The sequence below is a fragment of the Vibrio sp. Vb0937 genome, from assembly GCF_033338855.1.
Map to the genome: position 1 here is coordinate 288,357 of NZ_JAWOTK010000003.1, position 40,675 is coordinate 329,031.

34 protein-coding genes (1 of these 34 running past the window's edge) are annotated in these 40,675 nt (G+C 44.1%); 11 read left to right on the top strand and 23 right to left on the bottom strand.

Features of this window, described 5'->3' with window-relative positions:
• Both R7P67_RS08170 and R7P67_RS08175 read right to left on the bottom strand, forming a co-directional pair.
• Positions 1-48, bottom strand: the beginning of a protein-coding gene (locus tag R7P67_RS08170) for an aspartate:alanine antiporter (protein ID WP_005378028.1). 1,635 nt of this gene lie to the left of the window's left edge; the window shows 48 of its 1,683 coding nt (coding positions 1-48); it begins with the start codon at positions 46-48; its stop codon lies off the left edge, out of view.
• A 175-nt stretch (positions 49-223) separates the two neighbouring features.
• Complete coding sequence (locus tag R7P67_RS08175; protein WP_005378026.1) at positions 224-490, bottom strand: GrxA family glutaredoxin; 267 nt, start codon at positions 488-490, stop codon at positions 224-226.
• 377 nt (positions 491-867) lie between these two features.
• Between R7P67_RS08175 and R7P67_RS08180 the strand changes: the two genes are divergently transcribed.
• Complete coding sequence (locus tag R7P67_RS08180; RefSeq protein ID WP_054576427.1) at positions 868-2,112, top strand: iron-containing alcohol dehydrogenase; 1,245 nt, start codon at positions 868-870, stop codon at positions 2,110-2,112.
• A 76-nt stretch (positions 2,113-2,188) separates the two neighbouring features.
• Here the strand turns inward: R7P67_RS08180 and R7P67_RS08185 are convergent, their stop codons facing one another.
• The 5 genes from R7P67_RS08185 to R7P67_RS08205 form a co-directional block, all read right to left on the bottom strand.
• Positions 2,189-3,043 (bottom strand): MurR/RpiR family transcriptional regulator, encoded by an 855-nt coding sequence (locus R7P67_RS08185; protein WP_005378021.1) that lies wholly within the window; start codon positions 3,041-3,043, stop codon positions 2,189-2,191.
• A 311-nt stretch (positions 3,044-3,354) separates the two neighbouring features.
• Positions 3,355-5,001 carry a pyridoxal-dependent aspartate 1-decarboxylase PanP gene (panP, locus tag R7P67_RS08190; RefSeq protein WP_167415143.1) on the bottom strand — a complete coding sequence of 549 codons (1,647 nt, stop codon included), beginning with the start codon at positions 4,999-5,001 and terminating at the stop codon, positions 3,355-3,357.
• Positions 5,002-5,212: 211 nt separating this feature from the next.
• Positions 5,213-5,725 (bottom strand): hypothetical protein, encoded by a 513-nt coding sequence (locus R7P67_RS08195; protein WP_017634875.1) that lies wholly within the window; start codon positions 5,723-5,725, stop codon positions 5,213-5,215.
• A 208-nt stretch (positions 5,726-5,933) separates the two neighbouring features.
• The gene (locus tag R7P67_RS08200; protein ID WP_005378011.1) at positions 5,934-6,839 is read right to left on the bottom strand and encodes a lysine exporter LysO family protein; all 906 of its coding nucleotides are present in this window, start codon (positions 6,837-6,839) and stop codon (positions 5,934-5,936) included.
• Positions 6,840-6,985: 146 nt separating this feature from the next.
• A complete protein-coding gene (locus R7P67_RS08205; RefSeq protein WP_213966543.1) occupies positions 6,986-7,906 on the bottom strand; it encodes an HDOD domain-containing protein in 921 nt (306 codons plus the stop codon).
• Between the two features lie 369 nt (positions 7,907-8,275).
• Here R7P67_RS08205 and R7P67_RS08210 point away from each other — a divergent pair, with 369 nt between their 5' ends.
• A complete protein-coding gene (locus R7P67_RS08210) occupies positions 8,276-8,863 on the top strand; it encodes a TfoX/Sxy family DNA transformation protein (protein ID WP_005378007.1) in 588 nt (195 codons plus the stop codon).
• Between the two features lie 192 nt (positions 8,864-9,055).
• Here R7P67_RS08210 and R7P67_RS08215 read toward each other — a convergent pair whose 3' ends face one another.
• The 3 genes from R7P67_RS08215 to R7P67_RS08225 all read right to left on the bottom strand — a co-directional run bounded on the left by R7P67_RS08215 (position 9,056) and on the right by R7P67_RS08225 (position 12,330).
• Entirely contained in the window at positions 9,056-9,604 is a 549-nt protein-coding gene (locus R7P67_RS08215; protein WP_005378006.1) for a hypothetical protein, read from the bottom strand.
• Positions 9,605-9,895: 291 nt separating this feature from the next.
• On the bottom strand, positions 9,896-10,393 hold the full coding sequence (locus R7P67_RS08220; protein WP_005378005.1) for a response regulator: 498 nt from the start codon (positions 10,391-10,393) through the stop codon (positions 9,896-9,898).
• Entirely contained in the window at positions 10,390-12,330 is a 1,941-nt protein-coding gene (locus R7P67_RS08225; protein WP_104975248.1) for an ATP-binding protein, read from the bottom strand. Before R7P67_RS08225 ends, R7P67_RS08220 begins: the two co-directional genes overlap by 4 nt.
• Before the next feature lie 186 nt (positions 12,331-12,516).
• Between R7P67_RS08225 and R7P67_RS08230 the strand changes: the two genes are divergently transcribed.
• The 3 genes from R7P67_RS08230 (at position 12,517) to R7P67_RS08240 (ending at position 16,432) form a co-directional block, all read left to right on the top strand.
• Positions 12,517-13,785, top strand: coding sequence for a DUF945 family protein (locus R7P67_RS08230; protein WP_017820837.1), 1,269 nt, complete (start codon positions 12,517-12,519; stop codon positions 13,783-13,785).
• Between the two features lie 137 nt (positions 13,786-13,922).
• A complete protein-coding gene (gene serC / locus R7P67_RS08235) occupies positions 13,923-15,017 on the top strand; it encodes a 3-phosphoserine/phosphohydroxythreonine transaminase (protein ID WP_005378000.1) in 1,095 nt (364 codons plus the stop codon).
• 83 nt (positions 15,018-15,100) lie between these two features.
• The gene (locus R7P67_RS08240; protein ID WP_262652495.1) at positions 15,101-16,432 is read left to right on the top strand and encodes a D-serine ammonia-lyase; all 1,332 of its coding nucleotides are present in this window, start codon (positions 15,101-15,103) and stop codon (positions 16,430-16,432) included.
• 97 nt (positions 16,433-16,529) lie between these two features.
• Here R7P67_RS08240 and cydC read toward each other — a convergent pair whose 3' ends face one another.
• From cydC to trxB, 3 genes are all read right to left on the bottom strand, one after another.
• Complete coding sequence (cydC, locus tag R7P67_RS08245) at positions 16,530-18,251, bottom strand: heme ABC transporter ATP-binding protein/permease CydC (RefSeq protein WP_085569571.1); 1,722 nt, start codon at positions 18,249-18,251, stop codon at positions 16,530-16,532.
• Positions 18,244-20,031, bottom strand: a complete 1,788-nt coding sequence (cydD, locus tag R7P67_RS08250; protein WP_104979019.1) for a heme ABC transporter permease/ATP-binding protein CydD — start codon at positions 20,029-20,031, stop codon at positions 18,244-18,246. The genes cydC and cydD overlap by 8 nt, the downstream gene beginning before the upstream one ends.
• A gap of 103 nt (positions 20,032-20,134) precedes the next feature.
• The gene (gene trxB, locus R7P67_RS08255) at positions 20,135-21,094 is read right to left on the bottom strand and encodes a thioredoxin-disulfide reductase (protein ID WP_005377991.1); all 960 of its coding nucleotides are present in this window, start codon (positions 21,092-21,094) and stop codon (positions 20,135-20,137) included.
• A gap of 359 nt (positions 21,095-21,453) precedes the next feature.
• Here trxB and R7P67_RS08260 point away from each other — a divergent pair, with 359 nt between their 5' ends.
• On the top strand, positions 21,454-22,110 hold the full coding sequence (locus R7P67_RS08260) for a 2OG-Fe dioxygenase family protein (protein WP_005377989.1): 657 nt from the start codon (positions 21,454-21,456) through the stop codon (positions 22,108-22,110).
• Entirely contained in the window at positions 22,094-23,329 is a 1,236-nt protein-coding gene (locus tag R7P67_RS08265) for a cysteine desulfurase-like protein (protein ID WP_258515146.1), read from the top strand. Before R7P67_RS08260 ends, R7P67_RS08265 begins: the two co-directional genes overlap by 17 nt.
• A 90-nt stretch (positions 23,330-23,419) precedes the next feature.
• Here R7P67_RS08265 and R7P67_RS08270 read toward each other — a convergent pair whose 3' ends face one another.
• Positions 23,420-24,244: a DUF2797 domain-containing protein gene (locus R7P67_RS08270; RefSeq protein ID WP_005377984.1), complete on the bottom strand. Its 825-nt coding sequence runs from the start codon at positions 24,242-24,244 to the stop codon at positions 23,420-23,422.
• Positions 24,245-24,577: 333 nt separating this feature from the next.
• Here R7P67_RS08270 and R7P67_RS08275 point away from each other — a divergent pair, with 333 nt between their 5' ends.
• On the top strand, positions 24,578-25,915 hold the full coding sequence (locus tag R7P67_RS08275; RefSeq protein WP_031781257.1) for a GGDEF domain-containing protein: 1,338 nt from the start codon (positions 24,578-24,580) through the stop codon (positions 25,913-25,915).
• A gap of 142 nt (positions 25,916-26,057) precedes the next feature.
• Here the strand turns inward: R7P67_RS08275 and R7P67_RS08280 are convergent, their stop codons facing one another.
• The 3 genes from R7P67_RS08280 to R7P67_RS08290 form a co-directional block, all read right to left on the bottom strand.
• Positions 26,058-27,428 (bottom strand): SLC13 family permease, encoded by a 1,371-nt coding sequence (locus tag R7P67_RS08280; protein WP_017634863.1) that lies wholly within the window; start codon positions 27,426-27,428, stop codon positions 26,058-26,060.
• A 219-nt stretch (positions 27,429-27,647) separates the two neighbouring features.
• Entirely contained in the window at positions 27,648-28,382 is a 735-nt protein-coding gene (locus tag R7P67_RS08285; RefSeq protein WP_005388862.1) for a vancomycin high temperature exclusion protein, read from the bottom strand.
• Between the two features lie 153 nt (positions 28,383-28,535).
• Positions 28,536-30,224: an NAD-dependent malic enzyme gene (locus R7P67_RS08290; protein ID WP_005377977.1), complete on the bottom strand. Its 1,689-nt coding sequence runs from the start codon at positions 30,222-30,224 to the stop codon at positions 28,536-28,538.
• 214 nt (positions 30,225-30,438) lie between these two features.
• Between R7P67_RS08290 and R7P67_RS08295 the strand changes: the two genes are divergently transcribed.
• The 3 genes from R7P67_RS08295 to R7P67_RS08305 all read left to right on the top strand — a co-directional run bounded on the left by R7P67_RS08295 (position 30,439) and on the right by R7P67_RS08305 (position 35,462).
• Positions 30,439-32,793, top strand: a complete 2,355-nt coding sequence (locus R7P67_RS08295) for a helicase-related protein (protein WP_318085934.1) — start codon at positions 30,439-30,441, stop codon at positions 32,791-32,793.
• A 288-nt stretch (positions 32,794-33,081) separates the two neighbouring features.
• A complete protein-coding gene (locus R7P67_RS08300) occupies positions 33,082-33,459 on the top strand; it encodes a hypothetical protein (protein WP_005377965.1) in 378 nt (125 codons plus the stop codon).
• A gap of 329 nt (positions 33,460-33,788) precedes the next feature.
• Positions 33,789-35,462: an alkaline phosphatase D family protein gene (locus R7P67_RS08305; RefSeq protein WP_025766835.1), complete on the top strand. Its 1,674-nt coding sequence runs from the start codon at positions 33,789-33,791 to the stop codon at positions 35,460-35,462.
• A gap of 78 nt (positions 35,463-35,540) precedes the next feature.
• Here the strand turns inward: R7P67_RS08305 and R7P67_RS08310 are convergent, their stop codons facing one another.
• The 6 genes from R7P67_RS08310 to R7P67_RS08335 form a co-directional block, all read right to left on the bottom strand.
• Positions 35,541-36,644 (bottom strand): phosphoribosylaminoimidazolesuccinocarboxamide synthase, encoded by a 1,104-nt coding sequence (locus R7P67_RS08310; protein WP_237305962.1) that lies wholly within the window; start codon positions 36,642-36,644, stop codon positions 35,541-35,543.
• A 204-nt stretch (positions 36,645-36,848) separates the two neighbouring features.
• Positions 36,849-37,241, bottom strand: coding sequence for a SulA-like leucine-rich domain-containing protein (locus R7P67_RS08315; RefSeq protein ID WP_130546007.1), 393 nt, complete (start codon positions 37,239-37,241; stop codon positions 36,849-36,851).
• Positions 37,242-37,652: 411 nt separating this feature from the next.
• The gene (locus R7P67_RS08320) at positions 37,653-37,835 is read right to left on the bottom strand and encodes a hypothetical protein (RefSeq protein ID WP_005377960.1); all 183 of its coding nucleotides are present in this window, start codon (positions 37,833-37,835) and stop codon (positions 37,653-37,655) included.
• Positions 37,836-38,012: 177 nt separating this feature from the next.
• Positions 38,013-38,987, bottom strand: a complete 975-nt coding sequence (locus R7P67_RS08325) for a J domain-containing protein (RefSeq protein WP_262652494.1) — start codon at positions 38,985-38,987, stop codon at positions 38,013-38,015.
• A gap of 76 nt (positions 38,988-39,063) precedes the next feature.
• Complete coding sequence (locus tag R7P67_RS08330; RefSeq protein WP_005377956.1) at positions 39,064-39,723, bottom strand: OmpA family protein; 660 nt, start codon at positions 39,721-39,723, stop codon at positions 39,064-39,066.
• A 217-nt stretch (positions 39,724-39,940) separates the two neighbouring features.
• The gene (locus R7P67_RS08335; RefSeq protein WP_005377954.1) at positions 39,941-40,636 is read right to left on the bottom strand and encodes a DUF2786 domain-containing protein; all 696 of its coding nucleotides are present in this window, start codon (positions 40,634-40,636) and stop codon (positions 39,941-39,943) included.
• Positions 40,637-40,675 lie beyond the last annotated feature (39 nt).

Below are 40,675 nucleotides of genomic sequence, written 5' to 3' on the forward strand. Positions count from 1 at the left end.
TAGAAGGATAGGGTTTTGCTCGAGAAGGTATACGACGTCTATGTTCACTGTGTGGCTCGGTAGAGTGTGTGCCAAAAAAGATTAAGAACTGTGAATTGTAACTAAATATAGCAAAAAGATAAGTGAATTTTTTTAGGTTTTACCATTAGTTGACTTAACGTAATAACCAGCTGAAAAATAATAAAAAAGCCGCATGAAGCGGCTTTTTTGAAAACAGTCTTTATTACTCGTCAAATAGACCTAGGTGCTCTTTCGCGTATGCTTCGAACTCGTCGCAGCCACCGATGTGCTCTTGGTCGATAAAGATCTGAGGAACGGTTTCAACTGGTTTACCAACTGTTTTCTCAAGATCTGCTTTAGAAATACCTTCAGCGTGAATATCAACGTAACGGTAGTTGAAGTCATCACGTTTTGCTTTTAGCGTTTCTGCGTGCTCTTTTGCACGAACACAGAAAGGACATGCAGGGCGACCAAAGATAACAACGAACATAATCTTATTTCTCCTAAATCTATTCTTTTTTGAAAGCGTACAAAACATAGCGGCTGAGTGCGCTTTCTTTTGTTGGAGTAACTATGCCCGATCCAGATACGGAAATAAAGCGGCAATTACCTCTTGGTTCTATAGGTGAAATCTATCGAATAAAAACTAAACGCACGTGCTTATTTTACGACTCTGAAGTATGTGAAGTGACGCATAAAAAACATACATTCTAAAGGGTTAATGATGGCAAGGTGGAATTGGTCAATTTTTTTTGTTTAAAAAAATAGCAATCTATTTTGGCTATACGCAAATAACTTCAACTCTTACATAAGTGTTAAATCAGAGGGCGAGAGGTTATTTGGGTATATTCTTTTGGGAGGGTGTGTATGTTTCAGTTTATGACTGCAACAAGGATTATATTTGGTGAAGGTGCACTTCAATCTTCATTATCCGTTATTAACCAATTTGGCTACAGTGTTTTGCTGGTTACTGGGCAGGATACCCAACGAGCCGCCCCCATTATCCAATATCTTAAAGCTCAAAATATGCGTTACCAGCACGTAGCTATCGTTGGTGAACCATACATCACGATGGTAGAAGAGACCGCAGTGCTCGGTAGAAAATTCCAACCTGATATGGTAGTTGCGATAGGTGGTGGCAGCGTCATCGATATGGGCAAAGCCTTAGCTGCCATTATTCCCAATCAAGGCAATGTTTACGATTACGTAGAAGTGGTAGGAAGAAGCGTCCCTTTAAAAGCAAAGCCTCTTCATTTTATTGCAATTCCTACGACAGCAAGCACCGGTTCAGAAGTGACCAGAAATGCTGTGCTGAAATCTGGACAAGATAAAGTGAAAGTGAGTCTTCGAAGCCCTGATATGCTCGCAGACGTTGCCATTGTAGACCCGACACTTACTTACGGGACCGACCAATACACATCTGGACGTGGCGCAATGGATGCGTTCACTCATTTAATGGAAGCGTATGTGTGTGGTGAGCCAAACCCTCTTACTGATATGGTCTGCGAAGAGGGGCTACGCCGTTTAAGCCGTTCAGTGATTGCCGCTTGTAAGCAAGATAATCATAAGGCGCGCTCTGATTTATCGTTCGCTGCATTGCTTGGTGGTATGGCGATTACTAATGCCAAATTAGGTGCCGCTCATGGGTTAGCATCGGCGTTAGGAGGCAAGTTAGACGCCCCCCATAGCGTTATTACGGCTCGCCTAGCTCCGCACGTGATGCAGGAGAACATTAACGCCGCTAAACTCGCGGGTAGGAATGATGTGATAAGTCGTTATCGCAAGCTGGCCCAATTAGTCACTGAGCGAGTAAATGCTAACGAACACGATGGAATTCTTTGGGTAAATATGGTGCTAGATAAGTTAGCGTTACCGCTACTGGCTCAATTTGGAGTATGCCAAACCTCTTTTGAGCAAGTGGCGAATGATGCGCTTAAATCAATGGCAATCAAAGGGAATCCTTTACCTCTTAATCAGGAACGTTTGATACACATATTGCAGCAAGTCTGTGATTGTAGCGGAGAGTGTGTAGCAGAGAGTGCACAACATGTCAGTTCTGTTGAAGTACTGGAATCAAGAACGGACTTATCGAGTGTCAACGACTTAGGGTGATTGCTCCCTTAGCAGCATTAAAACAAAAGGGGAGCCTTGAGCTCCCCTAGATAAAGTATTGACTAAGCTTTAGTGCTTAGTACTGGCTTAATTTGTCATAGCGACTGTCTTTCAACGCATCTTTTACGCGTTTTAGGTTCTCACGGAAACCTGTACCACGGCGAAGAGTGAAGCCAGTTGCTAGCACATCAATCACTGTCATTTGTACAACTCGGCTTGCCATTGGCATGTAAACGTCGGTATCTTCTGGAATATCGAGCGTAATGGCCAGCGAGCTTGCCTTTTCTAGAGGAGAATCCTTCGCTGTAATCGCAATAACCGTTGCGCCATTTTCACGAGCAAGGTTCGCTATTTCTACCTGACTCTTTGTTCGACCGGTATGAGAAATAAGAACCACAACATCATTATCACTGCAGTTGATACAACTCATGCGCTGCATAACAATATCTTCAAAACAAGTAATTGGAATATTAAAGCGAATAAACTTGTTTTGTGCGTCTCGGGCAACAGAAGATGATGCACCAAGGCCAAAGAATGAAATGCGCTTCGCTTGCGTTAGCAAATCGACCGCACGGTTCACTTGCATTGGATCTAGGCTATTTTTCGCGACATCTAAACACGCCATCGTCGATTCGAAAATCTTATGGGTGTACGCGTCTGGGCCATCGTCTTCTTCCACATTACGGTTAACGTAAGGGGTGCCGTTGGCTAGGCTCTGTGCCAAGTGAAGCTTAAAATCTGGAAAGCCCTTGGTGTCCAGACGACGACAGAAGCGGTTTACAGTGGGCTCACTAACGTCGGCCATTTTAGCCAGCGTTGCAATGCTTGAATGAATTGCAGTTTGTGGAGACGCCATAATTACTTCCGCAACTTTGCGCTCTGACTTACTGAAATTCTCCAGGTTTTTTTGAATTTTTTCTAATGTATTCATAGTGTTCACGAGGGTATAGAGAACAACTCGCTGGCTCTGCTAACGAAAGGAAACACGAAGATTCCGGAGTAGAGTGGGGCGTTAACGAAAACAACCAGCGCCATAGAATCAGTATAAACCTGATCTTCAATCAGTCTAAACCAATAACGGGTACTATTTAGTGAGAATTTGACAGGCCTCAAACAAAATGTTGTAAAAACTACAGAATTGGATGTGTAAACGAAGTTTTGTTGCGCTAGTCGCACGATAATGATGTTTGAGTTACATCAAAACGAAAAAAAATTTCAAATTGATGTAACTCGATCTGGCTGTTAAGACGATTGAATATCGACAACCAGCTGTTGAATTCTTTTCATCAAATTTGGTGCTTGCTTGGCGATTTCGCGTTGTTCATCAAGCACTGAGCTCAAAATTTCTTTTGTGGTCAGTGGATTTGCCAAAACCACTCTAAACACTATCGTATTCATGCGTTGCCATTGGTCTGGGTTCAGTCTTGTACGTGAAACGAACGATTTGCCCGTTTCGCGCTGACGCTTTTGAATAAACTGTGTTAACTCATTGATCAGCTCATTCAGTTGTTCTTTTTGTGAGCCTTCTGCTTGTGCTAATGCTTCACGGATGAATGGCGGCAAATAACGGTATGTGAGCAGACAAAGCTCTGGTTCAGAAACTAACTCGAAATCATCTTGCTGTTTGATTAAATCCGCAAAGTATCGAGCTTTTTCAATGCTTTGGTCAATCAGAAGCTCGTAACCTGGGCGACTTATGATGTGCATTGCGGCGTAGACCAACATCGCCATACCCGAACGTGAACCTTCTAATGTATGGCTGCCTAGGTCTTTTGAACCTTTGCGCAATATATATTGAGCGTGATGCTCTATGGATTTCATTGCGTCAGGGTCTTTGAACAGAACCATACCAGCGCCCATCGGGATGTAGAGCTGCTTATGCGCATCAATAGTTACTGAGTCTGCCATTTCCACACCTTTGAGAAGGTGACGGTGATGGTTAGACATAAGTGTTGCGCCACCCCATGCGGCATCCACATGGAAGTGACAGCCGTGAGCTTGGCAGACTTCAGCGATTTCAGGCAATGGATCAACATTACCTGTCTCTGTTGTGCCAGCCACACCAATAACAGCAATAGGCTTGATATTTTGTTTTTCGAGCTCAACAATTTTCGCTTTAAGGTCGTCGACAATAATACGGTTGTTGGCATCGGTTTTAACCGCAACCAAGCCCTCTTGGCCTAGCCCTAATACATCGGCTGCTTTCTTAAGGGAGTAGTGACCACGCTCAGACACTAGCACCGCTAAGCCATCATAGCCATAGTGCTTCATGGCTTTAAAAAGGCCTTCCTTTTCCACGCCTTTAAATGAGCCATTGGCTCTTAACGCTTTGTTACGTGCTACCCAAAGCGCAGTGATATTGGCAACGGTGCCGCCGGAACAAAATGCGCCTAATGAGTGGTTTGCACTGTGCATCCACTGATTGTAAAACGTATCATTCTGACCATATATCAAGCGATGCAGCATACCCAAAACTTGACGCTCAAGTGGCGTAAAGGCTTTGGAAGTCTCTATTTTTACCAGGTTTTGGTTTAAGGCGATCATGATCTTTGAAAGTGGCATCAAGAAATAAGGCAGTGCCGATGTCATATGACCAATGAAGCTTGGTGAAGATGTGTGAACTGAGTGCGACACCAAAGTGTCGAGTAAGTGCTCTGTATGATCTGACACGAACTCTGGCTGCTCAGGAATCTGAGCAGAAGAAAAGTCTTTTTCGATTTCGCGTAAAGGCTTTTCTTCTGCCACGATGTGTTCACGAAGAAATTGATTTAGATTTCGCGAGAGGCTCTCGTCAATTTTAGTTAACGTTGAGTCCGGACCTTCTGGGACAGTGAAGATCTTTAGCAAGCTCTCAAAGCTAACATCAGCGGTTTTTTGTTCCTTAACCATAGCAAAGAATCTTTGTAGTTATTTTGGTAATGCGAGCGGCACAATCTAAACTAAAACGGGCGCAAAGTCCCGTTTTAATTGTTGAAACCCAAGTTGTAGAAATGAAAATTTTAGGTGAAGGTTACGATATTCACATTAAAAAATTCTAGATTGAGTACGTTAAAACACTCTGATGTTATCGAATGCTAATCAACGACTAATGCGAGCAATCTTAGTCACATTTCTGCTTTTCAATCTTTTCTATTGACTGATTGTACTTATTAAGTGCGGTATCAATTTGTTGGGGATGACTAAGCAGATCAGCGAATGCTGAACGAAGCTCGTAGTTTTTTGGGTGGTTAGTTGATTGACGGTCGCTAAATGTCTGTTTTGCAACTTCACCTAACTTATCGCTTCGGGTCGCTAACTGCTTAACGTCATGTTGCTCTAGTTTTAACCATGCTTCGATTGGCTGTTCCGTCGCAACGCGGCTAGGGTCGTTCTCTAGAAAGTAGTGAACCGCTTCGCGGTTTAATTCAAAGTGATGTTTACGTCCATCCAAGAACCATTGACTAACTTCTTTCAGATCTGGATATTGGGTAACCGTCAAGTCAACAAGATCTTGATACCACTGTAGTGAGGCATCGACGTAGCCATCGTATTTGCTAGCAAGACATTGTTGATCTGCGGCAAGCGTAAAAGTTGAGCTTGTAGCGAGGAGCGCTGCAACGACAAAGCGTTTCATTCTTCTTCCTTCTGGTTGTTATCCCTTTATTAACGCAATGCACATCAGTTGATGTTTCTCCCTTCTTTCTATTTGGTCGTGACAAATCGTTGGGCTGAATGACGAAAAGAAAGAGGGGTCTTGCCAAAAAATATTGACCACTTTGACGTTAACTGGGTATTTAAATTTTTGCCGTATTGTAATGGATGTTAAAGCGAAAACCTGAGATCTAGCTAGCAAGTGATACAAAGAAAAGCATCATAACTGGTACCAATAAACTCAAAATAAAGCCGCTAACGATAGCAACAGGAACACAACGCACACCACCGGTGGTTTGAATAACGGGTAGGGTGAAGTCCATTGCTGTTGCACCGGCGTAACCAATTGCGGTGCACGGATAGCTACGAATAAAGAGAGGAATGGCAACCAGTGCGACTAGCTCTCTCATCAATTCAATCAAGAACGACGCGCCACCAAATACCGGACCAAAAGCGTCACCCATTAAAATACCTGCGAGTGAATACCAGCCAAAACCTGAAGCCATTGCGAGTGCTTGATAAAGAGGAAGATCCAAAAGCACCGCTGCAAGAACGCCACCAAGCATACACGTTGCGATGACCACGGCTGCAATGGCCATTCCTTGTTTATTTAATAGGATTTGACGCAGAGTAAGTCCACTATTGCGCAGCTGAATACCAATAAAAAATAGAAGTAGAAAGAGTATCCATTCGCTTGCTGTATCTACCCAACTCAAATCAATGGGTAACAGCAGGCCAACCACTAACCCGCCGCCAACGACCACGATAAGCTTAACAGACTCTAAAGCCATCGAAGATAACGGTAGCTTCTTTTGATTTTGATTGGTCTGGAGTGGGATAATTTTATCAATAATAGGCAGAGCCAACAGGTTGCAGGCACTTAGACACAAAAAAAACGTACTCGCATAGAGGAGAATACTTTGTAAGTTGCTGCTTAAATTATCGAGCGCCGCTAAGCTAAGACCCATCAACGACAAAATGACGTAAATAAGGTAGGACGTTGACTGATTGATCTTCTCCAATAACGAAGATCGAGATATAGGAATTAGATACCCCACCACAAGCGGAGCGAAAATAAATAGCATCCCTGAAAACATAAAGCTCAATGATTCCTTTTTGAGATAACATCAACACGCATAAATCAAATTATCTATCGGTTGAAATTAAAGACATTTCACCACACACAGCTCAGCCTTGAGCGAATCGTTTTATCACGGATAAGGTATTATCAGAAAGCGATAAATTACAAACCGCTAGCATTGAGTACAGCACGGATTTGATCATTGAAGTCAGTATCACTCATGTTACTAAGTTCATACAAGACTTCTGCACCAGTTACGTTGAATTCAACTTCATGTTCGTCAATGCGTTCATCGTGATTGCGGAACATCAATAAATGATGCGCAATTCTAGCGATGTCGAGATAACTCACTTCTGGTCGCGTTAACTCGTATTTTTCATTTGAGGATACTTCTCTGAAGTCGTTGTCAAACCCCCAACGCTCAAGTACCAGTTTACTTGTGGCAGAACAACGTGTTTGGAAGATCTGCAATGCAATATCTGGGTCTAAGTAATTGCCCCTATCTAAGTACAAGTGGTACTCATTAATTAGGCAAAATAACCCTATATCGGCTAATAGACCGACCAATAACGCCTTTTCTTGCTCTAGATGACCATAAGTGCCTGGCTCGTGGCTACGAAACGATTGAACCAACATCACCATGACGGCACCGAGCTCACGAGATATCGCTGCACTCTTCACCAAGATGGCATTGCATTCTTTAGTGAGATTAACTGAGTGTTTAAGTTGCTCGATCGCTTGTGCGGTAACAATATCACGTACACGAAGTATTCCGAGACGAGATACCGCTGTAGTTAAGTCGTTGCAGGTGATATTTCTGCGATTGAAAATCACAGAGTTAGCGACTCGTAAAACGACCGCTGCTAATCCGGGATCTTCCAATAAACAGGTAGCAACATCGGCAATCGTGGTGTGTTCTTCGACACATAACTGCTGAATTTTAAGCACGACATCAGGAATAGGAGGTAACGAAATCTTACCCGTGGCGATGGACTGTTCTACCAGCTGAGCAAACTCGGATTCCAGTGCGTTTATAAGCTTATCTTTATTATTTGGCAGCCAAAAAAATGATAAATGTTCCATTGTGACGCTGTACTTGAGATCTTTCGTACAGTGTACCCTTACAGCGTATTCTTTATCAATTAAATGCGTATTATGTGCCCGTAATTGCCAGCGAGATCATAATGATGGCGCGTTTTAGGCATGCTATGCGTCAAAAAAATATCACCACACGAACAATAAATGTGAAACTAATCACGTATGCAGAATTTATACTTTTTTATATGTGACCTATGTCCTAACTTATTTTTCAACGTTAAGTATGATTAAGCAAGTTGGTGAGCACAACTCACAAAAATATCGCCAACAAATCGACATTTATAATTCGCTATAAGCTGCTGTTTATCTGGTGACATCGCTAATCGGGGTAATTTATTCAGATTAAAGAGGTCAATGGACATGACAGACCAAGCTTTTTTTAAATATGTACGCACCTTCAGTGAGTACCAAAAACGTTCTATGTTCGGTGGTATTGGTTTATTCACCGATGATGCTATGTTTGCGCTTGTCAGCAATGATTGCTGCTACTTACGTGGTGGTAATGGGCTAGATGAAGTGTTTACTCAACTGAGCTGTGAGAAGTATAAGCACGTCAAAAAACAGACGACGGCAACCGTAAATTATTATGATGTAACCGATTTATTCGAATCCGGATATGTAGGGCTTGATGAACTGGTACAGAAATCAATTGAATACTCAATTAAGGAACGGAAATATCAAAAGTCCTCTGCCAGTAGACGCTTAAGAGACTTACCCAACATGCAACTAACCCTTGAACGTATGGTCAAGAAAGCCGGTGTTGATGACGTAGAAACCTTTTTAGAACTTGGACCTGTAAAAGTCTTCAACAAAGTTAAAACGGCTTACGGTAATGATGTTGATGTAAAGCTACTGTGGAAATTTGCTGGTGCAACTGATGGCGTACATTGGAAACTGATCCAAGAGCCGCGTAAAAAACAGTTATTGGCACTGTGTGACTAAGCGAAGCTGATCGCACAATGATTGACTCGTTTCGATGGAGTTAGCGGGTCGTAAAGGCAAGTGTGAAAAGCGGAAAAAGGACGTTGAAGTTTTTTACCACTTCATTGAGTTAGTCATTAAATTAGACAAAAAACCGAGGCAGAGACCTCGGTTTTTGTTTTTTTAATTTGCTCTTTTCTTACAGCACAAATCTTAAAACTTAAAACGCGTAGTAAACATTACCTGATCACCGTAAAAATCGTTGATACGTGCTTCAGCACCCAAAGAGAAAAGCTCTGTTGAGTGGAATCGAGCGTAGGCAGAGCCAGTCCAATCGTCATCGTTATCGATAGAAACGTAGCCGACTTTGCCGCCTACTTCTAATTGAGGGCCCAACCATTGGCGAACACCTAAGTTCAGCTCCATACCAACATCTGTGCTGCTCTCGTTCGAAGGTTGCACAACGCGCATTAGCATTTCACCAGTAAGATCTGCCCAGTTGTTTAGCGGAGAATGGAAGCCAAAGCCTGCAGCTGAGTCAAAATCACTTTCAAACTCAGAGTCAATACGAGCAATAACATGCGCGTTCGGGTGAATTGATTTGCTGAATCCAGCACCAAATGTCACAGGACTTGCGCCAATACGTGCTTCGAAATAGTCGTAGCTAAAGTTGCTCATAGTTGCTGGCGCATTGCGATCGTTTGCAGCTAGGGCATGGCTTGATGCCACTAGTAAGGCAGCGGCTAATAGTGTTTTACGCATAACTAACGATAAACCTTGTTCATTATTTCCATGGATTCAAGCAACCACTTGAACCGTAATCTGATTTGTCCGACATCATAATAAAAAGGAAGGTCGACGACCAACAAAAATGTGTCGATGTTTTGTCAATTAACTTAATAGTTCCTTGGTTTAAGCAAAAACTACGCCATATACGTAGTGTCCGAGAATTTCACTCGGACAAGTAACGATGTTTTTCTAACCTCATTCGACTATGCGAGGTTAGGTGGTGCAATGAGCATCGTTGAGTTCAAGTTAGAACCAAACACTTTATTACTCGCCAAAGCTTGCTCTTCTTTCTGCCATGGCGTTGAGGATTGCCTCAGAATCAAGGATTTGAGTCCAGGATAGCAGGTTATCATCATTCTCAATCACAAACGCGGTAAGCTGAGACACGATTGCTTTTCTCAATGCTTCGCCTTTCCAAGGTTTGGCAATGTAATAATCGAGACTCGCGTTATTTACGGCTTCTACGGTGTCTTCCAAACCAGCTTGTCCTGTGAGTAAAACTTTGCGCGCTGCTTTTGTGTCACCATTTTGACTGAGTTCGATTAAGAAGCTGATCCCAGTTTGTTCCGGCATAATGTGGTCACATAAAATGAGCGCAAGCTGAACTTCTTCTTCCGCCATCTCCTCAATCACCTGCCGAGCTTCAGTCACCGATTCCGCTCCTTCGACGACAAAGTTCTCCTCGAAGGGAGCAAGATCTTGGAGCACGCTATCCAAGACTTCTCGTTCGTCATCGACACATAAAATTAGATACTTGGTCATGTTTCATCTCCTTTTTCGATGACTGGTAACCAGACGGTCATTCGTGTGAACTGGCCGATCTCTGATTCGACGTCAATCCACCCTCTGTGTGCGGTTACGATTTGCTGGCAGATGGACAGCCCGATGCCTAAGCCAAAGTTACCTTCTTTTTTTGTGGTGAAGTTCAGCTCGAAAATGGCGTCTCTTTGCGACTCAGGAATGCCACATCCATTATCTTCAAATGAGATAACGGCATAATGTGTATGCTCTTTTTCTACAAGGCGTGTTTGTATGTTTAACACACCTTTCTCAGGAAATGCGTCAATGGCGTTAGAGACCAAGTTCGTCCACACCTGTTGGAGTGCGATCGGTTGACAAAGGATGGAAGGCAAGTTTGCATAGTCGGTTGAAACTTGGTGCATTTTTAATTTGTTCTCGAAAATCACCAAGGTGTCTTCAATACCTTCATGAATATCAGCATAGTGCAGGGTTTCATCATCTGACCGAGCATATCCTTTCAGGCTTTTTACCATATCAGCAATTCGTGCTGCACAGACATTAATTGAGCGAAGTGTAGAACCTGCTTTGTGGTATTGCTCAAGTGTATTGAGGGCATGATAAGACGCTTGCTGCTTTCTCGTTAGTTGGGTAAGTAGCTCTTGATCGGACTCTAATCCAAGGCTCACCACTTTTTTTGCCAATGCTCGGTCTGGAAGAGTATGGCTAAGCGCTTTTACGCGTGATCTGAGCTCAGCGGTTGAAGCGGGTTTTGAGGTTTGCGCTTTGCTCAGTAATTCAATGCCTTTGCTTTGTATATCGGAACTGGGCGCATCGTTAAGTAATCGTTCTAGCGTATGCGTTAAATTCTCTACGCCCCTTAATATCGCGGCTACTGGATTGTTTAGTTCGTGTGCCACTCCCGCAACCAATTGGCCAAGCATCGCCATTTTTTCTCTTTCAATGAGCTGCTGGTGGGCTGATTCTAAAGATTCGAGCGTTTTTTGAAGTTGCAGTTTGGTGTTGATGCTTCTTTGCAATCGGCGGTTGAAGTGGCGTAAGAGCAAGTTTGTAAAAAGAGGCAGTAAGTTTGAGTCGCTTTGCATCACTTTATTGAATACGTTGCGATCGAGTTTGATAACTTCTGTTTTGGTTAGTGTCAGAGCTGTCGAGAAAGAACATTCCCCAGTAACAAACGACATGCCTCCGACAATATTCCCTTTGTTATGGCGTACAACCTCTCGCTGCATGCCTTGCTCATCGCGCTTGTACAGAGCCACTTCACCTTCGGTGATAAACCACAAAAAGCTATTTGGCTCGCCTTCCACGGTTAACAAGTGTTCAGGTGAGTATGTACGGCACGCTCTTGTTTCGTCATTATCTTTGAAAAATTGTTGGAGAGCGGAGATCACTTGCTCGGCTAACTCGGCATCAGACATCGAGTGGTAGTCGTGTAAGAATCCGGCTTGATAATGGCTCATCTGGTTATTGATGTGCGCTCGCAACAAGCTGTGATGATCCAATATCTGACTGTAACTTAGCAGGTCTTCTTTGCCATTTCGCAAGATAAATTGGGTCAGCTCTTTTTGCACTGTGTTAAATAAGACGTGATCTGGCAAAGGTTTAGTGAGGCAGTGGTCGAGCCTGCCCTCATTAACGGCAGTGAGAATTGCCTCTATATCAGACGAGCAGCTAATAAGAATTTTTCTTGCTTGCTCGGTATGTGGCATCCGGTCTAAACCAATAAGAAAATCCACGCCGTTAAAATGAGCGTGATGGCTCGCTATAACTAAAGCAACAGTCTGTTCTCTTTCTTCTAGATACTCTAAAGCGCTTTGAGCCTCTTCTATCGATTCGACAGAAAAAATATCAAACTTACTTGAGAAGGCAGACAGCTCCAATCGAAACTGTTCAGCACTGATTGGGTTGTTGTCGAGACACAACACAGCATAACGATTCACAGATGTTTTAGCTCCGGTTAAAACTTCGCCACGCAAACTTTAACAATAAAAGGACATGATGAGTGGGAGCCAAGTATGATTCCTGATTAATGGACTAGAATAAGCATCAATAGTCTGATTTGTCTCAATGTTTTCTCCGCAGGTGGTTTGGGGTAGACTGACCGAAAATATCTAATAAGTGACGTTATGCAAAATCTTAAAAAAATCGGCGCCATTGGTGGTGCTATCTCATTAGCACTGTGTTGGCCATTGGCTGTCGGACAAATTGGTCAGTCCATCATTGAAGATGGTATTACCAATATGAATGATGAAATGATTAAAGGCGAAGTGGTCGAGTATCAGCGTGGCTATTTGTCTTCAGTCGTGCTGACTCGTTATTCAGTTGTTGATCCTGAGCTTAAAACGCAGCTAGAGCGTGATGGTATGCCAACGACGTTTGACGTAACCAGTGATGTTAGCCACGGTCTAACAAGCCTAACAGCTGATTCAAAATTGGTGGACAATGACTTTTTGCCTCTCACGATGCATAGCCAAACTCAACTAAATGGCAATACAGCATTTATCCTCGACCTAGACAGTTGGCATTATCGTAACGAAGCGCAAGGTGTTTCTGTTTCTACAAGCCCTGCAAAAGTAACAGGTGATGTGACGGTATTGGGTGATCTCAATTACCAAGTTTCCGTTCCTTCTGTTCAAGTGGATTTTGAAAACGGTGAAGAGCTTCATCTGAATGCATTGACAGGGCAAGGTAAAGGAAAGCAAGCAAAAGGCTACTGGTTAGGCGAGCAATCTTTCTCTCTAGAGAAGCTAGATGTGGTTGATGCGAACTTAACGCCTGTCTTTTTGATTGAAAATGCGAGCTACCGTGGTAACACTACGATGAGTGAGTCTGGTGATAAGCTGAACAGTCAATTAAACCTAGATGCTAAGAAACTACGTTTAACTGATGGGACGGATGTCGATAACTTTAAGTTGGATTTCTCAATTGCAGATGTGGATAGCCAGTCTTTTGATCAAATTATGTCTATCTATCAAAGCTCTCCTATGATAGATGAGCAGGAAATTGCGAATTTATTGCCGCATGTCGATACGCTGTTTAGCAAAGGTTTTGATTTATCCGTGAACGAGCTTTCACTCGCGTTCGGTGACGGCAAGTTCCACAATGAGTGGCAACTATCCATCCCTGAAGGTACTGAGCATATTACTCAAGATCCAATGAAGTTGGTGACGGCCACTACTGGTGAACTTAGCACTTACTTCTCCGATGAATTAGTAACGCATTACCCATTTATTCAAGAAGGGATTGATGAGCTCCTTATTATGGAGTTGATCGAAAAAGTAGAGGGCGGTTATCAATTAAAAGCAGAAATTGGTGAAGGCAAATTGAAGTTCGAAAATGGGCATGAGTTCCCATTGGTGGCTCTACTTATGCCTGCTTTGATGCAACAACAGTAATTCGTGTTGTTGCGAATTTGTTCCAATTCAACGCTTAGTCTTTAAAAAGAGGTCGTAAGACCTCTTTTCTTGTTTTTATCACTGCGAAAACGTGATATTAATTTCGTAATATTTACATAGCAGGAGCAATGAGCATCATGGAACAAAATACGGACAACGTATTTAACTTCAGTGCAGGGCCAGCAGGTCTGCCTAAAGCAGTTATGCAGCAAGCACAACAGGAACTAATCGATTGGCAAGGCCTTGGTACTTCGGTCATGGAAATCAGCCACCGAAGCAAAGAGTTCATCAAAGTTGCAGAAGAAGCCGAGCAGGATTTACGTGATCTTCTGAATATTCCGGACAACTATAAAGTGCTGTTCTGCCAAGGTGGTGCTCGTGCTCAGTTTGCTGCTGTTCCTCTAAACTTACTTGGTGATGCCGATACGGCAACTTACATCGATGGTGGTTATTGGGCTGAAAGCGCGGTAGCTGAAGCGAAAAAATACTGCGAACCAGACGTGTTTGATGCAAAAACAGAAATCAACGGGAAAGTCGCGGTTCTACCTGCAAGTGAATGGAAAATTGCTCCAGAAGCGGCTTACGTTCACTTCTGTCCAAATGAGACCATTGATGGTATTGAGATTAACGATCTTCCTATCACCGACAAACCGATTGTTGCTGACATGTCTTCGACAATTCTTTCTCGTGAAATTGATGTGTCGAAATACGGTGTGATTTACGCGGGCGCTCAGAAAAATATTGGTCCTTCCGGCATTGCTATTGCTATCGTGCGCGATGATTTATTAGGTATGGCGAAGCAGGTACTACCAAGTATTTTGGATTACACTGTTTTGGCAGAAAAAGAATCAATGTTCAACACGCCACCAACCTTTGCATGGTACCTGTCTGGTCTTGTTTTCAAATGGCTGAAGGCACAGGGCGGAGTAAAAGCGATTGAGCAAGTGAACCGCGCTAAAGCCGCGCTACTGTATGATTACATCGATCAGTCTGATTTCTACCGTAATGGCGTGCACTCAGCGAACCGTTCTTTGATGAACGTTCCATTTCAACTTGCTAAGCCTGAACTGGATGCAACCTTCCTTGAGTTAGCAGACTCTAAAGGGCTGAAAGCGCTAAAAGGTCACCGAGCAGTTGGTGGTATGCGAGCATCCATTTATAACGCAATGCCGCTAGAAGGTGTTCAAGCGTTAGTAGACTTCATGCAAGAGTTTGAGAAAAACTACGCGTAAGCTCAAACTGATAGTTGTTCTCCAAAGCGTCGCTATTGCGGCGCTTTTGTTTATTTCAACTCACATCATTCCAGAAAGGTAAAATGACCAAGGCAAATATTGAAGTGCTGACTAAGCAGTTCCCACTCTTGGCTGCACTTATTGATCTTGAAGAGGTTTGTTGGTTCAACCCCCATATCACTTCCTTGGAGGAAGGTTTACCTCATGTCGGGTTAGATGAAAAAGATATTCAAGCGGCGAGTGAACGGCTAGCACGATTTGCGCCTTATTTGATGAAAGCGTTTCCCGAAACGGAAACGTCGCGTGGCATTATTGAGTCCCCAGTGGTGGATATTCCCAATATGAAAGTGCGTTTGGAGCAGCAATACGACACGCCAATATTGGGCCGTTTAATGCTCAAAAAAGACAGTCATTTGCCAATTTCTGGTTCGATCAAAGCGAGAGGTGGTATTTATGAAGTGCTCACTCATGCAGAAAAGTTGGCGTTTGAAGCCGGCTTGCTCTATGAACGCGATGATTACAGCAAATTGTTCAGCAATGAGTTTCGGCAGTTTTTTAAGCCGTACAGTATTGCGGTTGGCTCAACCGGCAATCTTGGTATGTCCATCGGCATCATGAGTGCGAAGCTGGGTTTTTCAGTTTCAGTCCACATGTCTGCGGATGCGCGGGAATGGAAGAAAAATAAGCTCCGGTCACATGGTGTTAATGTCGTAGAGCACCAGGAAGATTATGGTATTGCTGTCGCGCAAGGTCGTAAAGAGGCAGAAAAAGATCCCAGCTGTTTCTTTATCGATGATGAAAACTCACGGACGCTGTTTCTAGGTTACTCTGTTGCGGGTGAGCGTCTTAAGCAGCAATTTGATGACTTGGGAATCGTGGTTGATGAGCATCATCCATTGTTTGTTTATCTTCCTTGTGGTGTTGGCGGTGGACCTGGTGGGGTGGCATTTGGCTTGAAGGTAGCATTTGGCGAGCATGTTCACTGTATTTTCGCAGAGCCAACGCACTCACCGTGCATGCTGTTGGGCGTGCATACAGGCTTGCATGACGATATTTCGGTGCAAGATTTGGGTATCGATAACATTACCGCCGCTGATGGTTTGGCAGTAGGTCGTGCCTCGGGATTTGTCGGAAGAGCGATGGAAAGGCTACTTGATGGTTTTTACACCATTGATGACGCTCGTATGTATCACCACTTGGGTGAGTTAAGTGAACTGGAAGGTATTAATCTAGAGCCTTCTGCATTAGCCGGTATGATTGGGGCAGTGCACGTCTCGAATAACCATGCTTATCAGTCTCGAATGAAATTTGACGAAGAAAAACTCAAAAACGCAACACATCTTGTTTGGGCAACAGGTGGGGGCATGGTTCCGGAAGATGAAATGGCGGCTTATCTCAAAAAATCTGGTCGGTAAATCAGCACTGTATACGTGCTTAATTAGGTAACTAATAATACAGGAATAACAAAAGGGCTCATCGTTTGATGAGCCCTTCTCGTCACTGAAAATCGAATTATAGAGATTGTAATAGCTGGTAGTAACGACCTTTTTGAGCGAGTAGCGTTGGATGGTCGCCTTGTTCGATGATCTCACCTTGTTCCATCAAACAGATGCTATCCATACTTTCTAGCTCTATCAGTCGGTGTGTAATGAATACTACTGTCTTATTAGCAAAGTGTTCATTGAAAAGCGCCATCACTTTTTGTTCCGTACGCTTATCGAGGCCTTCAGTCGGTTCATCTAAGAGTAGGATTGGGGCATCACGTAGCAATGCTCGAGCAATACCGATTCGACGTTTCTCACCACCAGATAACTGACGACCGCCGTCGCCTAACCAAGCGTCTAACCCCGGCTCTTCAAGAAGTCCGCCAAGTTCGACTTTTTGTAAAATAGTAGACAGTTGCTCATCACTTGCATCCGGAGCGGCCATGAGTAAGTTGTCACGTAGTGTCCCGTTTAGTACATCTACGCGTTGACTGACCACAGTCATTGCTGCTCGCAGGTCCGACTCGCTCCAATCTTGCAGTTTTGTACCACCGATTCGAACTTCACCTTGGTTAACATCCCAGTAGCGGCAAAGAAGCTGAATCAGTGTTGATTTACCTGAACCTGTTTGACCTACAATTGCAGTTTTAGTGCCCAACGGTAGTGAGAGTGACAAGTCTTTCAGCACCTTTTGCTGACCGTCAGGGTAAGTAAAATCTATGTTGTCGAATTCAATGTCTAACGTTGTGTCTTTATGTTTCGACTGCTCAGGGAAGACAACGTCAGGTTCAGCCAAAATTACTTCATTTAAACGACGAGCAGAAGTCAACGTTTGACCGAGATACTGGAATGCGCCCGCGATAGGCATCAGAATCTCAAAGCTCGCCATGGTTGCAAACGCAAACAGCGCAATCCAAGGATCAGGAGCACGACCACCTACGCCGTCTGCAGCAAACCAAAGCATCACAACCAGTGTAATGCCGTTCACCAGCATAAGCAGGCCTGAAGCCATGCCCGTTAAATTCGCGTTCACAAACTGGTTAGACAGCAACTGCTTCTGCTTCTCTAGAATGAGATTACGATAACGTTCTTCTGCTCCAAAGATACTCAGTTCGCTGTAGCCTTGAAGCCAGTCCAGTGTCGCCACTCGCAATTGCGCTTTATGATGAGTGAGATTCTCGCCATTGTTTTTACCCAGTTTATAGAACAGCACCGGCCATACAAACAACATGACGGTAAGAATCGAACCAAGCAGTAAGGCGAGATGCCAATCAAAGAACGCCAGGACAGCCGTTAAACTCAATATGCCAAAAATACCAATCACGACAGGGCTGATAAGTCGAAGGTAAACGTGATCCATCGCATCTACGTCCGCTACTAGGCGGTTGAGCAGATCGGCATCACGCATCGTAGAAACACGACCCGGAATCAGTGGTGCAAGTTTCTTAAAGAAGAAGATACGTAGATCGGTAAGCAGCTTGAACGTTGCATTGTGGCTAACGACACGTTCTCCCCATCGACCTGCGGTTCGAGCCATTGCAGCGCCGCGTACCCCGGCACCTGGTAACATGTAGTTGAAGGTCTCACGAGCAACCGTCAAGCCTGCCACCGCTGCGGCTGAAATAAACCAACCTGATAGCGTTAATAAGCCAATAGATGCCGCTAAGGTCAGAAATGCCAGTAGCATACCTAGCGAAAGACCAAACCAGTGTTTCTTATAGAGTTTTAGATAAGGGAGTAAATCACGCATCTAAGTTCCCCTTGTCTGTTTCACGTTGTGCGAGGTTCGCTTCCAACATGTCTTTAAATAAGCCATCTTCTGTCGACAGTGTGGCGTAATCACCACGTTGAACAATCTGGCCGTCCTGCATAACAAGAATTTGCGATACGTTTTGTAAAGGCGCAAGTTGGTGAGTAATCATCAAATTTGTTGTGGCATGCGCATACTTGTTAATGCCTTCCATCACGAGTTTTTCACTGCGAGCATCTAAGCTTGCGGTTGGTTCATCTAATAACCAAAAACGACCATTTTGTAGCATGGCGCGAGCCAGTGCTAAACGCTGCGCTTGGCCGACAGATAAACCACCAGAACGATCAGATATCGGATAATCCAACCCATGCATTTCAACAAATTCAGCAGCGTGAGAGTCATTCAACACAGAATGTACGTCTGCATCCTGAATATTGTGCTTACCTAGTGTGATGTTATCTCGAATGCTACCGTGTAATAGCATCGGGTTTTGACCAATCCAGCTTACTGCCTCTCGCCATGTGGCTAGATCCAGTTGCGACAATTCACAACCATTAATCTTCAAGCTACCTTGATAAGGCATGAAACCGAGGATGGTGTTTACCAAGCTTGTTTTACCTGCGCCACTTGGTCCAACTAAAGCCGTACTTTTGTTGGCTTCAAGAGAGAAGGATAGGGGACCTGCGAGCTGCTTACCTTCCGGACTAAAAATGGTTAACTGGTTCGCTTCAATATGGATAGGGCTGTTTTTATCTAACGCTTGGGTACCATCTTTGATTTGATCGACTTCCAAATCCAGAAACTCGACAATGCTTTCTGCTGCGCCAACCGCTTGCTGTTTCGCATGATAGAACGTGCCCAAATCACGTAATGGCTGATAAAACTCTGGCGCAAGAATCAGAATGAACAAACCAGCAAAGAGCGTAACACCTGTGCCGTAGTAGCCGAAGTCCAGCTCCCCGATATAACTAAAGCCAAAGTAGACAGCGGTAATTGCGATAGAAATGGAAGTGAAAAACTCTAACACCGCAGAAGACAGAAACGCGATTTTCAGAACGTCCATGGTACGAGTACGAAAGACTTCTGAAGCACCCTTTAGCGTCTCAGTTTCAGATTTTGTTCTATCGAATAAGCGAATGGTTGTCATTGCTTGCAAGCGGTCATAAAAGTGACCCGACAAACGCTGCATCGCTTTAAAGTTTTTACGGTTTGCTTCTGCGGCTTTCATCCCAACCAGTGCCATGAAAATAGGCACCAGTGGTGCAGTGACCAGGAAGATCAAGCCTGCTGCCCAGTTTACTGGGAATACGACAACCAAAATGATGAAAGGCACTAGTACCGATAATGACATTTGAGGCAAGTAGCGTGAGAAGAAATCTTGCATATCTTCTACCTGCTCTAAGATGAGCGTTGCCCAACTGCCAGCAGGTTTGCCTTTGATGTAAGCTGGCCCAAGTTTATGAACTTTATCTAAAATGAGTTGGCGAATATAAACTCGAATTTGCTCCCCGCAACGGTAACCGGCAAGCTCTCGACCCCAGGTACAAGCAGCTCGACCGATAACCGTGCCACCGAGCCCAACAAAATGCCAAATGAGGTCGGCTTTGTCGACTTGGTCAATGATTAACTGGTGCAGAATGGAGGCGAGCAGGGCTGCTTGAGCCAATAAAAACACGCTTGAAAGTACGCCTAGGCCTATCGCAATCATAAGCCAGCGCTTGGCTAACTTACTTTGTTGCTTCAGCCACTTATTCAAGCTGCTTTGCTTTTTCTTATCCATCGTGAAGGCTTAATGATAATTGTTTTAATGAGGCGGTAGTATACAAAAGAAAACCCAGCGGGAATACCGCTGGGCTTTAAGGATATGACACAAATGTGAAAAGTTATTTGTCACCAAGTGAGTCTAAGAAACGTTCAGCATCTAATGCAGCCATACAACCTGTACCTGCAGAGGTGATCGCTTGACGGTAGTTGTGGTCCATTACGTCGCCAGCTGCAAATACACCTTCGATACTAGTTTGTGTTGCGTTGCCTTCAAGACCTGATTGAACGATGATGTAGCCATCTTTCATGTCTACTTGGCCTTCAAAGATTTGTGTGTTTGGCTGGTGGCCAATTGCGATGAATGCACCCATTACATCGATATCTTCTGTCGCACCGCTGTTCACGTCTTTAATGCGGACGCCCGTTACGCCCATATCGTCACCCAGTACTTCATCGAGAGTACGATCGGTATGAAGAACGATATTACCGCTTTCAACTTTATCCATCAGACGTTTCACAAGGATCTTCTCTGCGCGGAATGAATCGCGACGGTGGATCAGGTGAACTTCTGACGCAATGTTAGATAGGTATAGCGCTTCTTCAACAGCCGTGTTACCACCGCCCACAACTGCAACTTTCTGATTACGGTAGAAGAAACCGTCACAGGTTGCACAAGCAGAAACGCCGCGACCTTTAAATGCTTCTTCAGACTCAAGGCCAAGGTATTTTGCTGATGCGCCGGTAGATATGATTAAGGCATCACAAGTGTACTCACCTGAGTCGCCTTTTAAACGAAATGGGCGTTGTGATAGCTCTACTTCATTGATGTGATCAAATACGATTTCAGTTTCGAAACGCTCGGCGTGTTCTTTCATGCGATCCATCAATGCTGGACCTGTCAGTCCCTCAGCATCGCCTGGCCAGTTTTCAACTTCAGTTGTGGTGGTTAGCTGACCACCTTGTTGCATTCCCGTCACAAGCACAGGGTTTAAGTTTGCACGCGCTGCGTAGACGGCAGCTGTGTATCCTGCAGGACCAGAACCAAGAATTAATAATTTACAGTGTTTTACGTCGCTCATTATGGCTCCAAAAAGGGCGTAACATTTCCCTCGATTGTATGGAAATTCTTAGTGCTTTAAAAGCATAAACAACGATTGTGATCGAATAATTGGTTATAGATTAGAACCCACTAAATATTGATAGAGAACGTTGACTTCTAGCATAAAATTCTATTCGTAGTAGAGAAGTCTAGTTTCAAATATTGCCAAAGCGTAAAACTGAAACATGGCTCTGTTTTTGTGGCTTTATTTGGTTTGTTATGTCGTTTTTGTCATTTTGTTGAAGCTATCAACGTTAAAAGCTGGCAATTGCAGAATATTTGCGTAACCTAGTGTGTAAATTAAATGTTAATTAATGTGCCTCATTAAAGGAGCAAATGATGTTACATTCACGTGAGAATACTCTACATTTAACACAGCTCAGCATGGCAGCAATTGAGCAGCTTTCCCCATCGTTTGAAGAACTGCCTCGTACCGAACATGCAGATGGTCAGTATCGACTACGACGTTATTCTGTGGTTGGTTTTGATAACGGCAAAGTCATCGACTTAAATAAAAATAGCTTTGTTCAATCCTCTGATATCAACCGATTTCAAGGTGATGTAGTAAGACAATTCGAGCCAATTGAGAAGGATATTCTTACCAGCGATGGCTTTCGAGAAATGTGTGAATTGTTTGTCAATGCGAATCATCTGCCAAACGGTCAAGAAATAGAAATTCACCAAATCCGTATCAGGGCACTGGAAGAAGAAACCCAAGTAGCACCTGAAGGTGTGCACCAAGACGGTTTTGATCACATTGCAATGGTTGGTGTGGGACGCCATAACATCATCGGTGGCGACATCATGCTGTACAGCAGCCATAACCAAGCCCCATTTTTCCGTAAAGTGCTAGAAACCGGAGAGGTCGCAATCTTGGCTGATAGCAAGCTGTGGCATAACGCGTGCCCAATCCGCTCTGTTATTGATGACGAAGCGGGCCATATGGATGTATTTGTACTCACGGCTACGGATAAGCGTAATGAACTTCAATCTTAATCAGATCAGAGAGCAATTTCCGGCGTTGGCTCAATACCACAACGACAAGCCCGTGACGTTTTTTGATGGTCCAGGTGGCTCACAAGTGCCTCAATCAGTACTAGACAGCATGGTAGGGTATTTAGGTCGTTTCAACGCTAACTTAGGCGGGCATTATTTTTCTAGCCAAGTGACCGTTGACGTAATGCAAAATGCGCGTGAGTCGGCTCAGGCTCTACTTAATGCACCTTCATCTGGCAATATTGTCTTCGGTGCCAATATGACCTCGCTAACCTTTCAGCTTAGTCGCGCGATTAGTCGAGATTGGCAAGCAGGAGATGAGATCATTGTTTCCGCTTTGGATCACTATTCAAATGTATCCAGCTGGCAGCAAGCGGCAGAAGATAAAGGCGTTACGGTTCATCAAGTTCGTATCAACGAAGAAGATTGTACGCTGGATATGGAGCATTTAAGCCGCCTTCTTTCTGATAAAACTCGCCTTGTCGCTGTGACTTATGCATCGAACACGACGGGCTCTATTGTGGATGTACAGCAAGTAGTCAGCATGGCGCGCAATGTTGGGGCACAAGTTTATGTGGATGCCGTCCATTATGCGCCTCATCATTTGGTTGATGTTCAAGCGTTAGGTTGTGACTTTTTAGCTTGCTCAGCTTACAAGTTTTTCGGACCGCACGTTGGTATTGCTTACATAGCCGATCAGTGGCTCCACAGTATTCGCCCTTACAAAGTCGAGCCTGCCACTAATATAGGCCCTGGTCGATTTGAAACAGGAACGCAAAGTTTTGAAGGTCTTGCTGGTGTCGTTTCTGCGGTTGAGTATCTGGCTCAATTTGGTGAAGTCGGTTTACCTCTTCGCCAACGATTGGAGCAAAGCTACCAACTGTATGAACAACATGAGCAGCGCTTGAGTGAGCGTTTCTTGCAGCGTTTGAATGCATTAGATGGTGTCAATCTATTCGGTATCGCAAAGGAAGATAGCCAACTCCGCACGCCAACTTTTGCGCTAACGTTTGACCGATATTCTCCAGAGTTCATCGCGAAAACACTGGGTGAACATAACATTTGTGTATGGAATGGTCACTTTTATGCGTTGGGCTTAGTTCGTCAACTTGGTTTAGAAGAATCGGGTGGTGTAGTGCGAATTGGTTGTATGCATTACAACACAATAGAAGAAGTCGATATGTTATTCGATGTGCTAGAAAGCATCCTTGACGCATAACTAACGATTTCTTCCTAATAGAAAAACAAAAGCTCGAGTCAAACTCGAGCTTTTTTCATTTTTATTTGAATCAACGCGTTCTGCAAGCGATTACTCACTAACTTCAACTTCATAGGAAGTGAATTTTCTTACATTAATAACGCCGGTATCAAAGATGAGGTATTGACCTTTGATGCCTTGCAAAGTGCCAGTAACAACCGGGTTTTTATCGAAGTTATGCGAAGTGATCTTCGTTGGGTGCTGTTGTACCGGGTAGCTAAGGTCGGTAATGCTTTCGTTTAATACTTCAATGGCATCTTCGCCGAATTGCTGTTTTATCTCGGCAATTTTCTCTTCGACTAAAGGCAATAGCTCAGCAAAACGGTCCTGCAATGCCATAGGTTCACCGTCACCTTTTAGCAGTGTGCGCCAATTGGTCTTGTCTGCGATATGTTTCGCCAGTTCAACTTCAATTAAACCGGAGATATGGCGAGTTTTTACTTTAAAAATTGGCAAGCCCTGAGTCGCGCCTTGGTCAATCCAACGAGTCGGGATTTGAGTATGACGAGTAATACCAACTTTTAAGCTGGATGTGTTGGACAGGTAGACAAAGTGATCCACCATGCAATTCTCTTCACCCCATTGTGGTTCGCGACAAGTCCCTTGATCGTAGTGGCAGGTCTCTGGCTTCATGATACACATGTCGCAGCTTGCTAGCTTTTTCATGCATACAAAACAGTGGCCTTGCGAATAACTCTTTTTCGTTTTCTTTCCACATGAGCAACAAAAAATATTGCCAGTGTGAGTCAGTGTGAGCGTTTTACCCAGAAAAGGAGTTAAGTCGATTTCTTCCTCACCGACAGGAAGACGGTAGTTGACGGCACCGTCCAGAGAAGCACGCATTTTGTTTAGCGTGCCAGTTGCAATTAATGACATGACATTACTCATTATTGTGTTTTTGCACAGTATATACTGAAGTGGAGAAGAGATGCAGGGTTGACAGGAGCTTTAAAGTAAATGTCTTGCACTAAATTATTATGCATCGTGTTTTATTTTCTAAAAATTATGGCTGTGAAATGCTTCGCAAATAGAAGTTGGGCTGCACTTTTTAGAAATTTTAAAACGTGATAACGGTTCAAAATCCGCTACCATGTGTCAAAACTAAGAATTGAATGAAAAAGCGATTTTATTTCTTGATAAATCACCTTGATTTCATTTTTGAAATTATTGAACCCCACGTATTGTATAATCTCAGCAGGTCACTTGCCCATGAAGTGGATCCATAACTTTATCTTTGCTCTTTCTATTTGCACTATCAGTTTGGTTGCCCTTTATAGTGTGCTTGGCGATACGCGAAAGCTGACCATTACACCTGAGCATTTCAATATCTATGCAACTAAAGATGCCAGTGAAGGAGGTGTGAGTGAGGCAGATATCACATACGATCGGCAAAGCCTAGTCCTTAGCTGTGAACTAAAGCAGAGCTCGTATGCTTGGCCTTACTGCGGAATCTCGGTTTATACCGATTCAGCAACGCCAACACAGGGTATTGACCTTTCCAACTACCATACGATTCGATTGAAGGTGCGATATGAAGAGGCAGGAATAGGGGCTAACCCTAGCCACGACCTACGTTTGTATCTTCGCAATTATAATTCTGAGTATTCTAAGCCGGACGACGAGTACACCATTAAATATAATGGCATGCAGTTTTCTCCGTCGGGTTCGAGCGATATTGTCGAAATTCCGATTAAAAATCTTCAGGTGATGACCTGGTGGTTAGCAGATAACGGAGTCGCGATTGAGCACTCTGCACCTGAATTTTCAAACATCACACGTATTGATATTGCAACTGGGTCTGGTGCGGCACTTGGTAAACATAGAATTGTGATTGATAAAATTGAGTTTGAAGGCGCTTACCTTGCGCAAGAAACATTGTTGTATGCATTATTACTCTCTTGGATGGCGCTTGGACTGGCTTTTTCACTGCATGAGTTACGAAAAAATAGAGTGGCTTATGAAAAAGCGCAAAAGCGTCACCGTCATTTGGAAAAGGTGAATGATACTTTGCGAGCTCAAAACTATGAGTTTGCAGAGCTAGCGCATCGAGATGCTTTGACGGGCGCGATGAACCGATATGCTGTGCAACACTGGCTGGAACAACAATCTCGTCAGGTTCGCTGGGGGCATAACACCTTCAGTATTCTCTATTTGGACTTGGATAAGTTTAAAAAGGTGAACGACAAATTTGGACACCAAATGGGGGATGACATATTGCGCGAATTTGTCATGGTGGTAGCGACTTCTATTTACTCAGACGATCGACTCGTTCGTTGGGGCGGCGAAGAGTTTGTCGTATTTTGCCCTGATACCAATATTGAACAAGCGTTAGAGAAGGCAGAAATGATTCGCAAAAATGTGGAGGATCATTTGTGGGTGCACGGTGAATCATTAACTTGCAGTATTGGCGTTGCCCAAATGCAGAATGAACGCGTCTCAGAAACCATGGCGAGAGCTGACGAAGTGCTGTATCAGGCGAAGCGCAATGGTCGCAACCGAGTGGAAGCTCATTATGGTTTACTTGCTTGCGAAAAGAAGCAAGCCTGATAGCCGTTCACTAAAAGGAAAGAAAAAAGGTGGCCAACTGGCCACCAAGAGGGAAACTGCTGAACACCACTTAGGGGGGAAGTTTGGGTTATCGATACGATTACCGTGAGCAGCAGTGTAGTGCTAATCGAACTTGCTATTTTTACCAGAACAACCAAGCGAAAAGCGTTAGTGCAGCAATACAGGCAATGTTTAATACGAAACCAATTCGCATCATTTCTTTTTGCTTGATATGACCCGTACCGAACACAATCGCGTTTGGAGGTGTTGCAACAGGTAACATAAATGCACAAGATGCAGCGACGGCAATCAGTGCAGAGAGAATAACCGGAGACATGCCTAAGGCTTCTGCAATGGTCGCAAATACAGGGACAAGTAGCGCAGCACTGGCGGTGTTACTCGCAAACTCAGTTAAGAAGACAACAAAAGCAACCACTGCAAGAATCGTTAAGAGAATACCGGCTTGCTCAAGGAAGCCTGACAAGCTATGAGCCAAAAATACGCTTGTTCCGGTTGCTTTTAGGACGTTACTCAGACAGATACCACCACCAAATAGGATTAACACACCCCAGTCGGTTGTTTTCTCAATATCTTTCCACTCGACGGCGCGAGAAGCACCAAGTAGAAGGATGGCGCCAATGGCTACAAGAGTATCGAACTTCGCGAAGCCACCCAGCATAGCGTTAATAGGCTTACTGAATATCCACAAAGTTACGGTCAGTAAGAAAATCGCCAACGTAATCATTTTGCCGTTTGTCCATTCGACTGGTTGATGGTCAAGGTCAAACTTATGGCTAAGGTCAGGCTTAGTCATCGTGTACAATACGAGGATAGCGATTGGCATTAATACTAGGGAAATAGGTACACCAAACTTCATCCATTCAGTGAAGCTAAGGCCAACTTCAGCTGCTGCAATTGCGTTTGGTGGGCTACCAACCAGTGTTGCAATACCACCAATTGAAGCACTGTAAGCGATACCGAGTAGAACAAACAAAAAGGTGTTGTGGTTTTTCTTGGCGTCTAGCTTTGTCATCACACCCAGCACAAGCGGTAACATCATCGCGGCGGTGGCGGTGTTTGAAATCCACATTGACAGGCCAGCACTCACACCAAATAGCATGAATACAGCGACAGACATTTTTCCTCTTGCCAGCAATAGTACTTTATCTGCAATAGCTTGATCTAACTTTTGTTTATGTAGAGCCGCAGCTAGTGCAAAACCACCCAAAAATAGAAAAATGATGGAGTTGGAAAAGTTATTCAGTGCGGCTTGAGTGTTGAACACACCCAAAAATACCGCAAGTAGTGGTATGAGCAGCGCAGTAATGCTGACGTGAATCGCTTCGGTTAGCCACAAAATAGCAACAAAAACTAAGATGCTCAGGCCGGTTACTACTTGTGGTTCAAAGGGTAAGGTATTAAACAAGATAATGAACAATAGGATATTCGCGTTCAAAATCATGCTGTTGCGAGTGAAGAACCAATTCTTCAATGTCACAGCGAGTGCGGTCATGGGTAGTGCTCCTTTTGCATTGCCTTTTGTCGGTTTTTTTATGGCAAAGTAACTGACTTGTAGTTATTTATTGATGAAATGTTACTTTGAATGCGAAAAAGAGTTTTGCCTGAATCGTAGAGCAAATTAGAAAGTGTGATGTTGAGAATTGGAAATGGGTAGAAAACTACCCATTTGTTTTATAGAAATGTTACTAGGCTTGTGAGCCACGTTATTCCTCTATTCGACGGGGACTTGAAGAGGCTCGTTAGCTGCTTTATTTGGCTCTTTTACTGCAACGATAGGTTCTTGAGGGCCAAGGAACTTAGGCTGCGTATTGATAATATACAGGTCTAAAAACGCTTTCACACGGGCTAGCAGTTCTCGAACACGCATCGATGTTTTTTGCTTGTTGGCCGTCGGCCCTGCTACCGCGAGACACTGCGCATCAATGCTGTAAGCATCAGCGATGAACAGTGCGCGTTCACAGTGAAAGCGCTGAGTCACAATCAGAAATCGCTCCGAAGCAAAAATTTTTTTTGCTCGTACAATCGAATCTAAGGTACGAAAGCCAGCATAATCAAGGTGAATCACTTCTTCAGGCACGCCTGCTTTAAGTAAATCGCGTTTCATTGTCCACGGTTCGTTGTATGAACGGTGGGCGTTATCGCCACTCAATAAAAACTGTTTTACTTTGCCTTGGTTGTAAAGCTCAATCGCCGCATTAATGCGATGAGTGTAGTAAGTGTTGAGGATCTTTCCGATGTACTTACTGGTACCAAGAACTACGGCAACCTCATGTTGAGGGATTTGCTCGTATTCAGTGAAAATGCTCTCTTTGGCTTGTAAAACCACCCATCGGTCGATGGCAATAACAGAAACAAGCAGACTAAGTGCAGAGATCGACAAAATCAAAGCAAATCGCTTCCAGGAAAATTTCAGCTTCCACTTTGATCTTATGCGAGAAAACAACAAAACGTTTTATATCCTTAACTAAAAATGTAGCTCTCATCATATCTGATAGAAACAAAAAGAGAGAAGCCCATTTATGCCAAAATCTGGTTAGGATGATAAAAAATAAAAGCCCCTATATGGTAGGGGCTAATTATTAAACGAATTGTCTCAAGCTTAGAACGCAGTGCGTTTGTAGCGGCGGTAAACAGGTTGCCAGAACGACTGTTCAATCGCCACGTTCAATGCTTCATCAGTAATTTCTAATGCGACACCTTGTTCAATTGCCTTTTTACCAACGGCAAATGCGATTTTTTTCGATACTAAGTGGATCTCTTCTAGTGGTGGAAGTAGAGCCCCACGACCGTTGATTGCTAGAGGAGAACATGTTGCGAGCGCGCGGCTTGATTCCATTAGCATCTCGTCAGTGACACGTTTTGCATTGACAGCAAGTACACCAAGGCCAATGCCTGGGAAGATGTAGCTGTTGTTACATTGTGCAATAGGGTAAGTGCGACCTTCATGAACCACTGGCTCAAATGGGCTACCTGTTGCAACCAGTGCTTCACCATTTGTCCAACGAATGATGTCGTTCGGTGTCGCTTCCACGCGGCTTGTTGGGTTCGACAGTGGGAAGACAATCGGACGCTTACAGTGTTTATGCATTTCTTCGATGACTTCTTGGCTAAATAGGCCAGGCGCACCAGAAACACCAATTAATACCGTTGGCTTGGCGTTACGCATAACATCGAGTAGTGAGAAGCCATTTCCTTCATTTTCCCACTCTTTCGTATTGGTATGCTTTTGCACCAAGCGTTGTTGGAAATCAAGAAGGTTAGGCATGCCTTCTTGTAACAGACCCCAACGGTCAACCATGTAAACTTGTGAGCGAGCTTGCTCGTCAGAAATTCCTTCCGATACCATTTGTGCGATGATCGCTTCTGCGATACCACAACCAGCAGACCCTGCCCCTAGGAAGGTAATACGTTGTTTAGAAAGCTGAGTTCCTGCTGCTTTACAAGCTGCAAGTAGAGAACCAACAGTAACAGCTGCAGTACCCTGAATATCATCATTGAAGCAACACACGCGGTCTTTGTAACGCTCTAGAAGAGGCATCGCATTTTTCTGAGCAAAGTCTTCGAACTGGATCAAAGCATCAGGCCAACGGCGCTGTACCGCTTGGATAAACTCTTCTACAAATGCATCGTATTCTGCACCCGTAATACGAGGATGACGCCAACCCATGTACATCGGATCAGCTAAGCGTTGCGGGTTATTGGTACCCACATCAAGCACGATTGGTAGCGTGTAAGCAGGGCTGATACCACCACACGCGGTATATAGTGATAGTTTACCGATAGGAATACCCATACCGCCGATACCTTGGTCACCCAAGCCAAGGATACGTTCGCCATCTGTCACAACAATCACTTTAACGTTGTGGTTTGCTGCGTTGTTCAGCAAGTCGTCAATACGGTCACGGTTCGGGTATGAAATGAACAGACCGCGACCACGACGGTAAATGTTAGAGAAGTTTTCACATGCTGCGCCAACAGTCGGCGTGTAGATGATAGGCATCATCTCAGAAATGTGATTTTGCACTAGGCGGTAATACAATGTTTCGTTGGTGTCTTGGATATTACGCAGATAAATGTGTTTATCCATATCGCTTTCGAAACTTTTGTATTGCTGGTAGGCACGTTCCACCTGCTCTTGGATAGTTTCGGTCGACTCTGGAAGCAGACCTTCTAAGTTGAATGAACTACGTTCTTCAGCAGAGAATGCACTGCCTTTGTTCAAAAGAGGGGTTGCTAAAAGAGCCGGACCCGCATATGGAATATATAGTGGGCGTTTATCGTTGTTCATTGGGTGCCTTATGTAGGGTTGAAGGATGCGCACCAAATTTTAACGGGTTCACTATTTAGTTGTAAACATGCGTTGATGCACATCAATGTAATGTCGCAAAAAAATTCAGATACCGACGAAAATATCAGCAATATTGGTTGTTTAGAGATACCTAAAGCAGGATTTTTTTTACTTGGGTATAATGTTTTGCATCATCAAATCAAATCCAATTTCTATGTTTCAACTACCTATCGACAGCCTGCAAGCTGAGTTTGACCATCATGTAAGCCTTAACCATCTTGTGGTGGAAGCCGAAACCGGGTCGGGTAAATCTACCCGCTTGCCCATGTGGGCGGCAAAACACGGACGCGTTCTGGTTATTGAACCACGTCGAATTGCTTGTACCTCGCTGGCTGAATTTCTTGCGGAGCAATCTGGAGAGCCAATAGGTCGCAAAGTCGGTTACGCGATCAAGCTTCATGCCTATTTTGATGAAAAAACCGAAGTTGTATTTGTCACTCCGGGGGTTGCACTGCGTTGGTTTTCGGAAAACAAGCTAGCAGACTTTGATATCGTGATAGTGGACGAATTTCACGAGCGACGCTGGGATATTGATCTATTAACCGCCATTTTGAAGCAAGAAAATCAACATCGATTGATCGTCACTTCCGCTACCTTAGAAGGCGAAAAGCTTGCTCGTTACCTGAATGCTAAGCGTCTGCGTTCGGAGGGACGTTGCTTTCCAGTCACGGTGACACATCGTTCTACAGACAGCCGCTATTTACCGAACAAAAAGGGATATGAACAGGAAGTTGTCGGAGCGGTAAAAGAAGCACTGGAAGATGAAGATGGCGATATTCTTGTTTTTCTCCCAGAACGTAAAGAGATCGCCCAATGCGCGCAGATCCTACAAAGCAGCAGTGATGTCATGGTGGTTAAACTTCATGCCTCGGTCAGTGATGAAGAACGACATCGTGCGCTGACGGTACAAAAGCAACGGAAAGTCGTATTGGCAACCAACGTCGCGGAAACCTCTCTGACCATTCCTAATATCCGTGTGGTAATCGATAGTGGTTTAGAGCGCAGAACTGTACAACGAAATGGACGTACAGCACTGACATTAACCAACATTTCTAAGGCCAGTGCCGCGCAGCGAATGGGGCGAGCAGGTCGCGTTACCGAAGGGGCTTGTATTCGTCTATATGGTGAGCACGCGCCTTTAGAGTTGGTGACACCTCCAGAATTACACAGAGAAGAGCTCGTCGAGCCCATGCTGGCAGCGGCTTGTTGTGGGTACCGTCTCTCAACACTCGATTTTCTCGACTCAATTCCCCCAAAGTCGCTAGAGGCATCTCATTCGACGTTGTTATCTATGGAAGCGATTGATGAGGATGGCAATGTCACGCAGCACGGTAGAAAAGTATACCCACTACCTATTGATGCACTGTTTGCCGATCTCGTTACCAGAATTCAAGCGAAGCCAGAGAAGGAAGCAATGATTGATTTGGCTGCCGCCTTATCTGTGACTGCGCAGCTCTATCAGCGACAAAGTGGTGAAGTCGCTGAGCTTCTGTCTCAAGAGGAACCATACGGGTGTGATGCCTCTTTGCTTATCCGTTTGGTTCGAGGGGAGCGACTTCCGGGCATTGTCATTGATGCCAGCGCACTCGAAGAGGCACAAGGTTTAGCGAAACAAATGCGAGAAGTATTTGAATTACCGGAACTTGACGTTGCCTCTCGATATAAACGTGAAGCGCTCTTTTTCTCCATCGCCTCATTGCACCCTGAGCTTGTGTTTGTCCGACGAGCTCGTCGAAGGGATGCTCTAGGAAATGGCGTAGTCGAGATGCTGGTTGGGCGTAACAGCCGCTTTCCTGACAAAGAAGAAGCGGCAATCGTGCTAGATAGCCATAGCGTGCCAGGACGAGGCGTTAAGCAAACACTGAACCTCGCATCGGTTATGATGCCTATCCCGCTGACATTATTACGCGAACTTGAATTTGGGGAGTGGCAACAAGGTGAGACGAATTATGAAGAGGAGACCCCAAGAGCAACAATGCACCTGGTCTACGCCGGGCGAACAATCTGTACTGAACATCAAGCGTTAAAAGGTGATGTTGCTGTTCAGTCTATTGTCGAAATGATAGAAGACGAGACACTGTTACCAGGTTTTGCTTCTCAAAGAAAACAGCAAATCCAACACTGGAAACTCTACAACGCATTGGGCCTTAATGCCGAAGGAGAAGAGGTTAACGACTTGGCCTCCTTGACATTTTCTAGCTGGTTAAAGGATCAGTTGGAAACATTAGGCGTTGAAAACACCGATGATATGGCGTTGTTTGAACCAGAAGACTTAAAATTTAACGGTGTTCCAGAATGGGAATACGACGATTTCACGGAGCAGTACCCTTTAGAACTTTCGCTGCCAGAACTCCAACTAGATGTCGAGTATTACGCGTCTCGTAAGCTGGTACAGGTCGTTTATCGAGAGGGAAACCGTAAGGGAGACCCGAAGCGTTGGGAGCTGCCACGTTGGGCTGGTTGGAAGATACAGTATAAAAAGGCCAGTCGAGTGATTGATGTAAAGTAGGTCGGGGGATGACGTTGTGACAAGAATTGATATTTTCTTGGTGAATCTATAATGATTTCATATTGATATCGTTACTTACGTGTTGTTTTTAGTTTCTTAATTGAAATATTAATCAATTGAATGCTTATATATGGCGAAGCTGTACATCAGTTGTTACAAAGCTGGTTTTAATATTTCCTTTTGTATGTAAATTAGGGCATAAAAGACGAATGTTTTATATCCCATTGCTATATCAAAACAGTTGAACGATATTTGGTATATCTCATTTTCGAGTGTCGGGGGCATAGAATGGATCAACAAGGAAAGACGTGCATTGAATTCGACTACACTAGCTTTTTAGGGGCGACAGGTAGTAAAAAATGGACCTTCTTAGAGGCATTTGCCACCATCGCGCCTATTTTCGGTTTGATGTGGAAACAGAACATTGCGGAATTGAGCAAGCCTGAAGATCGGTTGTGGGATGCCGCATTAAAATCGATGTCTTCTCGTAAAAGTGATGAATCCAATTTGGTCCGCTTAACCCAGTTAGCTAAACATGAAGGGATCAATGAATTGCGAGTCGTTATGCCATATTCGCTCGATGTTCAGCAAATCGAGTACATAGAATCTCGCAGTCAGTTGAAGGTGGATACGTCAGAACAAGATGTCCTTAACATCAAGTTTTAGGCTGAGCATTTCCACTTCATCGATGTACCACTTAACAATAGTGCAATGAAAAGCGACCTCAAAGTAGGTCGCTTTTTTATTTTGAGGTTTTTGTCACAGGTCTTGGAAGTGTGATGAATATAGAGTATTTGCACTTAAATTAACAAAAATGTAACGTTTGGAAATGCAATTGTCATAACTAGCTTCTAACTTTGTGTTTTTAGGACAAATTACCGACTAAGTGGTTGGTACTGTAAGTTCGAATTAACGTCCCTTATTGGCACACAAGGATGATTGAGTCACCACGTCATTTGGGCATAAAAACAAACACAATAAGAAAGGAAGTCAATATGTCTTTGTCTCGTCGAGACTTTATGAAAGCTGCCTCTTCAACGGCGATTGTTACCGGGCTGGTGGGCTGTGGTAGCGATGCTAGTGAATCTGTTGCGGTTACCTTTGAGCACGGAGTGGCGAGTGGAGATCCTACTCAAACACAAGTAATCATTTGGACTCGTGTTACAACCTCAGCGAGCTACGCAGATGTAAGCTGGCAAGTTTCATCTAACGAAAATTTTACTGATATCGTGCAAAGTGGCACTTTTGCCACAGACACGAGCCGAGATTTCACGGTAAAAGTTGATGTTCAAAACCTCAACGCAAATTCTCACTATTACTATCGATTCATGGTTGGAGATGTCACTAGCGAAGTCGGGCAAACTCAAACATTACCAGAGGGTGGTGTAGAAAAGGCATCCATGGCCGTTGTTTCTTGTGCAAACTATCCTGCTGGTTATTTCCATGTGTATCGAGAGATCTTAAATCAACATGAACAAGAACCGTTTGATGTGGTACTTCATCTCGGTGATTACATTTATGAGTATGGGGCTGGTGGCTACGCTAGTGAAGATGCTGAGGCACTAGGACGAGAGCCAAGCAAAGGCACTGAATGCATTACCTTAGATGATTACCGAAAACGGTATGCGCAATATCGCCAAGATGCTGATCTGCAAGCGTTACATGCGAGCCTACCAATGATTGCAGTCTGGGATGACCATGAGCTTGCAAATGATAGTTGGAAAAATGGTGCGGAAAACCATCAAGAAGAGGAAGGCAGCTTTAATGATCGTCGTGCAGCTGCGGCTGCCGCGTGGACAGAATGGTTGCCCGTTCGTGAAAACACTTTCTCAAACATGCTGATTTACCGTCAGTTTTCGTTTGGAAGTTTAGTCAATTTGATGATGCTCGACACGCGACTTGTGGGGCGTGATAAACCGTTGGATTATTTCTCGCTCAGCTCACCAACGATGGAAGCTATTGGCGGTTTAGTTGCTCAGTCGCGCAGTCAAGACCGAGAGCTGTTAGGCGGTGACCAACTCGCTTGGCTGATGGATGCGTTCAGTACGCACGACGCAACTTGGAATGTGCTAGGGCAACAAGTGTTAATGTCTCGTATGGAGTTGCCAAGTTCGGTTATGACCGCGATGTTTCAATTGTTTACTGCCACTGAAGAACAAAAAACAGAGGCGTTATTAGCGGTAAACTCTGCGATTACGGGTTATCTCTCTGACCCAAGTTTAGATACCATTGCTTTGCCATATAACCTAGATGCATGGGATGGTTACTACGTTGAGCGAGAGAACGTTTATCAACTGGCCAAAGCCAGCAGTGGTAACTTTGTCTGTTTGGCAGGAGATACGCACAATGCATGGGCAAGTGAGCTTAAAGACGTATCTAAGCATCCTATCGGGGTAGAGTTTGCGACTAGCTCTGTGAGTTCCCCTGGGTTAGAAGCCTACCTCGCGTTAGACCCTGTTGCGATCACTCAAATGGAATACACGTTGCCTCACTTAGTGTCAGAATTACAGTGGGCAGACATCAAACAGCGTGGCTTTATGCGCGTTACTTTTACGCCCGACAAGGCAGAGTCGACCTGGTATTTCGTATCAACGATTAAAGACAAAACATATCAGGTGACGACCAAGTCAGCCTCTACAACAGATGGCACTACGTTAAATATCGGCTAAGGTGAGCCTAATACGAAAAAAGTCCGCAGGCTAGTGCGGACTTTTTATTGGAAAGCGTTTAGCAATCTAGCGACAGTGCTAGTCAATCAATCCGTATTCTTTGCTCAGAACCTCGATGATTTCCGCTTTCGGATTCTCACTCAAATGAATCGGCTTGCCTGTAATCTTCTCGGCAATACCAATGTAAGTGCTCGAAATCGCCATCAAAGATTCGACGGGCAAAGCATTATCACGAGCGAGAGCTTCGCGCTCAGGCATACGTTCTTTGTTTAGCAAGATATCTGGGTCAGGGAAGTGGTTAAGTAGGAACTGGCGGAAACCTTCTTTTGAGTTCTCTACGATGTGACCTGCTTGGTACTCTTTAGCATCCCATATACGAGACGAGTCTGGTGTACCCACTTCATCCATGTAAATCAGCTTTTCATTGCCAGCAGCATCATGAACATAACCAAATTCGAATTTGGTATCGACAAAGATTTGGTCGATTTCTTCTAACGCTTGGCTGATAACGTTAAAGCCTTCTTTCAGCAATTTTTCGTAGAGTGCGATATCGTCAGCGCTTGAGAAGTTAAATGCTTCGTAGTTGTCTACGATGTTTTGACGAGTAATATTTACGTCATCCGCTTCTGGCACACCGGGAATGCCTTTTAGAATGCCTTTTGTGGATGGGGTCATTAGCAACTCTGGCAGTGCTTTGTCTTTTCCTAACCCTTCAGGAAGTTGGATTCCACAAAACTCGCGCTCGCCATTTGCGTAAGCGCGCCACATCGAACCCGTGATGTATTTGCGGCAGATGGCTTCGATTTTTACCGGTTTGGCTTTTTGTACAATCCAAACAAATGGGTGAGGAATGTCTAGAATATGGCTATCTGCTAAGCCATTTTCTTTGAACAGTTTGAACCAGTGATTAGAAATCGCATTAAGCGCAGCCCCTTTACCCGGGACACCATTAAGACCACCTTCAGCATGCCAAATACAATCGAACGCAGAGATTCGGTCGCTAATCACCATGATAGCCAAAGGCGCATCTGGCGCGACATTGTATCCTTTTTCTTTGATCAGTCGGGCGCTGTCTTCATCAGTTAACCAGTAAACTGAACGAACTTTTCCACTATGAACGGGTTTATGGGTGCGAATTGGCAGGTCGTCATTGACGGCAAGTACTTGATTAGCAAGGCTCATTGCGACATTCCTATCATCTTAATCAAACGTCAGAAAGAGAAGATATTCAGCAAAATGTGGGCGCTGAATAAATCGAATGTGGGCATCATACCAGAACTATTTTAACTCGCCAGAGAAAAAGCAAACGTTTGCCTGTTTTCTTTAATACAAAAAAATGCCCCCTTAAAAAGGAGGCGAGATGCAGGATGGATAACGTCGATCTTGTTAGTGGTACTTATTAACTCTGCCTTCGACGAAAAAGACTTCACACTGATAACGTTGAGCAATATCGCGAAGCATTGATTGATTCATTAGGGCAATCTTGTTCGATGCGACGACAGCGCTAGCGTTACCAGACTGAATAGCTTTAATCACGATTTCCACTTCAGAAAGCTGTTGAGACGGCTTCATCTGAATGATGTTTTTACAGCAAATATTAGAAGCAGTGAGTTGTTCAAAGTCTGGACGAGGGCAGTCTGCTGTAAACAAAATCCATTGTTTCTGCTGCGATAAAACAGCCAGCTTAGATAGAAGCTGATCCGAAACGGCCATGGGCTTAGTTGCTTGTGCCAATACGTTGTAACGAGAGTATGTATGAGATTGACTTTGTAACTGCATCTTACTGTTCCTTTATACATGCTGTATGTGCATACAGTAGTTTGTTTTGGTGACCTGATCAACCAGTTTCTCAAAAGTTATTTGCGGTTTTTTGAGAAGGAAATAAAAGGATTTGATTCTAAGTAATTGAATTTATGTGGTTGTTTTTCATTTTTGATATGTCTAACATCAATTTAAAAATGTGAGGTGAGTAGAAAACTGGACGAGATACATACAGGGGTTTACTACTGTATATACAGGTGTTGTTTCATGGACAGTGGTTTGTATACAGTAAGAGAGGGCTGATAACCGATGCGACGTGCTATGTAGGATAGGAGGGAATACGAGATAGAAATTGGAAATAGGCTTGGCCGATCAAAAAAGCGCCTTAAAAGGCGCCTTTGAAAATCAGTTCCATTGATTCCGTCTTGCTTAGCTCGCTCGTTGCAAGCGTTCGCGCATTTGCAATTCGCCTTGGTTAAATAGGCGCACGTCGATTTTTGCCATGTCGTAACAAGCTTTACATGAGTAATGGTGCTTGCCATCTAAATAATCGTGACGAGTTACAAGACTAGGTTTTTTACACCAATCACAGGTGCCTTCTTCAGTGAACATTGATTTTCTCCCCACCTAGATTAATTTGAGTCGTTAGGTGTTATTTTGCGCCGGGCATTATGGCATAAAAGCGCGACTTAAGTTAAATGTCTGTTAATTTCTTTGAGAGGGAGATCGATTGCGGTGTTTGATTATATGGGAATAAAAGCATGGCAGCCAAAGTATCCTGACCTATTTTTACTGTTTTGTAACATTTTGTGAGACGAGCTTAAAGGCATGATTGAGTCGCTTCATTTCTTCTTCACTGCCTCTTGTGTCAGGATGATAAAGCTTTGATAGCTGTCTATAGCGTAGCTTGATTGCTTGTAAATCAGGGATGTGTTGTGGTGTGTAGCCAAACATAGCACACGCGACGCTTAGCTTATGGTTCTCTGCCTGGGTTTTGGATTTCTTAAATTCTTTGAATACTTTCTCTAGCTGGCGTTTCAGTTGCTTGTTCGTAAACTCTAGCTCTTTTATTTTTTTCGCCATTCGTTGATTTTGGCTTTCCTCTTTGGCTTCACGCGCTTTTCTATTCTGCTTGAGTTTTTTAATCACGAGGAAACTTAAGCCGCTGATGATGAGTATCGCCGCTAGCCAAATCAGCCATAGAAACGGCGAGTGTTCTACTTTGGGGTTTGCAACTGTGCTTTTCTCTTCCTGTGCTTGCTCAGCCTTTTTATCGAGCGACTTTATTTGCGAAACTTGTTTAGCTCGCAGTTGGTTGAAGCGCTGCTCTAACAGTTGATTATAAGCCTGTTCTGCTGCTGGATTATGCTGAGAAGCCATTTGATACAAAGCTTCAGTCAATTGAGATGCTGTGACCTTATCTTGATTGCGCTGAATAAAGTTAGCGAGAAGAAAGCCACGATCGGTTGGGTCATTGAGTGCGATAGAGGTTAGCCAATATAACGCTTGTGTTTCATTTTTTTCGCCATTTATCCCTTTAGCAAAGTCGTTCGCGAGCTGTTTTTGTGCAGGGAGGTAACCTTGGTTGGCGGATTGCTCTAGCCAGTAGCGCGTTTCTGGTGAGGCTTCAGCTTCGTTTGATGCCAATAATTGTTGTGCGTACTCGTATTGTTCGATGGGGTCATTTGGAGCTTGAGAGGCAAGTGAGTAGCCAGAAAAGCTGAGGCTAAATAAGCAGAGTAGGGCAGACGTTTTGACAGACATTAATATGTCAGGCCTAACGATAATGGTTAGGCCTGCTCCGGTAATTTTTTATTATTACCGTTATGGTGCAACCAAATTACTTCAGTGGCAAGATCTGGATTTCAACACGACGGTTGCACGCACGACCTTCAGAAGTTTGGTTTGAGCAAATTGGGTTACGTTCGCCGTAGCCGCGTGCAATTGCACGACCAGGTGCAACGTTTTGAGATACTAGGAATTGACGTACGGACTCTGCACGGCGCTCTGACAACGTTTGGTTGTATGACTCACTACCTGTGCTATCCGTGTAACCGTCAATAACGAGACTGGTATCTGGGTACTCAACTAGGATGCGAGCAACACCGCGTAGAGTATTATGGATACTAGCATCAAGCTGGTAAGAGCTTGAAGAGAAGCCGATACCGTTTTCCATACGCAGTAAAAGCTGATTTTCACCAACACGCTGAACTTGTACGCCAGAGTTTAGCAAAGCGCGACGTAATTCCGCTTCTTGTTGGTCAAAGTAGTAACCAACGCCAGCGCCAGTCGCTCCGCCTGCGGCTGCACCAATGAGTGCATGCTGACGACGTTCTTTAGCATCATCACCCGTTGCTAGGCCGATTGCTGCGCCAGCGATCGCACCAATAAGCGCGCCTTGCGTGGTGGAGTTAGTTTCGTATTCACCCGTTGTTGCATTTTGGCGTTGAGTGGCTTGACAGCCAGTAAGAGCTAGCACTAGAGCTAGTGCAATAGGCATCTTTTTCAAGGGAAAATCTCCGTATAAAACTGAGGCGAAACCATGCCTCATAATGGGATGCGAATTATGAATAAACAAGCATTAATATTTGTTATGAGAAAGTAAGATTGATAAGAGTTTCTGTAAGAAAATTCCTATCAATACTGCCAAAGCTCTCAAAGTAAGCCCCATAGACATCGAAGTCATTGCTGCTTATGTGAATCCTTTACTATCCTGGCTATTTCGATGAATCGCCCAACATTTTGCGTGCTTGTTCGCCGCCCACTCCACGGTTAACTGAAACCTTTCTACCTTTCTTTAAGCCCACTTCGTAGTCTTCAGTTAGGTTTTTCATCGCTTCTTTCAATTGCTTCTTGAACGTTTCGCGGTCAATGTTTTGGAATTCTTTATCAATATAGTCATTAATTTTATTGGCCGACTCTTCATCTGGAGAAATAATTGGCAATTTTTCAATCGCGCCTTCCACCCAGCCAGATACAAATGAGTTCACACGGCGAGTCACTTCCTGAGAAGAGGTGCCGGTGCCAGCAAAGCTGTTTCGGAATTGTCCGGTACTTTCGTTCATCTCGCGATAAACAATATCGAAAGCAAATGCAGCAAAAATAGCGCGATCTGCTTCACCGATAAATTCGACACGTTTGAGCCCTTTGTGATTCAACAATACTGCTTCGACACCGAATTTTGTGTTAATGCCGCGAATCACTCGCAATATGGTAGAACTGATGTTCGCTGGTAGCAGATGAGAAGATTGTGTTTTTCCCATTCTGATGAACTCAATATCGTCTTTATCGAGACCATATTTAAGCATGAGGCGATGTGCCATTTTGATAGCATTGGCAGCCTCATTAACATTAGCGGAATTGCCCAGTTCTAAGCACTTGGCGATTTTTTTCAGAGCTTTTTGTTTATCCATCGACAACCAGTAACGAAAGCAGAAAATTTATGAAGTCAG

Excerpts from the sequence above, each read along its gene's own strand:
- R7P67_RS08195 (WP_017634875.1), bottom strand. The coding sequence starts at position 5,725 with ATGAAACGCTTTGTCGTTGCAGCGCTCCTCGCTACAAGCTCAACTTTT.
- R7P67_RS08295 (WP_318085934.1), top strand. The coding sequence starts at position 30,439 with ATGTTTCAACTACCTATCGACAGCCTGCAAGCTGAGTTTGACCATCAT.
- R7P67_RS08335 (WP_005377954.1), bottom strand. The coding sequence starts at position 40,636 with ATGGATAAACAAAAAGCTCTGAAAAAAATCGCCAAGTGCTTAGAACTG.
- panP (WP_167415143.1), bottom strand. The coding sequence starts at position 5,001 with ATGGTTAAGGAACAAAAAACCGCTGATGTTAGCTTTGAGAGCTTGCTA.
- R7P67_RS08315 (WP_130546007.1), bottom strand. The coding sequence starts at position 37,241 with ATGCAGTTACAAAGTCAATCTCATACATACTCTCGTTACAACGTATTG.
- R7P67_RS08320 (WP_005377960.1), bottom strand. The coding sequence starts at position 37,835 with ATGTTCACTGAAGAAGGCACCTGTGATTGGTGTAAAAAACCTAGTCTT.
- R7P67_RS08260 (WP_005377989.1), top strand. The coding sequence starts at position 21,454 with ATGTTACATTCACGTGAGAATACTCTACATTTAACACAGCTCAGCATG.
- R7P67_RS08310 (WP_237305962.1), bottom strand. The coding sequence starts at position 36,644 with ATGAGCCTTGCTAATCAAGTACTTGCCGTCAATGACGACCTGCCAATT.
- R7P67_RS08205 (WP_213966543.1), bottom strand. The coding sequence starts at position 7,906 with ATGGAACATTTATCATTTTTTTGGCTGCCAAATAATAAAGATAAGCTT.
- cydC (WP_085569571.1), bottom strand. The coding sequence starts at position 18,251 with ATGCGTGATTTACTCCCTTATCTAAAACTCTATAAGAAACACTGGTTT.
- R7P67_RS08330 (WP_005377956.1), bottom strand. The coding sequence starts at position 39,723 with ATGCCTATTGCACTAGCTCTAGTGCTAGCTCTTACTGGCTGTCAAGCC.
- trxB (WP_005377991.1), bottom strand. The coding sequence starts at position 21,094 with ATGAGCGACGTAAAACACTGTAAATTATTAATTCTTGGTTCTGGTCCT.
- R7P67_RS08270 (WP_005377984.1), bottom strand. The coding sequence starts at position 24,244 with ATGTCATTAATTGCAACTGGCACGCTAAACAAAATGCGTGCTTCTCTG.
- R7P67_RS08290 (WP_005377977.1), bottom strand. The coding sequence starts at position 30,224 with ATGAACAACGATAAACGCCCACTATATATTCCATATGCGGGTCCGGCT.
- R7P67_RS08220 (WP_005378005.1), bottom strand. The coding sequence starts at position 10,393 with ATGACCAAGTATCTAATTTTATGTGTCGATGACGAACGAGAAGTCTTG.
- cydD (WP_104979019.1), bottom strand. The coding sequence starts at position 20,031 with ATGGATAAGAAAAAGCAAAGCAGCTTGAATAAGTGGCTGAAGCAACAA.
- R7P67_RS08280 (WP_017634863.1), bottom strand. The coding sequence starts at position 27,428 with ATGACCGCACTCGCTGTGACATTGAAGAATTGGTTCTTCACTCGCAAC.
- R7P67_RS08210 (WP_005378007.1), top strand. The coding sequence starts at position 8,276 with ATGGACATGACAGACCAAGCTTTTTTTAAATATGTACGCACCTTCAGT.
- R7P67_RS08275 (WP_031781257.1), top strand. The coding sequence starts at position 24,578 with ATGAAGTGGATCCATAACTTTATCTTTGCTCTTTCTATTTGCACTATC.
- R7P67_RS08240 (WP_262652495.1), top strand. The coding sequence starts at position 15,101 with ATGACCAAGGCAAATATTGAAGTGCTGACTAAGCAGTTCCCACTCTTG.
- serC (WP_005378000.1), top strand. The coding sequence starts at position 13,923 with ATGGAACAAAATACGGACAACGTATTTAACTTCAGTGCAGGGCCAGCA.
- R7P67_RS08265 (WP_258515146.1), top strand. The coding sequence starts at position 22,094 with ATGAACTTCAATCTTAATCAGATCAGAGAGCAATTTCCGGCGTTGGCT.
- R7P67_RS08175 (WP_005378026.1), bottom strand. The coding sequence starts at position 490 with ATGTTCGTTGTTATCTTTGGTCGCCCTGCATGTCCTTTCTGTGTTCGT.
- R7P67_RS08300 (WP_005377965.1), top strand. The coding sequence starts at position 33,082 with ATGGATCAACAAGGAAAGACGTGCATTGAATTCGACTACACTAGCTTT.
- R7P67_RS08180 (WP_054576427.1), top strand. The coding sequence starts at position 868 with ATGTTTCAGTTTATGACTGCAACAAGGATTATATTTGGTGAAGGTGCA.
- R7P67_RS08200 (WP_005378011.1), bottom strand. The coding sequence starts at position 6,839 with ATGTTTTCAGGGATGCTATTTATTTTCGCTCCGCTTGTGGTGGGGTAT.
- R7P67_RS08230 (WP_017820837.1), top strand. The coding sequence starts at position 12,517 with ATGCAAAATCTTAAAAAAATCGGCGCCATTGGTGGTGCTATCTCATTA.
- R7P67_RS08185 (WP_005378021.1), bottom strand. The coding sequence starts at position 3,043 with ATGAATACATTAGAAAAAATTCAAAAAAACCTGGAGAATTTCAGTAAG.
- R7P67_RS08305 (WP_025766835.1), top strand. The coding sequence starts at position 33,789 with ATGTCTTTGTCTCGTCGAGACTTTATGAAAGCTGCCTCTTCAACGGCG.
- R7P67_RS08215 (WP_005378006.1), bottom strand. The coding sequence starts at position 9,604 with ATGCGTAAAACACTATTAGCCGCTGCCTTACTAGTGGCATCAAGCCAT.
- R7P67_RS08325 (WP_262652494.1), bottom strand. The coding sequence starts at position 38,987 with ATGTCTGTCAAAACGTCTGCCCTACTCTGCTTATTTAGCCTCAGCTTT.